Genomic DNA, 57,671 nt, shown 5'->3' with positions numbered 1-57,671 from the left:
TTTCTCCGCGCCGGTCAGTGTCGGCATGCGCGAGAGAGTGTTGCCAATCTGGCCTGGCGCATACTGCGGCGCGGCTTTATTCAGTACCTTCTCCACGTTCCAGACGATGGCGTCGGCATTGACCTCCGAGCCATCGTGAAATTTAACCCCCGGGCGCAGGGTGAAAATCCAGCGGCTTTGATTTTGCGGGTCAACGTGCCACTCGGTTGCCAGTCCCGGCACCAGACCGCTGGGCTTTTCGCCTTGCGACAGATCCCATTCAACAAGGGCGTCGTAAAGCGGAATGCCGGTGAAACGGTTCCCTTCAAAACCCTGATCGGGCTGCCCGAGGGTCAAAGGAATATCGGCGGCAGTCATGGCGATCCGCAGAGTTGAGGCATGGGCCGACACGCTGGCAAACAACGCCAATGCCCCGCTAACAGCAACGGCGAGATGGCATCCAGGCGAAAATATTTTTTTCTTCAGCATCACATTGTCCCTGTTAAATAAAAGTCGCTAACTAACAGGCAAGATGCATACCAGTTCTGCAAGGGCGGGAAATAAGGACGAAACGGCGTATAAAATAAGGATGACTTATATTATCTCGATGATTTTCATTGAAAAATAGAATCAGCTTATCTTTTTGCACCACTGACGGGAAATGTGTTGCAGGATTGCACCAGCCTTACTTTCTTTTGAAAGGGATAATCACGTGGCGTTATTTTCTATAAATTAAATTCATAATATTCGGCAAATCATCAGTTTGAGGCGTTGTCTTCTATACTTTCTGATAAAGAGAAAGAGGGAGTCGCCATGCCGTTACCTGATTTTCACCGCTCCGAGCCGTTTACCCTTGGCATCGAGCTGGAGCTCCAGGTCGTCAACCCGCCGGGCTTCGATCTGAGCCAGGACTCTTCCGCACTTATTGATGAGGTCCAGGGCACGCTGAAAGCGGGCGAGGCCAAACATGACATCACCGAAAGCATGCTGGAAATCGCCACCGGCGTCTGTCGCGATATCCATCAGGCCACGGCGCAACTGAGCGCGATCCAACAGGCGGTGCTGCGTGCCGCCGCCCGCCATCATGTGCAAATCTGCGGCGGCGGAACGCATCCGTTTCAAAGCTGGCAGCGCCAGCAGATCAGCGATAACCCGCGCTACCTGAAAACCGTTAAGCACTTTGGTTACCTGGCGAAGCAGGCGACTATTTTCGGCCAGCACGTGCACGTGGGCTGTCAAAATGGCGATGATGCGATTTATCTTCTGCACGGCCTGTCGCGCTTCGTGCCGCATTTTATCGCGCTGAATGCGGCCTCTCCCTGGCTCGACGGGACCGATAGCGGCTTTGCCTGCTCGCGGCTTAATCTTTTTGCCGCTTATCCCGATAACGGCCCGATGCCGTGGGTCAATAACTGGCAGGCGTTTATCGGCCTGTTTCGTCGTCTTAGCTATACCAGCATGATTGATAGCATGAAGGATCTGCACTGGGATATCCGCCCCAGCCCGCGCTTTGGCACCGTTGAGGTACGAGTGATGGATACCCCGCTGACGATTACCCAGGCGGTAAATATCGCCGGGTTTATCCAGATTATTGCCTGCTGGCTGCTGACGGAACGGCCGTTTAAACATCAGCCCGAAGATTACCTGTTGTACCCCTTCAACCGCTATCAGGCCTGTCGCTATGGCCTGGACGGGATCAACACCGATGTGAACGGCGGCGAACAGCGAACCTTTCGCGAAGAAATTCTACGGCTGACGGATAAACTGGCGCCCAGCGCCCATAAGCTGAATGCCGGCAGCGCGCTGGAGGCGATTGTGCGCCAGGCGAAGCAGGCTCGCAGCGAGCCGCAGCAGATGCGCGAGTTCGTCGCCAACGGCGGTTCCTTAATCGGACTGGTGCAAAAGCACTGCGAGATCTGGACGGCATAGCGGCGGTAACAGGGTATACTGCACGCTTTCGTCGTCTGTCTGGAACTTGTCGTGCGCTTTTTCTCTCTTCTGCCGCTGCTACTGTTATCTTTGCCCGCCTTCGCCAGCGGGAAATGCTCGCTGACCGATCCATCGCTCACGCTGCAAAGCTATCGCGTCGATCCGCAGCGCGAGCGCATTGTGATGTACTGGCAAAAAGAGGACGGCAAAGCCTGGGGGTCGCTGCGCTCGCTGCTGGCGGATATCGACCGCAACGGGCAGGTGCAGATGGCGATGAACGGCGGAATTTATGATAAAGCCTACGCGCCGCTGGGGCTGTATATCGAGAAAGGCCGGCAGTTGATCCCGCTTAACCGCGCCTCCGGCGGCGGCAACTTTTTTATTCGTCCCGGCGGGGTGTTTTATCTGCGAGGGCAAAACGCGGGAATTGTCAGCATTGATAAATTCAAGCCGTCGCCAGCCATTCAATACGCCGTGCAGTCGGGGCCAATGCTAATTGAAAACGGCAAGATCAACTGGCGGCTGAAGCCGTCCGCCAGCTCGCGCAAGCTGCGTAACGGTGTGGGCATCACCGGCGATGGCAAAGTGGTATTTATGCTCAGCGAGCGCGAAACCAATTTCTACGATTTCGCCTGCTACGCGCAATCCAGGCTCAACGTGAGCCAGATGCTCTATCTCGACGGCACCATTTCGAAGATGTACCGGAAAGGCGGCAGCGTGCCGTGGCAGTACCATCCGTTCGTCACCATGATCGCGGTGGAGAGCAGATAGTCTTAATAACATCGTCTGCGGGGAGTAGCCCCCGGGAGATTTTTATGCCGCTGTGGATATGCCTCTGAAACGACGTGATATGCAGCGATGCCCTGGCCCCCGCTGAAATCGGCGAACCGTAGGGCCGAAGACAAGGGCTGGCCGCCAGGGATGGCGGACAGAGGCGAATCGAGACACGACAAAATTGCCTGGAGCAATTTTGAACAGCGCTTGCGCTGGCCCCGTAGGGGCGAGTCCCAGGGATGGGACGAGTAAGGTCGAGTTGAGCCGACCGCAGGCTGAGGTCCGGGAGGTGAGCGCAGTGCGTAGCACCGATTTCTTTGCGGGACCGCGGAGATTGTAAAGGGGGAGACGGTTTTCTCCCCCTTTACCCGTTCACCTACCGCGGTGAGACATTTTCTGCGGAATAATAGTGAACGGAACCCCTCAACACCGTCCCGGAGGCGGCGCTTGACGCGCCTGTCCGGGCTACCAGGTCCGGGCCACCTACATCCGGCGGTGCGCCCACTCGCGCAGGCGCTGGAACAGCACGTACAGCGACGGAATAAACAGAATGCCGATCGCCGTCGCCACCAGCATGCCGCTGAACACCGTGGTACCGATAATCCGCCGGCTCTGCGCCCCGGCGCCGGTGGCGAGCATCATCGGCACAATCCCGATGATAAAGGAGACCGCCGTCATCATCACCGCGCGGAAGCGACGGGTAGCCCCTTCGCGGGCGGCGTCGACGATCGACATCCCCTCTTCACGCTTCGCCCGGGCAAACTCGACGATCAAAATCGCGTTTTTCGCCGCCAGCGCGATCAGTAGCACCAGCCCTATCTGCACGTACACATCGTTGGCATAACCGGCCCACCATAGCCACAGCAGGGACCCGCCGATAGCGAACAGCACCGACAGCATCACGCTCGCCGGCAGCGTCCAGCTCTCATACTGGGCGACGAGAAACAGCCACGCCATCGCCACCGCCGCCAGCACGATCCATACCGCCTGGTTACCGGTCTGCTGCTCCTGCCACGAGATGCCGCTCCAGGCATAGTCATAACCGTGCGGCAGATTCGATTGTAAAATCTGCTCCATCACCGCCATCGCCGCCCGACTGCTGACGCCTTCAGCCGCCGAACCGCTTATCGATACCGACGGGAACTGGTTATATTGCTGAATAAACGGCGCGCCAACCGTTGGCGTAATCGTCACCAGATTACTCAGACGCACCCGCTCGCCGCTGTCGCTACGCACGTAAAGCTCGCTAATCTGCTCGGCCCGCTCGCGCCACTGCATCTCATTTTGCATCACCACGTGGTAGACACGATTATTGATGCTGAAATCGCCGGCGCGGGTGCCGCCAAACGCGGTCTGCAGGCTGCTGAAAATTCTTGCCACCGGTACGTTCAACCGGGCCGCCTGGTCGCGATCGACGGTGAGCGTCAGCTGCGGCACATTGCTGCTCCAGGTGGTAAAGACCCGGCTAAGCTGCGGATGCTGGTTGGCCATTCGCAGGATCTGATGGGTGACCTGCTCCAGCTCCGCCGGCGATTGTCCAGCCTGCGCCAGAATGCGTAAATCAAATCCGGAGGCGTTGCCCAGCCCCGGCAGCGTCGGCGGCGCAAAAGCCATAATCGTCGCTTCCGGCAGCCCCAGCAGCTGGCCCTGTAGTTTTTCCATCACCGCGTCCAGCGGCGGCCGCTGATGCCACTCTTTCAGCATCACGGAGATAAACCCGCCGTTCGAGGCGCTGGTGCCGTTGAGAATATTAAAACCGGACACCTGAATCACATCCTCAACCGCCGGGTTCCTCAACAGCAGCTCCCGCGCCTGGGCCATCACCGCCTCGGTACGCTCCAGCGAGGCGGCTTCTGGCAGCTGCACGCTGGCAAAGAAATAACCCTGATCTTCCTGCGGCAGAAAGCCTTTCGGCATTGTGGTAAAGCTCAATACCACCAGCCCTGCCGCGGCTACCGTCGCCGCCAGCGCCAGCCAGGGACGGCGATTCATGCCCCCGACCAGACGCCCGTAGCCGTCCCGCACCGTATCCAGGCCGCGGTTAAAGCCGCGCCAGATGGCGGCAGGCCGCTCCGGACGCGGACGCAGCAGCAGCGCGCACAGCGCAGGCGTCAGGGTCAGCGCCACCACGCTCGACAGCGTCACCGCCGTCGATAAGGTGACCGCAAACTGGCGATACAGCTCGCCAACGATCCCCGGCAGCATTGTCACCGGCACGAACACCGCCAGCAGCACCAGGGTCGTTGCGATCACCGGCCCGGCGATTTGCCGCAGCGCTTCGGCGGTTGCGGCGCCGCGATCAAGCCCCTCCGCCATTTTTGTTTCCACATTCTCCACCACCACGATAGCGTCATCTACCACCATCGTCAGGGCGAGGATAATCGCAAACAGACTCAGGGTATTGGCGCTGTAGCCCAGCGCGTAGAGCACCGCGAAGGTACCGATAAGCGACACCGGGATGGCCAGCGCGACTATCAGCGTCGCCCGCCAGCTCTGCAGGAACAGGGAGACCACCACCACCACCGCCAGCAGGGTCAGCGCCAGCGACACGCCGATCTCTTTGATCGTCGCCGCAACAAAGCGGGTAGTATCAAACTTCACCTCCCAGGTGAGATCCGCCGGGAAGCGCGCATGCAGCCGGGTCAGCTCGGCGCGTACCGCAGTAGCGACCTGCAGCGAGTTAGCGGTGGGCGTCGGGTAGATGCCGAGATAGGCGGAGTCTTTGCCGTTGAGCTGCGCGCCGGAGCTGTAGCTGCGAGCGCCCAGTTCAATAGTCGCCACGTCGGACAGGCGTACCAGCTGGCCGCGTTCGCCGCTGCGAACCACAATTTGTCCGAAACCGGCGGCATCGCTTAATCGCCCAATACCGTTGATGGTCAGCGTTTGCTGCTGGCCGTTAAACACCGGCGGCGTGCCTACCTGCCCCGCCGCGCCCTGCACGTTCTGCTCGCGCAGCGCAAGGGCAATATCGTCGGTCGTGATATTCAGCGCGTTCATGCGGTCGGGGCGCAGCCAGATGCGCATGCTGTAGTCGCGCGCGCCGAACATCTGCACTTCCCCGACGCCGGGAAGACGCGCCAGCGCCTCGCGCACCTGGGTGCTGGCGTAGTTGCTGACAAACAGCGGCGACAGGGTGCCGAGCGGAGAGTAGAGACTCACCCCCATCAGCAGGTTTGTCGCCCGCTTTCGCACCTGTACGCCGTTCTGCTGCACGTCGGCAGGCAGCTGCGCCACCGCCTGCGACACGCGGTTCTGCACGTCGATTGCGGCTAAATCGGCGTCGGTTCCGGCAGCAAAGGTCAGGCTCAGGCTGTAGGTCCCCTCATCGGAACTGGTGGACTCCATGTACAGCATATGATCGACGCCGTTGAGCTGGGTCTCCAGCGGCGCGGCAATAGCTTCCGCTACGTCCGCCGCGCTGGCGCCAGGCCAGCTGGCGCTAACGTTGATGACCGGCGGCGTAATCTGCGGATACTGCTCGACCGGGATCAGCTTTAGCGAGACCGCGCCGACAAAGGTCATCAGCAGGGCAATCACCATCGCAAAGCGCGGGCGTCGGATAAAAAATGTCAGCATCCCCTCTCCCTTATTCACTCAGCAACTGAATGGCCGCGCCGTCACGCAGGCGCTGGGCACCTTCCGTCACTACGCGCTCTCCCGCTTTCAGGCCATCCGCCACCACGAAGCTCTGGCCATGCTGACCGCCGGGCGCTAAACGGCGCATCGTCACGGTGTTGTTCGCCGTTACGACCCAGCAGTAAAAGCCCAGTGCATCCTGCTGTAGCGCAGAGGCCGGGATCATCGGGCTCTCCTTAAGTTGCTGCGGACGGAAGAAAACCGTGACGTTGCCGCCCGGCAGTAAACGGTGCTGCGGGTTAGCAAATTCAGCGCGCAGCGCCACGCTGGCGGTGCGGCTATCAATACGGTTATCAACGGAGGTCAGGACGCCGTCTTCACGCCGTCCATCCAACTCCACCTGCGCCAGCCACGCCTGCTTCATCGCGGCGATATCCGTGTGCTGCCCTGCTTTCGCGAAAAAGGCGGATTCATCGAGCGAGAACGCCACGCGAATCGGATCGAGCTGGACCACTTCAACCAGCACGCCGCTGGCGGGATTGACCAGGCTGCCGACGTGAAAAGGACTATGGCCGACGCGCCCGCTCACCGGCGAGGTAATGCGGGTATAGCCGAGCGTTATCTGCTGGGCGGTAATGCGCGCCTGCGCCTGCTCTACGGCGGCGGCGGCGACATCGCGCTGCATCTGCGCGGTATCCACGTCATGACGGCTGATTGAATGGTTATTTTTCAGCTGCTGATAGCGGCTCAACAGCTGCTGGGCCTGGCGCAGGGAAGCCTGCGCGCTTTTCAGTTCGGCCTGTGCGAGCGCCAGCGCGGCTTTCGGCTGGGCGTCATCCAGCGTAAATAGCGGCTCGCCTTTTTTGACGTACTGCCCATCCTGGAAATGGCGCTGCACGATCGTCCCTTCGGTACGGGCGCGAACGTCGACGGCGTGAATGGCCTCAACGCGGCCGGAGATTTGCCGTTCATCGGCATGCGGCGCTTGTTCAACGGTGGCAACGCGCACCGGAATAGCCGGCGCGGCGGCGGCGATAAGCGCGTAGCCTGCCAGGCCGCAGGCCAGCAGGGCGGAGCGGATGATCTTGTTCATGGGGAATTCCTTACGACGATGCGGCGTCCCTTCCCCGCAGGAGAAGGGACGCCGGACGGGTCAGACACGCTACGCGGCTTTGCGGAAACGACGAGTCAGGCGCTTCTCAACTTCCACCACCAGGAACATCGCGATACCGATGACCAGGGTGATGAACCAGTAGCGCAGCGGCAGCCCTTCGGTGCCAAACATCGTCTGCATCACCGGTACGTAGATGATGACCAGCTGCATCAGCAGCAGCACGCCGCTCACCAGCCAGATGCCTTTGTTACGCAGAAGCCCCATATTCAGCGAGAAGCTGTCGCTGCTGCGGCAGTTAATCATGTAGACCCACTGCGCGGTGACCAGCATCTGCAGCAGGACGGTGCGGATAAACTCCGGGCTGTGGCCGCGCGGCGCCAGCCAGGCTTCAAGAATAAAGGCGGCGACGGCGATCATCGTGCCGACGAAGGCGACGCGCCAGACGGCGAAGGCATCCATGACGTGCTGGCCGGTTTTACGCGGCGGTCGGTTCATGGCGTTGCGCTCGGCGGCTTCAAACGCGAGGCCAAAGGAGAGCGTGGCGGAGGTGGCCATGTTCATCCACAAAATCAGTACCGGCGTCAGCGGGATAATGTTCCCCGCCAGCAGGGCGATGATAATCAACAGCCCCTGCGCCAGGTTGGTCGGCATGATGAACAGAATGGTCTTTTTCAGGTTATCGTAGACCCGGCGCCCCTCTTTGACCGAGCTGGCAATAGTGGCAAAGTTGTCATCGGTCAGGACCATATCGGCGGCCTCTTTGGTCACCTCAGTGCCCTTAATGCCCATGGCGATCCCGACGTCGGCCTGACGCAGCGCCGGAGCGTCATTGACGCCATCGCCGGTCATGCCAACCACTTCACCGTTATCCTGCAGCGCTTTCACCAGGCGCAGCTTGTGCTCCGGGCTGGTGCGGGCAAAGATATCGAACTCCACGGCGGCTTTCGCCAGCTCGGCGTCATCCATGTGCTCCAGCTGGTAGCCGGTCATCGCCTGGCTGCTGTTGGTGATCCCCAACATCTGGCCAATGCTCATCGCCGTCTGCGGGTGGTCGCCAGTAATCATCTTCACGCGGATCCCCGCGTTCTGGCAGGCGTGGATAGCGTCGATCGCTTCCGGACGCGGCGGGTCCATCATTCCGGCAATGCCGAGGAACACCAGCCCTTCGCGCAGATCGTCGTGGGTCAGCGTGGTGCTGCCGACGTCAGCCGGTTTGTAGGCGGCGGCGACCATACGCAGGCCCTGGCGGGCAAAGCGCGCCATCTCCTCTTCCCAGTACTGCGGCTCAAACGGCACCGCCCCCTGCTTGCTCATCTGCTGGCGGCACAGGGCAAAAATCACGTCCGGCGCGCCGGTAATCAGCACCTGCTCGACGTCGCCCATTTTCTGGTGGGTCGCCATGTACTTGTACTGCGAGTCGAACGGGATTTTCGCGACCAGGCGGGCATCGACGGGCTCCAGCCGCGCTTTCGCCGCCAGCACCTTCAGCGCGCCTTCGGTTGGCCCGCCGGTAATGCCCCACAGGCCGCGCTCGTCCTGAATCATCTGGCTGTCGTTACACAGATCGATGGTGCGCAAATAGGTTTCCAGCACGCTGCCCGGTTTAATTTGCACCGGCTCGTTGCTGCCTTCCAGGCAGATGTTACCCTGCGGCTCGTAGCTGTCGCCTTCGACGCGGTAGCAGCAGTCGGCGGTGATGATCGCTTTAACGGTCATCTCGTTCATCGTCAGGGTGCCGGTTTTATCCGAGCACACCACGGTCATGGCGCCCAGGGTTTCCACCGTCGGCAGTTTGCGGATAATCGCCCGCTGACGCGCCATTGCCTGTACGCCCAGAGAGAGAATAATCGAGATAATCGCCGGTAAGCCTTCCGGCACGGCGGCCACCGCCAGGCTAATCAGGGAGAGCAGCAGCTCGCCGAGAGGAATATCGCGCAGCGCCAGGCTGAAGACGAACAGCGCAGCCATCATCGCCAGGATGATAACGAAGATCGCTTTACCGAGCTTATCCATCTGCACCAGCAGCGGCGTACGGTGCTTTTCAATGCCCGCCATCATCTGGTTGATGTGGCCGAGTTCGGTATCCTGGCCGGTTGCGGTCACCACGCCAACGCCGCCGCCGGCGCTGATGGTCGTGCCGGAGAAGAGCATATTGGTACGGTCGCCCAGCGGCAGTTCGCCTTCCAGCGCGTCGGTGGTTTTATCCACCACCGTCGACTCGCCGGTCAGAATGGCTTCTTCAACCCGCAGATTATGGCTCTCAATCAGGCGCATATCGGCAGGCACGCGGTCGCCCGCGCGCAGAATCACAATATCGCCCGGCACCAGGTCGCGGGTCGGGATGGTTTCGTGTTTACCGCTGCGCTGCACGCGCGCGTCGCTGGAGAGCATATTGCGGATGCCCTGTAGCGATTTTTCGGCATTGCTCTCCTGGATATGGCCGATCAGGGCGTTGATCACCGTGACGCCAAGAATGACAAGGGTATCGACCCAGTGCCCCATAACCGCGGTGAGCGCGGCGGCGGCCAGCAGGACAAAAATCAGGACGTCGTTAAAGTGGGCAAGGAAGCGCAGCCAGGCTGGCTTGCCTTTTTTCTCCGGCAAGGCGTTCGGGCCGAAGGTCTGCAAACGCTCGGCGGCTTCAGCGGCGCTGAGCCCGTCGACATGGCTTTTTTTCTGCGCCAGCACCGCATCAACCGTCTGCTGATATGCCCGGCGTGGCGCGACATCCCCTGAGGGGGTGGTATTATTAGTTTTGATCATTTTGGTCAAAATATATCTCCCTTAAAATTCCGTGAGGCGGAAAGCCTGGAATCATTCCGGGCCAATGAGAAAAATTTTAAACAGGCGGGAGATAATTTGAGCTTGCGCAATATTTAATCTCTCGCAAATACAAAATTTATGGTAAGTTAATTCTATAGAACAACTATTGCAGAATATTAATAAACCTAAACTAAACGAGGTCTACTATGTTTGGAATCTATCGCGGACGCCGCCTGGTGCTGTACATTCTGCTGGCCATTATTATCGCTACTCTGGTGGGATATAGCACCTATACTTTTGTAAAAGCGCTGGCTTAATAATGACGTTAATTTACATTAAAGCGTAATTAACTTAATCACAAATAAGCCCAAAATAATTAACAAAGAAATGAGTGAGAACGTTTAAATATAATACTTAAAGCGTATTTTAATTGCGTACGAAACGATATTGCATTGATTCCCTTTTTACCGGACAATATGTTTTTAACTGATGATTAACAAATAATGAAACATCCGCTAGAAACGCTCATGAGTGCCGCCGGCATTCTCCTGCTGGCTTTACTCTCCTGTCTGCTGCTGCCGGCGCCCTCGCTGGGTCTAACGCTGGCGCAGAAGCTGGTGGCGACGTTCCATCTGATGGATCTCAACCAGCTTTATACGCTGATCTTTTGCCTGTGGTTTTTAGCGCTGGGCGCCATCGAGTATCTGGCGCTGCGCTGGGTCTGGCGTCGCTGGTTCTCTCTTGAGCGCTAATCCGCTCAGGTCGCGCATACCGTTGATCAGGCCTTCGCACCAGGCGACATAATCGTGGCCGCTCGAGGAGGGATGAAAGCTCACCTTATATCCCTTCTCGCTCAGTACCCGCTCGAACTCAAGCGTATTGGCATAAATACCGCCGTCCGACCCGCGGGTCTCAAATCTTCCCGCCTGTAGCCAGAAACGGACCGGATAGCGCGGCGAGTGCTGATACTGTCGGGTCAGCCAGCTGGCTTCTTCCCCTTTCGGCGCCCACCAGTACGACCCGGACAGGCTCAGTACGTTGCCAAACTGCCGGGGATAGCGCAGCGCCACCCAGGACGCGGCCAGCCCGCCGTAGCTGGATCCTGCAACCACGGTTTTTTGCCGGGTCAGGCTGAGCCCCTGGCGGTTCAGCCAGGGCAGCAGCTCATGGGCCATAAAATCGGCAAAGTGCGGATTTGGCGGCAGCTCCTTTGCCCGCCGCGGATGATCGAGGCTATCGATAAACACCACGTTAATCGGCGGTAGCCTGTGGCTGGCGATCAGGGCGTCCAGCACGTTGGCGAAGCGGTATTCGTCCTGGTAAGTTTTACCGTCAAAGAGCAGCAGGGTCCAGCGCGCGGGCTGCGGCAAACGTGGGCGATAAATCATGACTTCACGCGCGTTTTGCAAAAAGTCGCTGCGCAGCTGATGGCGGGTCAGCGTCCCGTAGCGTAGCGGCTGCGCCATCCGCGGCGCCGAGCAAAAACGCGCGGGGTTAAGAGCCAGCAGGGAGTAGCGACTCCAGCGGTCGTGGGCGGCATTGACGCTATTCGGGTTTAGCGGGTCGGCCTGGGCGCTGACCAGAATAGCCCGCCGCTGCTCGCGCGCGCCGCCGGCTACCTGCGGCACATCCGGGGCGAGCTTATACTGCATTAAGGTATCGGCAGGTACGACGTAGCTACGAAACCAGACGTCAGAATCACCGAGACGAAACAGCGGATCGTGATCCCCCGCCGGCGAACCCAGAATAAACACGTTGCGGCTCGCTCCGCGCCACAAGAAGGTCACCCGCTTATGGCTGGCGTCCACCGATTCCACCATGGGCGTTCCCTCCAGTTCACGCTCCCGCCAGAAAGTCGCCGTTGAGCCTCCCGCCGCCAGTTCCTTCTTCAGCAGCTGCAGGCGCGGGCTGACCGGGTCCAGCGTCTGGATTTTGGCCAGCGCGGTGGTTTCCCGCATCTGCCACTGAAAACGCCAGCGGGCTCCTTCTTCACCGTGGAGCACCAGCGAGGAGGCGCGGTTTACCGGCAGAGAAAATAGCAGGGTTTGCTCGCCGTCCGCCGGGCCGCCCGCCAGCAGCGTGCGCAGACGGCGGTTATGTTCATCCAGCAGTCGGGCATCGGTAACGCCGGAGAGCGTCGCCGCGACGTAGTTCTCTCCTAGCCTGGGCAAGTCAAAACAGACCTCACCGCTGGCGTCGAACTTCCCCTCCAGATCTCCCTGTAACGAAGGGGATTCACAGTTCATCGCCGCCGCCGGTAAAGCACTTAACCCCAGCAGCAGACCGCTCCACGCCGTTTTCATTGCCCGATAGTTCCTTGTAAGAATTTGTTAATAACGCTAATGCAAATAATAACTATTTGCAATAACATTAAGGCCGTTAATGATGACCGCTGAAGGATTCACTTCGATGAGGGCGGTTTTTGATGGCGATTTAACCAAGGAAAAATCATAAATATGTTTAAATATAATAAGATAACAGCATTATGGACTGCGACTCTGGCGGTATCTTCGATCGGGAATCAGGCGCTGGCGGCGGAGGAAACGCTTGTCGTCACCGCGGGCAGTAGCGAAGATCCTACAGCGCCGCTTAAGGGAATAGTGGCCACCAGGACGCTATCCGCGACAAAAACCGCCGCAGAGATCGTCAAAACGCCGCAGTCAGTATCGGTGGTTACCCGCGATCAAATGCGCGCGCTGGACGTCACCTCGGTATCCCAGGCGCTGCGCTATAGCGCGGGCGTTTTTACCGAATATCGCGGTTCATCTAACCGCAACGACGAGGTTTTCGTTCGCGGCTTTAGCTATGTGCCCAAGTTTCTCGATGGCCTGAGCTACGGCGCGACGGCCTCCTCGCAAACCGGTACTTTCGACCCGTGGCTGCTGGAACGCGTCGAGCTGGTACGCGGCCCGGCCTCGGTGCTGTTTGGCCAGGTAAACCCCGGCGGGCTGATCGCCATGACCAGCAAACGCCCTGTCAGCCAGCCGATTCATGAACTGCAGTTCCGCACCGGCAATCATCATCTTGCCGAAGGCGCTTTCGATTTTGGCGGCCCGCTGAGCGATGATGGCCGCCTGCTCTATCGTCTGAACGGGATCGCCCGTACCCAGAATAGCCAGGTTGAAGATTATAAAGAGACGCGGATGGCCATCGCCCCCGCCCTCACCTGGTATCCTGATGACGCCACGCGCATGACGTTATTAACCAGCTATCAGAAAGACCCGGATGCCGGTTACCGTAACTTCCTGCCGCGCTACGGTACGGTGGAAAGCGTCGACGGCAGCTATATTCCGCGTGATTTTAACGTCAGCGATCCCAGCTACAATCAGTCGTGGCGGGAACAAACGATGATTGGCTATGAATTTGAGCACCAGCCAGACGATACCTTTACTCTGCGCCAGAACGCCCGCTACGCCACCATCAAACAGAAGTATCGCTACCTGGTTTATTCCAGTAGCCCCGCCAACAGCTCGGTACTCTCCCGCCGCGCCCAGCATGAAACGCGCCAGACCGATGAGTTTGGCATTGATAACCAGCTCGAAGCAAAGTTTGCCAGCGGCCAGGTGGCCCATACGGTGATTGGCGGTCTGGATTACAAAACCAGTAAAGATAAGCAGTATCTTGGCCGGGCCGGAGGCTCGCAGTACGATCTCGACTGGCGCAGCCCGACCTACGGCGTTAGCGTCGATGAAAGCGCCTTCAGCCCCGCCACTAATGAACAGCAAAATCTCGATCAGGCTGGGGTCTATGTTCAGGATCAGCTGAGCTGGCAGAACTGGGAACTGTTAGTTTCCGGGCGCTATGACTGGGCGGAAGTACGCACCACCGATTTTACCGATGCCAGCAGCACCCAGCAGAATGATAATAAGTTCACCTGGCGCACCGGCCTGCTGTACGCCTTTGATTTCGGTCTTTCCCCCTATATCAGCTACAGCACCTCCTTTGAACCTAACCTGCAAACCAACCGCGCGCCTGGCGTTGGACCGTTCGATCCCAGCGAAGGCAAGCAGGTAGAAGTCGGCGTGAAATACCAGCCTGACCCAAACGCGCTAATCACCCTTGCGCTGTATGATTTAACGCAAAGTAACGTCGCCACCTACAACAGCGCCGCCGGATGGTTTGAGAATAGCGGTAAAGTGCGTTCCAAAGGGGTTGAGGCCGAAGCGCACGCGACGCTCTTTGAGAATCTCAATCTGATCGCTTCATACACTTATACCGATGCAGAAACCGTCAACACTACCGTTGTCGGTACCGAAGGGAAAACGCCAGCGCGTATTCCGACCCATATGGCTTCAGCCTTCACCAGCTATACCCTGCCGGACGGCGCGCTGAAAAGCCTGACTGCGGGAGTGGGCGTACGCTATATCGGTACCAGCTATGGCGATGCGAAAAACACCTTTAAGGTTCCGGCAGTAGATCTGTATGACGCCATGGTCAGCTATGAATTGGGCGAGCTAAACTCGAGCCTGAAAGGCGCGCAGGTACAGTTCAACGTAAACAACATCGCGGATACCAGATATGTGGCCTCCTGCGCCAGCGATAGCGCCTGCTTCTACGGCATTGGTCGGACGGTGACGGCAACGGTCAGCTACGCCTGGTAAGAACAGCCTCCGCCGGTTTCCCCGGCGGACGCTTTTTCAGTGCGCGCGGCTGTGATTTTCTTTACGGTAGGCACCCGGCGGCTGGTTAAACGTACGGGTGAAGATGCGGGTAAAAGTTTGCTGCGAGTCAAAGCCGTATTTCAGGCAAATATCGTAAACCCGCTGATCGGTATCGCGCAGATCGCGCGCCGCCAGCAGCAGCTTACGCTCGCGGATATAGCGCCCCAGACTCTCCCCTTTGTACTGTAAAAACAGTCGTTGTAAATGCCACTTCGAATAACCGGCATGGCGCGCAATATCGTCAATACGTAGCGGTTGATGCAAATTTTCATCAATCCACTCGACGATAGTATCAATGACCTGAGCGGAAATAGTCATATGTCCTCTCTCCTCCTGAACCACTCTCATCGTTAGCGCCACCAGGCGTTAAATGATTGCGTTTTATCAGCGACCCAAACCGGCTCACCCAGCATAGGCGTCAGCAGTCGCCACGGTCGCCCTGTGCTGGCCTCCGCCAGTCGTTTATACGGATCGTCCCACGTGTGTTTTGCCAGCACGAAGCGCCCGGCATGGCCCGGCAGCACCGCGCGTGCATGAATATCGTCAGCGGCCTGCGCCGTCTCTTCCGGCATCATGTGGATGTACTTCCAGTCCTGGTCATACTGACCGTTTTCCATGATCGCTAAATCCACTTCGCCAAACTGTTCGCCAATGGCTTTAAAGTGCGGGCCGTAGCCGCTGTCGCCGCTGTAGTAAATTTTCTGCTGCGGGGTAACGAACATAAAGCTGGCCCATAGGGTCTGGTTGCGCTTGAGGCCGCGGCCGGAAAAGTGGCGCGCGGGCAGGACGTGTACCGTCAGCTCATCGCTCACCTGCAGCGCCTGATTCCAGTCCGCCTCGCTGATTATCGCGCTCTCCATTCCCCAGTAGCGCAGGTGCGACCCCACGCCTAGCGGCGTTATCACGCGCTTGACCTTCGGCATCAGGGCTTTGATGGTGGCGTAATCGAGATGATCATAGTGATCGTGCGAGATGATCAGCAGGTCGATCTCCGGCATTCCCTCAGCGTGCCATGGGTAATCCCCGGTAAAGGCCTTATTAATAAAAGAGAAGGGTGCGGCATAGTTGCTAAATACGGGATCAATCAGGATGCGTTTGCCCGCCAGCTGCAGATACCAGGAGGAGTGACCGAGCCAGACCATCGCGTCCTGCCCTGACGGCAGGCCCACCAGGTCGGTGTTCACCAGCGGCAGCGGTTGGGCCGGTCTGGCGTTCTCGCGCCTGGCGACGAGAAACTCCCACCACGCGGCCAGCATATTTTTTTGCCCGGTAAAACCCGGCGTCGGGAGCTGATTGTGAAACTGGCCGTCATGATAGTGCGGCGACTGTTCCACCAGGCTGAGCTGCGCGCCCTGCGGCGCCTGGCCAAATCCGGCATTTAACACAAACGGCAAAGTTGTTGCTGACGCTAATAACATGATGGCGACCACGCTGAAAATGACACGGTTCATATCCTGACCTGGCGAAATCCTCCTTCCTGGAGGTTTTTGTTATAAGGGTTGATTATGAGTGAGTAAGCACTCATTATTAGGAAGAAGCTGAAAGTCGTCAAGACGATTTTCAAATTTTGACAGACAACGTTGCAGTGCCCGTACCGGGCATGCTTAGATCGTGGTTTTATAACCTGTGAGGTAAAGTGTAGTGGCTCGTCCTAAGAGTGAAGATAAAAAGCAAGCGTTACTGGAGGCCGCAACCGCCGCCTTTGCCCAGTCGGGAATCGCCGCCTCAACCTCCGCTATCGCCCGCAGCGCCGGGGTAGCCGAGGGGACGCTGTTTCGCTACTTTGCCACCAAGGACGATCTGCTTAACGAGCTTTATCTCTCTATCAAATCGGGGTTAGTACAGGTCATGGTGGCCAGTCTTAAACCGAACGAATCCCGTCCGAAAGAGAACGCCCGCAATATCTGGAACAGCTATATCGACTGGGGTATGCGCAAACCGATGGAGCATAAAGCCATACGCCGCATGTCCCTGAGCGAACGGATTACCGATGAAACGCGTACCCGGGTTAAAGAGATGTTTCCCGAGCTCAACGAGATATGCCAGCTTTCGGTTAAGCCAATTTTTCTTAGCGATGCCTATCGCACCTTTGGCGATGCGCTGTTTCTGTCGCTGGCGGAAACCACGATTGAGTACGCCAGCAACGATCCGCAGCGTGCCCCGGAGCTCATTGCGCTGGGCTTTGAGGCAATGTGGCAGGCGTTACATGAGGATACGCGCTGATGGACCACCGCTCGCTGCATGACCACGCGCACCGTATTGCGCTGGAGCTTCCCTTTACCGAGCACTGCTGGCCGTTCGGCCCGGAGTACGATGTGTTTAAAGTCGGCGGGCGGATTTTTATGCTCACCGCAACGGTACGCGGCCGCGCGCTGGTCAACCTGAAGTGCGATCCGCAAAAATCGCTGCTTCATCAGGCCATTTACCGCAGCATCGAGCCCGGCTATCACATGAACAAAAAGCACTGGATCACCGTGGTTCCCGGCGAGGATATCAGCGTGGACCTGCTGGCGGAGCTGATTGATGATTCGTGGAATCTGATCGTCGATAAACTGAGCAAAAAAGAGCAGCAGCGGCTGCGCCCGGGGTGATTTTCAGCGCTGCGCGATAAGTGTTATCGCATTTTTGCCCCTTATCATTTGCCCGCCATCGCTGTACTCTTCCTTCACGAAACGCACCCGCAAGGGGTTGTAAACAGTGAGGAAGAGTATGGATATCGTATCGGTTGCCTTAAAGCGCTACTCCACCAAGGCATTTGACGCCACCAAAAAGCTAACTGCCGAGCAGGCGGAAAACCTGAAAACGCTGCTGCAGTACAGCCCGTCAAGCACCAACTCCCAGCCGTGGCATTTTATCGTTGCCAGCAGCGATGAAGGCAAAGCGCGCGTCGCCAAAGCGGCGAGCGGCACCTACGTGTTTAACGAACGTAAAATTCTCGACGCATCGTACGTGGTGGTGTTCTGCGCCAAAACCGCAATGGACGACGCCTGGCTTGAGCGCGTGGTCGATCAGGAAGAGGCCGATGGCCGCTTTGCTAACGCCGAAGCCAAAGCGGCAAACCATAAAGGCCGCACCTTCTTTGCCGATATGCACCGCAAAGATCTGCATGACGACGACCAGTGGATGGCGAAGCAGGTGTATCTGAACGTCGGCAACTTCCTGCTGGGCGTGGCGGCAATGGGCCTGGACGCCGTACCGATTGAAGGCGTCGATTTCGCAATTCTCGATGCCGAATTTGACCTGAAGGCCAAGGGCTACACCAGCCTGGTCGTGGTGCCGGTCGGCCATCATAGCGTTGAAGACTTTAACGCCTCCCTGCCGAAATCACGCCTGCCGCAGGCGACGACGATTACCGAGATTTAATTCCCTTCTGCCGGGAACGCCCGGGCCATGGCGCAGCAGCGTCTCGCCCGGGACTTTCTCCCCCCCCACTCTTTCCCCCTCTTTTTCTGCCGTTTGTGCCAGGTTTCCGGCGCTAATAAGCCCGCTTGTGCCAGGAATAACGCCTTTAGTGTGAACCAGCCGCTTTAATTAATTGATAAATAATAATTTTTATTTCTGGCACGCCCTTTGCTCTTAACAGATACCACTATCTGGATGAAGGAGAAACCGGGTGAAACATATCTATGTGGCCAGCCACGGCCATTTTGCTCGCGGACTGGTGAACAGTTTATCGCTGCTGATTGGCGACGAACACGGCGTTATCCCGGTCTGCGCCTATGACGAAGATATCGTGACCACCGAACAGCTGGAGCAAACCCTGGAGCATCTCATCGTCCAGGCGAATGGTGATGAAGTGGTGATCTTTACCGACCTGCTTGGCGGCAGTATCAACAATAGCGCCGTGAGCGTCTTGATGCGCCATCGTAACGTTTTCGTGGTCGCCGGCATCAATCTGACTCTGCTGCTGGAGTTTCTGCTGTGCGAAGAAGCCACTACCGAGGCCGCGATTGTCTACGCCACCGGCGCGGCGCGTGAATCCATTGTTTTCATCAACCCTCTACTAACACAACCATCCTCTGACCCACAGGGAGAATCTCATGATTAAACTCGTGCGCATTGATTATCGGCTGCTGCACGGCCAGGTGGTTTTTGCCTGGACCCGAGCGCTGGATATCGACCATATCATCGTCGCTAACGCCAAAGCCGCGGCGGATGCCTTCATTACGATGTCGCTTAACCTGGCCAAGCCGGCGGGCGTCACGCTGGACATCGCCACCGTTGAACAGGCGGCGGAAAAGCTTAACGGCGGCAAGTTGGATCATAAAAAAGTCATGGTGGTCCTTGGCAATACTGCTGAAACCCTCGCGCTGGTAGAAAAAGTCCCGGGAATTAACGCCATTAACTACGGCGGTCTGCCGCAGAAGGAGGGCGCAAGACAATTCGGCAAGGCCATCTATCTGACCGAAGAGGAAATCGCCGATAGCAGAGCGCTGAAAGAGAAAGGCATTCGGCTGGAGATGCGTCAGGTACCCGCCCACTCGGCCGAGCTCCTCAACGAACAACTTTAACTTCGGAGGTCACTATGTTGCTCACCGCAACGTTACTCGGACTGATTGCCGCCCTGGGGATCCTCGATGGCCGCCTGCTTGGGGTATCGATGATCGACCGGCCGCTGGTGATGTGCGCCCTCACCGGTCTGGTCTGCGGCAATCTGCATGAGGGGATTCTGATTGGCGCTACGCTGGAGCTTATTTTTCTCGGCAACGTCGCCATCGGCGCCGCGCACCCACCCGATATCGTGACCGGCTCCGTACTGGCGACCGCGTTTTCGATCATGTCCGGCCGCGGTCCGGAGGCTGCGCTCACCATCGCCATCCCCGTCTCAATGCTGGCGCAAACGCTGGGCATTCTGGTACGCGTGGTGAACGCCCGCTTCGGTCATCTGGCGGACCGCTATGCGGCGCAAGGTAATACCCGGATGGTCGGCCTGATGCACCTCGGCGGTCCGACGCTGCTCTATTTTTTAAACGGATTTCTGCCGGTTTTTTTCGCCATCCTGCTCGGCTCTTCGGCGGTTAGCTGGTTCCTTGAGGCGATTCCGCCGGTGATCACCAACGGATTGATCGTCGCCAGTAAGATCCTGCCGGCGCTCGGCTTCGCCCTGCTGATCAGCATGATGCTCAGCAGCAAACTTATGCCGTACCTCGGTCTGGGCTTTCTGATAGCGGCATATACCAAACTGGATATCATCGCCATCGCGCTATTCGCCGTGGTGTTGGCTTTTATCATCAGCCAGTTTCTTAATCTTAAGCAGCAGGAGAGCTAATCATGAGTGAAATGACGCAGACCCTGTCAGGCGCCGCCCAGCCGCAAAGCGATGACGCAAGCCGGGTCACCGCTCGGGATTTACGCAGCGTGTTCTGGCGCTCCTTTACGCTGCAGGGCTCGTGGAACTACGAGCGCCAGCAGCATATGGGCTACGCCTTCGCAATGTCGCCGGCCCTGAAGCGTATCTATCAGGACCCGACGGAATTGGGGCGCGCCCTGCAGCGCCATCTGGTGCTGTTTAACACCACGCCGCACCTCTCCACCTTTATCTTCGGCTTGTCGATCGCTATGGAAGAGGAGAATCAGCGCAATCCCGAATTTAATGAAGAATCGATAAACGCGATTAAAACCAGCCTGATGGGGCCGCTGGCGGGTATCGGTGACTCCATATTCTGGGGGTCATTGAAGGTGATTGCCGCCGGGATGGGGATTTATTTCGCCCAGCAGGGCAGCCTCCTGGGACCGATAATGGCGTTGTTAGTTTATAACCTACCGCATCTGTTGTGCCGCTGGTATGGGCTGAAGCTCGGCTATCGGGCTGGCACCACCTGGCTGATGCGGATTTACCAAAGCGGACTCATGGATCGGGTCACCTATATCGCGTCAATCGTTGGCCTGATGGTCGTCGGCGCGATGACCGCCAGTATGATAGATATCACCACCCCGCTCAGCTTCACTGCCGGGCAGACGACCATGAAGGCACAGGAGTTTATCGACAAAATACTTCCTTCGCTGCTGCCTCTGCTTTTCACCCTTGGGATGTACAAGCTGATCCGTAAGGGAGTCAACATCAACTGGATCCTGTTAGGCACCATCGCGTTTGGCATGGCGGCCAGCGCGTTAGGCCTGCTTTAAGAAGAGGAATATTACCCATGCACGTAGAAGACTATATGAATGAAACCCCCGCTCGCCTGCTCGCTATGCTAACGCAGACGCGGGAAGATCTCTGGCAAGCGGCGAAAGCGCTGGCGGATCGCGGGATCTCTCGAATCATCTTGACCGGTTCCGGTACGTCTTACCACGGCGCGCTGACCGCGCGGTCGTTTATGCAGCAGTGGTGCGGCATCCCGGTCGATGTATACTGGCCCTTCCTGCTGGACGAGATGGCACTTTCCCTCAGCGGCAAAGCGCTGGTCATCGGCATTTCTCAGGGAGGCGGCAGCCTCTCCACTCTCGCCGCAATGGAGCGCGCCCGGGCAGCCGGGCACCTTACCGCTTCCATGGCCGGGGAAGCGCCAGCTGCCATCGACCAGGCGGCAGATTTGATCCTGACGGTCCCCTGTGGAGAAGAGCGCGCCGGCGCCAAAACCAAAGGTTATCACTGCACCATACTCAACCTGATACTGCTTGCGCTTGCCGTCGCCAGCCGCCAGCAGCGCCTGAGCGATGAGGAGCGCAAGGCGCTACTCGTCCGCATGGAGAGGACGTTCAATCATATGCCGACGCTCATTGAGGCCTCGCAGGCGTGGGTTCTCAATCACGCCCGGCCGCTTATCGACAGCGCAGATATTCGCCTGACCGGCCCGGCAGGGCTGTTTGGCACCGTTCAGGAAGGCGCGCTAAAGATGCTTGAAACGCTGCGCTGCCCGGTGGCCGGCTATGAATTTGAGGAATTCATCCACGGGATCTATAACGCCTTCAATGAGCGTTCAACCCTGATTATGCTCGATCCGCATCCCGATGAGCGCCAGGATCGTCTGGCGGAAATACTGTCTGGTTGGACGCCGCATATTTATCGCATTGGCCCGCTTGTTGACAATAACGGTAAGAACATGCCCTTTACGTTTATTAACGATCCAGACTTTGCAATCTTTGAATATATTATTCCATTGCAAATGGTTTGCGCCAGACTACCGCCAGTGAAGGGTGTCGATCCCGCAATACCTAAGGATCCGCAGTTCCACCAGAAAATGAAAAGTAAAAAACTTAATTAAATAATGCCCTGTAAAAGTTATCCGCCATGCAGCGGAGGACCCTTTACATCTCAAGGAGACCAATATGTCTATAGCTCAGAAAAACGCCCACCATATTATTCGCGATATTTTAACCAGGCAACGTATTGAACGCGTGTGGTTTGTTGGCTGCGGGGGTTCGTTGACCGGCTTCTGGCCGGGGAAATATTTTCTCGATTGTGAAGCGAAAAAGCTGGCCGTCGGCTATGTGACCAGTAATGAATTTGTCCACGCGACGCCGCAAGCATTAGGGGAAAATAGCGTGGTGTTCCTTGCCTCTCAGCAGGGCAACACCGCTGAAACGGTCGAAGCCGCCCGCATCGCGCGTCAAAAAGGCGCGGCTACGATTGGACTGGTATATACCCCCGGCACGCCGCTGTGCGAACACAGCGATTACACTATCGAATACTGCTGGGCTCGCTATCCCGAAACTGTCGATCCGACACAGCAAAAAGCGGCGTACAGCCTGTGGCTGGCGCTGGAGATCCTGGCGCAAACAGAAGGATACGACCATTACGCTGAGATGGTCAGCGCCTTTGCCAGTTTTGAATCCGTGGTGCGCGGCGCTCAGCAGCAGGTGCAAGCGGATGCGCAGCATTTTGCCGAAGCCTGGAAAAGTGAAAAGGTCATTTATATGATGGGCAGCGGTCCTTCGTTCGGTGCCGCGCATCAGGAATCCATCTGTATTCTGTTGGAGATGCAGTGGATTAACTCCGCCAGCATCCATAGCGGCGAGTATTTCCACGGCCCCTTTGAGATTACCGAACCGGGAACGCCGTTCATTTTATTAAAAAGCAGCGGCCGCACCCGTCCGCTGGACGATCGCGCGATCCGCTTTATCGAACGCTATCAGGGAAAACTGCAGATTATTGACGTGGAAAAAGTGGGAATTGATGCGCTTCACGCCAGCGTGCGCGAATATTTCTGCGGCCTGCTGCACAACTGCGTTCTTGATGTGTACAACCTGGCGCTGGCCACCGCCCGCAACCATCCTCTGACCACCCGCCGCTATATGTGGAAAGTCGAATATTAATTCGCTAACCCTCTGCCAGCCCCGGCAACCTGCTCCGGGGCTGCGCTGAGGATTACCAGCGAAAATCGTCAACGCGTAATTCAAAAATATCGTGAATATAACCAATTTCCGCTACCGGCAGCGTCACGTTATAGAGTATTTTCAGGCGCTGAAACGAGTGGTTCACCATAGCAATAAATTCTCCGTGCTGGCGAGAAAATTGCTCAAGATTTTTATAATGGGTAATTTCATTACGCATTACCAGACGCTCAATCATGCAGCTGAGATGCACATACAGGCTAATAATTAAATTATTATTAAAATTAAAGCCAAGCGTGTTTTGCCACTCTGCAATAATAGTCTCAATATGGCTCATCGTTTTTCCGGCATTCAGTATCGTCAAGGAGTTGACGACGTTATGCAGCGAAAACTCACGAACCATATTTTTATTAATCAGCGCAATTTGCTTCTCATTGAGATAGCCGCTTAAGAGCTGACTGAGATGCCGATGCCCCTGCTCGCCCAGCAGCTCTTCAATACCTACCCATGGCACCCCCGCCAGCTGTGGGTCGTGCGTACCCACAACCGCAATCACTTCATACTGGTGGAGCAAGGATATCGCCGTGCGGCTATTTTTTAAGCGCGTATACTCGCAGGCGATAATGTTAATATCAAAGTCGCTGAGCAGGCTCTTCTCCATCAGATTTTTAAATTTAAACGCAGTACCGATTCCGGTAATGCAGGTCACCAGCAGAGCACGCTCTTTTTTTTCTGTCGGCCAGAAGACATCCCAGCGCGACTGATTGAGCGGCACGATCTCTTCGGCAATATGTTCGATATTTTTCCCCAGCGCGATCTCGCTGGCGACGTTCAGCGCCATGCGCGTCGTGACGTTATCCACCACCACCAGCGGGCCGTTAATCACCGACAAAAGCGCATCGGCAATCTCTTTGGTATAGCCCATATCGATAAGCACCATGACTCCGGCTCGGGTATCGGTATGCTGGAGATAATCAACCACGGCGCGGCTGACGTCGCTGAACGCCACCTCCATCGGCATGTCCATCGCCTGGTAGATCTTCTCGCCAATCAGGCGATTGGCGACCCCCGCAATGCTGCTGGCGGTCGAATAGCCGTGGGCGATAATCACCGCTTTCACTTTTCCGCCGCTGGTCGCATCAATCGCATTGCTGACGATAGCGGCAACCGCCAGGCGGTCAAGCGTATCGATGAGCAGATCGTATTTGTTATTGACGACATCCAGTAGTTTGCCCGCGATACGCTGCGCCAGCCCCGCTGAGGACTCCAGCCAGCGCTGCATCACCAGACGCGCGGGCTCGGCAACGCTGCGCGGAGCAAGAGGCAGGCTGGTCAGGTAGCGGCCAGTAAGATAGGCGAATTCGGCATTCAGCTGGAGATCGTAATTGGCGGCGATCGCCTTGCCCACATCCTCAATAAAGCGCAGCCGCTTGTCCTGAAGAGAGACCGCGCTCTCCTGATTCATCAACGCATCGAGATAGAGCGTCACGTTTTGATAAATGAGCTTTTCAAAGGTCCTTGCGCTGATATTGTCCTTCCCGAGTTCCTCGCAGAGGCTGCAAATATTTTCCGTTAGCCGTTGATACTCATGATGACGACCGGAAAACAAAGGCTGCGCGTCGCCATCGCGGTAAATCATGACCCGTTCGCTATTTTGCTGAAGAGAAAAAGGCGCATCCGCCAGCAACCGGTCGGGCAGTAAACCCGCTTTTATCTGTAAAAGATCGCTATCCCGCTCGCCAAATGTCCAGGCGCTGGCGCAAATATTGCGGATCAAATTCTCTAGTCCGCCGACGTTACCCTCGAGCGTTTCGCGCATCAGCTGGCTGATGATTTCGCCGTCCAGCGCCAGATCGTGATGTAATCGCTGCGCTTCACGGCGAAAAAAGTGATGGATAAACGCCAGTCTTTCATACTGTCCACGCTCGGCGATCGGCAGGATTTTGACGATCACCGGAATACGACGAATAAAAGTCGCCAGGAAGTGCTTTTCCAGATCCTCCGTTGAAGCAAAAATCAGCCGTACCGTGGCGCTGCGCTCCTCGCTGCTCTCCCCCAGCCGCCGCCAGCTACCGTTATCCATAAAATGGAACAGCTTCTCCTGTCCTTCGGGGGGCAGACGATGAACCTCATCAATAAATAGTACCCCGCCGTTGCTGTTCTCGATAAGACCGGGGACTGATTTATCCGCACCGGTAAAGGCGCCCTTCGCGTGCCCGAATAATTTCGAGGTCAGCAGCTCTGGATTATTCGCGTACTCAGCGCAGTTAAACACGGTAAAAGGCGCATCAGCAGGCAAAACGCCCTGTTCCATCGCATAACGCCAGAGCTGGCGCGCAAGGAAACTTTTCCCCGTGCCGGTGGGACCGCGCAGCAGAAGCGGTAGACCTGCGCCGGGGTAGCTGATGGCGGCCTTGCACTGCCGCAAAGCTTCCTGCAGGCTGCCCTGAGCGCCTATCAGCTGCGCCAGACTATCCTGGCGCTCAGCGCACAGGGCCTGAAGGGAAGCGTATTCGCCGTGTCGAACCGCGAGGCGGTGGTGGTCGCGCAGCGCGGCAATGGGTAAAAACAGCACCGGGCGACCATTTACTTTGACCACCCGCTGCTCGCGATGGAGATTATTCAGATGATGGCTGATGATACTGCGTTTTTGCTTCAGGCTATCGGCAATCGCCATCGCATTAAACTCGCCAAGCGCTTCCGCGGTCAGCGGTCGCCCGACGATCCGTTGTTCTAGCTGGCGAAAAATCGACTCCTTATTCATCTTGCGCCCCTGTCAAAAGCGTAAAATTCGCTTATACGACAATTCGCGTAAGACGTCGCTGCCCCCTGCCACACTTCTTAAAAAAGCTTAATTATTCATGGGTTACCCTTCCCGCATGCCAGATGCGCTCCGCATAGCGGCCAATTACCGCCAGCGAGACTGCGAGGATCAGGAAAAATGCGACTTTGTGCATGCCATCCCAGAAGAACTCGAAGAAACGGGTATAGAGGTTGATCGCCAGGAACGTCAGACCGAAGCCGCGCAGCATGCCGTCGTCGGTTTTCAGGCTGATATAGATACAGATCCCCGCCGCCACGGCGAACAGCAGCCCCCACGGCAGCAGCTGCCTTTGCGCTATGCTGGACCAGCTATCCAGGTCATAGTTGCCAAAAATCGACAGGATCCACAGGGCGATAAACAGATAGATCAGCCCCATCGCTTTACTGACGGTAAACAGCTGGCGCTGGCGCAAAGCGTGTTGCGCGCCGTAGCAGAGCGCAAGCAGCGCGCCGCCGAACAGCACGAAGCGGATCGGGTAGTTCATGCCCAGCCAGTAGGCGCCCCAGCCCGAAACGTAGCCGGTTTCTGCACCGAACCAGTTGCCCAGCGACAGCAGAAAAAAGAGCCACACCAGCCCGGAGCGAGCAAAAAAGCCAATCGCGCCGTAAATCAGGCATCCGGCCAGGAACAGCGGCGCGATATGACCGCTGCCGGTATCCAGACGTTCGCCAAGCTGCCACAGCGCCACGGCGGTAAAAATAACCCCCAGAAAGAGGATCGCCTCGGTGCTGTAGTGCCACTGCGTTTCCCGCCGCTGGCGGCGAAAACCCCAGGCGTAGCAGGCCACCGCCAGCAGCGCGGGCAGGATGATTCGCGTCAGCGCCGAGCGGCTGAACAGGCTCAGCAGAAGCTCAATCAGGGCGCTGTCGGCAAACAGGCTGCCCAGCGCGACCAGCACGCAGGCCAGCGCGGTCCAGAACGCATAGCGGCTCAGCCGCTGCCAGTCGAAGGGAGAGACGCGCAGCGTTTGCGCCAGCCGCTGGCTATCCTCAGGGGCTAAATCGCCGCTGGCCTGCCACGCCTTTAGCGCGCGCTGAATAATGCGCTGCTCTTTACGGGTAATATTCATGGGCATTCCTTGAGACTGATGACAAACCTTTTTTTGGCTATTGTGCTCGCATTTCTGCCGGGTGGCGCCTTGCCGGGCCTACGAAAAACCGCAATATCAACCTGCTATGCAATGCGCTGTAGGCCTGCGCAAGCATCGCGCCGCCGGGCAGTTCCTGAAGATTGCACTTTGTCAGCAATCTGATTCCTTGTCATTAGTGTTTATCCAGCCACGCCAGCGCCCGTTCGCCCATTTCATCCATCGGCAAATAGACCAGCAGGCGCGAGCCGTTGCGCGGGGCCGAGTACCAGTACATCTGCTGCAGGCTGAAGCGTCCGAGCTGCGGATGGTTAAAGTTTTTCACCTGATTTTCCACCCCGCGCACCTCATAGCGCTGATGCCAGAGGGACTCAAACTCCGCCGACGCGGCAAAAAAGCGCGCCAGCTTATTCTCCCACAGCGGATCGCCGCGGTGCTCCGCCATCGCCGCGCGAAAATAGGAGACAAACGTCGCCAGCACATCGCGATTTTCAATACGGCTGCGCCAGGTTTCATTGGTCAGATACAGATAAATACAGTTGCGATCCTCTTCCGGAATGGTGGCGAAATCGATACCCATCAGGCGGCAGAAGCTGTCGTTCCAGGCCACAATATCGAAGCTCGGCTTCTGAATACTGGCGGGCTGCGGCATCAGGCTATCAAGCATCCGCCGGGTGCCGGGGCTGATGCCTTCGCATACCGTGACCTGCGCGGCTTCCGGCGGCGTCAGTCCGGCCAGGACAAACAGGTGCCGGGTCTCCAGCGGGCTGCACTGCAGCGCGTTCGCCACCGACACCAGCACGGACTCGGACGGATTAACGTCCCGCCCCTGCTCCAGCCAGGTGTACCAGGTGACGCCGACCTCCGCCAGCATCGCCACCTCTTCCCGCCGCAGACCCGGCGTGCGTCGTCGGCCAATGCGCGGCAACCCCAGGCGCTGCGGATCGAGGCTCTCACGCCGGGCGCGCAGAAATGCCCCCAGTTGTTTACGGGCATCATCGGGCGCGGCGATCGTCGATTCACGTTGCGGCATGGTCGTCATAAAACCTCCAGCATGGTAGTGCCAATACCAGTATAAGCAGGAACTGGTACCCGTTTAATTTATCGGTGATGCTACGGCCATCCGCTGAATGACGCAATGGAGAGATCCGATGAATTCGTCTGCTGTTTCACCCGGCCGCGCCGGTTTATTCCTTCTGTTGACCGGCCAGATGCTGCCGCTGATCGACACCTCGATCGCCAACGTCGCGCTGGACTCCATCACCCAATCGCTGAACGCCAGCGCCACCCAGCTGGAGCTGATTGTCGCGCTGTACGGCGTCGCCTTTGCCGTCTGCCTGGCGATGGGCAGCAAACTTGGCGATAACTATGGCCGCCGCCGTCTGTTTATGTGGGGCGTGGCGATTTTTGGCGTCGCCTCCCTGCTGTGCGGAATGGCAAACTCTATCACCACGCTGCTGGCGGCGCGCACGGTCCAGGGCGCCGGCGCGGCGCTAATCGTGCCGCAGATCCTCGCCACGCTGCATATCACCCTCAAAGGCAACGCCCACGCCCGGGCCATCAGCCTGTACGGCGGCATTGGCGGTATCGCCTTTATCGTCGGTCAGATGGGCGGCGGCTGGCTGGTCTCGGCGGATATCGCCGGTTTAGGCTGGCGGAATGCCTTCTTTATTAATGTGCCGATCTGCCTGCTGGTGCTGGCCTTTAGCCCGCGATACGTCCCGGAGACCCGGCGCGAAGCGCATTCGCGCATCGACTGGCAGGGCACCTTCAGCCTTGCGCTGATCCTCTGCTGCCTGCTGTTTCCGATGGCGCTGGGGCCGGAGCTGCACTGGCCGTGGACGCTGCAGCTGATGTTAGCTGCGGTGCTGCCGCTGCTGGTCTGGATGCGGGCCAGCGCGCTGAGCAAACAGCAGCGCGGCGAGCAGCCGCTATTGCCGCCTCGCCTGCTGAAGCTCACCAGCATTCGCTTTGGCATGGCCATCGCCCTGCTCTTTTTCAGCGCCTGGTCCGGATTTATGTTCTGTATGGCGTTGACCATGCAGGCCGGTCTGGGAATGGCGCCGTGGCAGTCCGGGAATAGCTTTATCGCGCTCGGCGTGGCCTACTTCATCTCCGCGCTGTACGCGCCGAAGCTGATTGCCCGCTACAGCATGGGACGCATTTTGCTGACTGGCCTGTCGGTGCAGATTGTCGGCCTGCTGCTGCTGTGCGCGACCTTTTATCGCCTCGCTACCCACACCAGCACCCTCGCGCTGATCCCCTCCACGGCGCTTATCGGCTACGGGCAGGCGCTGATCGTGAACAGCTTTTATCGCATCGGGATGCGCGACATCAGCGCTTCTGACGCCGGAGCCGGGAGCGCAATTCTCAGCACCCTGCAGCAGGCGACGCTGGGCCTGGGCCCGGCAATTCTCGGGTCGCTATTCTTAACTCTCGCCCAGCGCAGCGGCGGCGACTATCCCCGGGCGCTGATCGATTTCCTGGCGGTGGAAGTGGTAATGATGCTGGTACTGGGCGCCATCGCGCTGTGGCTACGCCGACACCTTAACGTCCGTCCGGCGGTAGCGACGCCATAATTCACATCGGCGTAACCTGCGATTTGCATAATAGACATCCAGCGGTCATCATAACCGCTGGATGTAAAGGAGACGTTATGCAGGAATTAATATCGCACATCGCCGCATTAGGCATCAAAATTACCCCCACCACCTCACTCATTATTATCTTCGGCATTATTTTTCTGACGGCGATTGTCGTTCACCTTATTCTGCACAAAGTGGTGCTGCGTACCTTCGAAAAGCGGGCGCAGGCCAGCAGCCACCTATGGTTGCAAATTATTACCCAGAACAAATTATTTCATCGTCTGGCCTTCACCCTGCAGGGGATTATCGTCAACGTGCAGGCGGTGCTATGGCTGCAAAAAGGCAGCGAGGCGGCGGAAATACTCACTACCTGCGCGCAGCTGTGGGTGATGATCTACGCGATGCTGTCCTTCTTTTCGCTGCTGGACGTGGTGTTCAATTTATCGCAGAAATTCGCCACCGCTTCTCAACTACCGCTTAAAGGGATATTTCAGGGAATTAAGCTGGTCTGCGCGATTATTGTCGGCATTCTGGTTATCTCCTTACTGATTGGCCAGTCGCCGGCGATTCTGATTAGCGGCCTCGGCGCGATGGCCGCGGTACTGATGCTGGTGTTCAAAGACCCGATTCTCGGCCTGGTGGCAGGTATTCAGCTCTCTGCCAACGATATGCTCAAGCTCGGCGACTGGCTGGAGATGCCGAAATATGGCGCCGACGGCGCGGTGATCGACATCGGCCTGACCACGGTGAAGGTGCGCAACTGGGACAATACCATCACCACTATTCCCACCTGGTCGCTGGTTTCCGACTCGTTTAAAAACTGGAGCGGTATGTCGGCATCCGGCGGTCGCCGGATTAAGCGCAGCCTGAATATCGATACCACCAGCATTCATTTTCTCGATGAACAGGAGCAGCAGCGCTTAATTCAGGCCCGGCTGCTGAAGCCGTATATGGATTCGCGTCATCAGGAAATTAGCCTGTGGAACCAGCAGAACGCCACCGACCAGTCGGTGCTAAACCAGCGCAAAATGACCAATATCGGCACCTTCCGCGCTTATTTGCAGGAGTATTTACGCAACCATTCGCGCATCCGTAAGGACATGACGCTGATGGTGCGCCAGCTGGCTCCGGACGCCAGCGGCCTGCCGATTGAGATTTACTGTTTCACCAACACCGTGGTGTGGGCGGAGTATGAGAGCATTCAGGCGGATATTTTCGACCACGTTTTTGCCGTGGTTGATGAGTTCGGCCTGCGGATTCACCAGTCCCCCACCGGCAACGATATTCGTTCGCTGGCGGGCGCGGTATCCGGGTAAAACTCAGGTGCTGGCGCGGGGGATCACGCGCCAGTCCATCATCACCCGCTCGACCGCAGCGTCGGGATTATCGATTCTCTTCATCAGTAGCGTCACGGCGGTACGGCCAATCTCGCGCGAAGGCTGTTCCACGGTGGTCAACTGCGGCGATACCACTTCGGCCAGTTCGGTACCATCAAAACCGATTACCGCAATATCTTCCGGCACCCGCAATCCGGCCTGAGCGATAGCCCGCAGCGCGCCCGCCGCCAGCGAATCTGAGACCGCAAATACCGCATCCGGTTTCTCTTTCTGCGCCAGCAGCGTTTCCATCGCCCGGGTACCGGCGGCGGCGCTCAGGTCGCTGGCGTAAGTGACCTGTTGATACGCCAGTTCGCGAACGTGCAGCACGCTTTTGTAGCCGCGCTCGCGCAGGCGCGAGTAGCGATAGCTGAGATCGTGGTTGATTAAGGCAATGCGTTTTCGCCCGCCGTCAACCAGCCGGGAAACGGCGCCCTGCGCCGCATCGACGTCGTTGATGCCCACGCAGGAGATGCTGCCGTTATCGGCATATTCCGCGCACTGCACCCAGGGCGCGTCGCCGATCATGGTGGTCAGTTCCGGCAGGCTGGAGAGCGCGTTCATGGTGATGATGCCGTCGACCATTTTGCCGGAGAGCAGCTGCAGGCCAGAGGTAGAACGGGCCAAATCCGAGCCGGAATTACACAGCAGGATCCGGTAGCCGTTCTTTTCCGCCTCTTCTTCAATACCCTTGACCACCTCGGCGCAAAAGGGGTTAGCGATATTAGAGACCATCACCAGAATCATATTGCTGCGGGCCGTTCGCAGCTGGCGGGCCAGCAGATTAGGCTGGTAGTTACTCTCTTTGATCGCCTGCAGCACACGTTCGCGATTCTTCGCTTTAACGGTATCGCTGTTATTCAATACCCGCGATACCGTCGCCACCGAGACGCCCGCCAGGCGAGCGATTTTCTGAATTGACATAGAGGCTGCACTTCCCGCATAGACGTTATATTTCGCAGGCTATCATAAATGAGCGCCGCCCGCGCCGTCAGCAGGTTTTGCGAGAATTGACGGGATTGATTAGCACGCTAAGGCCGTTATCATGATGGCCCAGGCGTTGTTTCGCCAGAAGCAAAACGAACGCGCGTCGTTGAACACTATCGGTATATAACTGGGGTATCTCTTGAACACCATAAAAAATATTCACATCGCGGCGGCAACGATCGTCGATGGTCAAGGACGCTGTCTTTTAGTACGCAAACGAGGGACTGAGTACTTTATGCAGCCCGGTGGAAAGCCTGAAATCGGGGAAACCCCGGAAGCGGCGCTGATCCGCGAGCTCGAAGAGGAGCTCAACTTTAGCGTTTCACCTGAAGAACTGGTTCCGGTCGGCCGTTTCACCGATACGGCGGCAAACGAGCCGGGCCATACGGTCTCTGCGGATATCTTTCAGATAGCCACCAACAGAGCGAATTTTACGCCGACGGCCGAAATAGAAGAAGTTATCTGGTATACGCCGGGCCAGGATCGGCATATTAAGCTTGCTCCTCTTACCGAGAATCACCTGCTTCCTCTGCTGAAAGGGGCGTAAGCTCGCCGGACACCGCGAAAGAGTTAGCTCATTTGTCTGCAAGTCAAAATCCACGCTGCCATCGTCCCGGTGGCGCTACGGCGGCTTCCAGACAAAGCCAGTTCAGGCCGAAGCGCCCCATTTCACCGAGAAGCATTGCCCGCTTCTTCCGGTGAAGATTTAGCACATCCTTCTGATTTACTTCCCTGCAAACTGCGACGTGTTTTAGCGCTTAAAAACGCCCGGTTTTGTACGCCAGATCATATTTCGCCAGACAACCCTTTCCCCTATAATCCAAAATATCGCAACTTTCCCTTACAAAAATTAGGCCATTGCAGAACAAACCCCACAAAATAAAACAAAATAAAAACACAAAATTAACAAATAGCGATGAGATAGCATTTTTTTTGACTTTTTGTGCTGTTTTTTTTTAACCAATCCGCGCCTATTCAGCGAGAAAATTCCTGGTCGTAATGGATAATTCTTAAAGAGCGATCGACATAAAATATCGCACCTTAAGATTTTTCTTATTTATTAGAGTGGGTTAGTATAAATCCAGACATTTTCTGGACTTAAGAATTTACACATTTTTCATCTGTATAACTCTCCAGAAATTAAAGTTGTCACATTTATTAACTAGCCATAATATAGCCACATCATTGAACGATAGGGTAAGACAATATAGGGAAATAAATCGACATATGCTTCCTCAGAAATATGAGAAGGTATACTGCATAAGCTGTCAGTATCAGTGCGAAATCTATCCACGACCTACGATAAAATCGATTAATTGCATTGAAACTCACTATTGCGTATGGCCTGATAAAAATATCTATTTAAAAAATGGTGTGCATTGTTTTTTAATTAACAAGCATTACAACTTCTCTAATTCTGGCTTTATTTTTGTTGATTTTTCTCGCTACAACATCAGATTATTCACCAATGATAAATGGATTGAATATCTGATCAAGACAGGGCTGCGGGTAGTTTTGATTGCCGACAGATTAGCGCAGCCGCTGGCGCTGTACTGGAAACACCGCTGTCAGCAGATAATTTCGATTATCAATACCAGCGATACCCGAGATGAGATTGAAAAGAAAATACAGCTTTCGTTTCTCGGTCAACGAGATGCTCGAGGCTACCGTCAAAAACTCAGCGATCAAGAGGTATTGGTACTCGACCTTTTACTCGCAGAGAAGTCGGTTAAAGAGATAGCAAAAGAATTGCAGATGGCAGAAAAGAGAATCTACGCAATCAAGCTCAGCTTGCAGAATAAGATGGGAGGCAGAGGGAAGTTAAACATTATTCTATCTGGATAAAAAATTATCAGTATTTACAGCAATAACTCCATAAATGGAACTAACTTAATTATTCTCAGGAAATTTAAAATGAAAAAAATCGTATTAGCGGGTGTTGTGGCTGCGGCTCTTATCTCTACCAATGCAATGGCTAACGTGACCACTTCCGCCACTGCCAGCTGGGATGCTAGCGCAACTAAAGACACCACCAGCGCGCTGGTTGTCACTCCGCTGAAATCCCTGAACTTCCAGTACGCTGAAGGGATTAAAGCGTTTAACGCCCAGAAAGGCGCTTTTGACATCACCATCCAGGGCCAGTCTGGCGCGACTGACTTCACGCTGACCTCTCAAATCGTCAGCAACACCCTGAGCCGTACCACTGACGCCTCTACTCTGGCCGTTGGTGTGAGCTGGAACGGCAACGCGCTGAACAAAACCACGCCGGTAACGATGATTGATGCGGGCAACAACATCTCCGCGGGTCTGGATGCGCTGGCAGTCGCCACCGCCTTCGCAGGCGCCGATCGCGTCAGCACCCAGGGTAACTTCGATTTCACTATCGACTCCGCGACTTCTGACGGCAGCACCGCCGCTGAGTTCAAAGATTTAACCGACGGTTACTGGAGCGGCGACGTTCGCGTTCAGTTCAACGCGGAATGGACTATCTAATCAGGTGTAGCCAACACCTGTCCGGTATGACAAGGAGGCTTTGGCCTCCTTATAAGGATGCGCCATGAAACTGAATCCATTATTACTCTCTCTCTTCTTATTCACCGTGACGCCCTCCTCCCATGCAATAAACGTCGGAGACGTCACCTCAATAATGGGGCCGGATGCCTCGACGCTGGCAAAAGAAATCATTAATACTACCGATACGGCGCGTTACGTTAGCGTCAACGTGGAGCGTATCTCATCGCCGATGGCCGGCGGCAAGGTTATCCCGATGGCGAGCAGATCGGAATTATTGTCAACGCCAGCCAGTCTGATATTACCCGGAAATGCGAAAGAGAACTTTCGTTTTTTTTACAAAGGGCCACAGGATAATCAGGAGCGTTATTACCGCATATCCTGGACCGATGAGCCGGTGACCGAGTTTGAAGCCAGTAAAAAGAAAAAACAGGGTGAGGCAACGACCTCTGCCATTATTGGTACCATTCTGGTGGTCGCGCCGCGCGAAGAAAGATTCGACTATCGTCGAGATAATGACACGGTAACCAATACCGGTAACGCTTCATTCCGCGTTATCTCCTACGGACCCTGTCGTGATAAAGCGAAGGATGAGGGGCAAGGCTGTCGTGAACGCTATTATGTCATGCCTGGTATCAGCGTAAAAATAAAGCATACCGATCTCACCAACAAAAAAACGCGAATTGGAATATGGCACGGTGAGCAATATATAAATGTAAACTGAGTAATATTATGGATAATCTTGGTTATGTCAAAGGGACGTTGTTCGCTGGGTTATTAATTACGGTAAACCAGGGTTGGGCAGCTAATGCTACAGCGCCAGTCAAAGTCAGTAACTATGTTATTCCTTCGGTATTTGCTAACGCGTTATATCAGGGCATGTCGGTCCCTGTTTTTATTCGTTATGAAGGCGATAATAGTACCCAACGCAGCCAGCAAAAAATCGCTGATGCCATCCTTACCATCAAGGATAATGAGTTTCGCCTGAACCAGATCGCCCTCAGCGATCTCCCTGAGCGAACTGAATTATCGCCGCAGATAAAATCGCTGATTAACGAGATGCAGGACAAAAGCATCGGCGACGGTCAGCGCGTTTATATCAACAAAGACGCCTCGCTTTCACTCGATACGCGTTCCTTTTATCTTGAGCTGACGGTTAACCGGGCAGCCATGCAGGCCGCTATTTTGCCGCGTACCAACATGCTTGGGGAATCCACTGCTCAGAATCTCTCGAGCGTGCTGAATTACTCGATGGGGAGCTATTACAATAAATATGAGAATACCGATAACGCCAGCAGCTATCTGACGCTGGACAATACCTGGTCGCTGCGCGAGCACCATCTGAACTTTAACGGTTCCCTCTACGGTATAGGTACCAGCAACCAGCAGAGCAAATTGTATCGCTCGATGTACGAACGTGACTATCAGGGACGCCGCTTCGCCATGGGGATGGTGGATACCTGGAATCTGCAATCGATCGCCAGCATGAGCGCCCTGAACTCCAGCCGCATTTACGGCATCAGCTATGGCAATAAAAGCAGTTCACAAACGCAGGACAACACGCTTGCCCTGGTGCCCGTCACGGTGTTCCTCCCGGCCGCCGGTGAAGTGCACGTGTACCGTGACGGTAAACTGCTCAGCATTCAAAACTTCTCGATGGGCAGCTACGAGCTCGATACGTCGCGCCTGCCGTTTGGTATCTACAACGTTGATATACAGGTGGTCGTTAACGGGCGCGTGGTCAGCAGCCGGACGGCGAACATCAATAAAACGTTCGCTCGAAAATCCAGCGTTACCGGCGATCTCTCATGGCAAACCTTCGCGGGCAGCCTCGAATACAACAAGATGGACTATCGCCACAACTACAACATCAATTATGGCACACGGAATACGTGGATTGCCGGGGTCGCCGCTGCAACCAGCCAACCCTGGCTTTCCGGCGTGAATCTGAAAACCACGCTCTACGGTTTTGACAATAACGGTGTCAATGAAACGGAAGCGAACGTGATTTTCAACAACGCGTTCAGCTTTAACCAGCAGGGGCTGCTCGCTACCGACGGCAGCTGGCAGAGTACCTCCACCTTCAACATGAGTTTACCGGACGGGTATGGCAACCTGTGGGGGTCGCGCCAGTACAGTTCCATCGGTAACGCGCTACCGATGCAGCAAAACGACTATGTGACCGTCGGCGCCAACGCTAACCTGCGCAAAATTGCGCCGTTCCTCGGTACGCTGAGCGTCAGCCGCACCAATAACAAATATACCGGGAGCACCTATACCAACGTCGATTACGATCAATCCTTGTTAGCTAATCGCTACGCAACCGTCACGCTACGCGCCGGTATTCAGAACTATCAGTACAACAACCATGAAAATCTGCGCGATAAGTACGTCAATATTGATGTCTCTATCCCCTTCTCCACCTGGCTCAGCACCGGAGTGTCCAGCCAGAACGGAAACATGCTGGCGAACGCCACGCTGCGCAAAAGCTTCGACAACCGCGCCATTACCCAGGTGGGGGCGTCGGTTTCGAAACAGATTAAACAGAATAAAAATGACGATAGTCGCTATCGTTCCGACGATTACGCCGCCAATGGTTACGTCAGCTATGACACCAAATATAACGCTGGCACCGTCTCCGTCAGCCGCTCATCGCAGCACAGTTCAAACTACAGCCTGAGTTCGCAGGGCAGCGTGGCCTGGACGCAAAAAAATATCTATGCCGGAAAAGGTACCCAAACCGCAGGCCTGGTGGTGAATACCAATTTCAGCGGCAAGGGCCGGATGATGGCGCAGATCAACGGCCAGAACTACCCGCTGACCGGCAAAAGCAATTTCATCAGTCTTCCGCCCTACGCGGAATATAAGGTGGAGCTGATGAACGACAAAAATTCGGAAGACAGCGTCGACATCGTTAACGGTCGTCGTAACAAAGTGGTGCTCTACCCCGGCAACGTCAGCGTGATTAACCCGGAAGTCAAACAGCTGGTCACCGTCTTTGGCCGGGTGAAAGATCGCCGCGGCGGATACTACGCCAACGCCGATATTCATAACCACATTGGTAAAACGCGCACCGACGAACTCGGTGAGTTCGCCATGGACGTCGATAAGCGCTTCCCGGTGATCACCCTGGTGGATAAATTCGGCGGCATCTGCGAAGTGGATCTGGATCTGACAGAGGCGAAAGGCGCCGTATGGGTCGGTGAGATCCCTTGTGAGATCCAACAACAAACGGCATCAGTGACTGGAGATGTTAAGAATGTCTATTAAACCCCAGGCCATCATGCTGCTGGCCGGCTGGCTACTGGCCGCGCCGGCTATGGCGCTCACCGCAAGCAGCAGCGGGAGCGGCAGCAACACCTATATGTTTATCGACAATGATGTCGATGACGAATATTTCATCACCACCAGCTCCCTCGACCCGCGCTTCACCGGAGCCAACGTCTGGACAAAATATCCGACTAACCAGCGTAGTCTGGGATATATAACCTACGTAGGATGGGCTTACGCCAACCGCTACTTCGACCTGTGGATCGAGAATTCACCCATTAACCAGCCGTTTCTCGGGATCCGCTGCATGTCTACGGGCGCAAACTGCCCGGCGTCTGGCTATATTACTCCCGATGTCATCGATAAAGACGGCTTCTATCACGCGATGTCCGGCAACACCGTAGCAAACGGTTACTACGGTGCGGGAGCGCTAAGCCAGTCGGCCTATGAGTATTTTCGCGATCGGCCGGTGGGGACCATCGATTCTTTGCAGCTTAATCTTTGCTACATGAATACCAATACCGATTATGACTTTGCCTCCGGCGTTCGCTGTAAAGATCTCCCCAGCGGGGGAACATGGCGCTACTACACGTTCAACCTCGAAAAGGTCTCGCATCTGAAGTTAAACAGTACCGGTGCTCTGGCAGAAGTGTGGATTGCCAGCGATGGCACGCCAAGCGTCAACCTCGGCTCGGATTTGTGTCAAATGGGTGTGGTCGGGAGCGCTTCGGGGATCATCTGTAAAATGGTGTCTTACAATTTTCAGGAGACTAAAACTCTCACCACCTTACTTGATTTCCGGATGGTGATTGACACGGCGATGCTGGGATTTTCTCCTTCTACGTCTGACGTAAAGTACAGCGGTGATGGGGCAAGCTGGACCAATTTTGGTACGGTCAGCACCTATAACAAGGTTTTCAAACCGTCAGGCGAGTACGTGTACGTATTCCTGTCCAACGCCTTTTTCCAAAAAGTCCTCAAGGCAGGAACGGATTTAACCAACAAGGATGCTCTGTTTACCTTCTATTTTGATAACTCCGTCACCCCACAATCGGGTTATTATCAGTTCACGCCATCAACATTAATTAACATCATCCCGCGGGAATACGGCATCAGCATTGTTGCCAGCGACGGGCGTTCGCATCCACAAGCATCCGGCAAGATTGGTAGCGAAGAGCCCATCACCTTTGAATATAAAGTCACCACCTCCGCGTCGCGTCAGGCCGACAGTATTACCGCCCAGGTGATTGGCGACTCCGTCAACATGTATGGTTTGCCGTTCTGCCTGTTTACCTCAGCGGACGAGACGCTAAAAGTGCCGGTCCCGGCCTACCTCGAATGGACATCCGCTACCGGTAAAGCGGTAAAAGTCCGCAACAGCTGCGGCGAAGATCCTGTCGATATGACCAACGCCGTTTGGGTACAGACGGCCTGGAACGCCAACGTCAACGATGGTTTCTTTTTTACCACCACGCTGAAACTGCTGTTTCCGATGGATGACCCACATTCACAATTCACCACCAATGGTCATGACTGGATGGGGACCGTCAGCGCCACCGGCGATGTAAAAGTGACCGCCACGTGGATTGGCGTCGAGCGGGGGGGATGATGAAAAATATCCTTGTCATCGGATTATGCGGGCTGTGTATTCAGCCCGCTTCCGCGGTGTACTTTGACTCTATTATCTATGATATGGATGGCAGTAAAGATTTTATCTCCCGGCCAATAGTCAATGATACAAAAAACAACAATTTGTATACCATATCGGCTTATAAAATCTCCCGACCGGGCAACGGAGATGAAAGACCTGTTCCAGGCCAGGATAAAGATCTGGTCTGGTCGCCGCTGAAGTTCACGGTACAGGCGAATGGCCAGGAATATTTTAAACTCTATTACCGTGGGCCTAAAGATGCTGTTGAGAGATATTATCGGGTAATCTTTAAGGAAACCCCGGTTACGATTTTCCCCTGGCGTCAGGATCAGAAACAAATGGATGTCGTTCCCTCAGTGTCTATGAGCACCATCCTCATCGTGCGCCCGCGTAAGACGCGATTCCAGTATGAAATTAATGAAGCCACAGGCACCATTAAAAATACTGGCAATACCTATTTTAGAGTCATTCTGCAGAAAGGCTGCAATGGTGACGATGAAAGTTCAACGCAATTTTATATGCTGCCAGGGGAGAGCTGGACAGGCCCCGAGGCGAAGAATAGCAACAGGAAATATATTGTCGCATTAGGCCGCTATCATCAGTTAGGCAAGGGCTGTTTTATGAATTCGCCGGGCTAACCGCCGCTAATCCAGAGCGGGGATATTATGCCTGAAGCGCAGCTCGCGCAGGCGGTTGAGCCCGCCAAACTTTTTGCATAAAGAGTATTGAAAGCGGTAGACGCTGCGGGTATCGCACGCCATGATGCGGGCGATATCCTGACTGGAGTGCCCGTCCGCCAGCAGGCGCAGCGTCTTCATTTCATGCTCCGTCAGCGACGGTGTGCGCCGGCAGCGAAGATTTCGCCCCAGCATGATGCGTTTTATTTTCTTGATTAAGCTGCTTAAGCTATCGTTGACTTCCACCACCGACCATAATAATCCGGAGCGCAGCATCCAAAAATTAGCCATGGGTAGCATACTCTTATCCGCGAGTAAAATAACTTTCAGCCCGGTCTCCTGCAGTTTTTCAGCCCACTCCTCATGCAGAAAATACAAAATATTGTCGAGGGAGAAATCCACCACCACCATTCCTTCAGGCAGAAACAGGTAATTTCACGGAAAACCAAATCATTAACCGCTCGCTTAAAATAATAGTTTTTATCTGGCCATACAGAAAATTTCCTCTCTCCGCAAAGGGATCGCTCCATTTTATCTTCCGCTTCAATAGGGCAGTTTAAACCACACGCCATACATTTAATCTCATGGTCACCTGCCGGCATTACGCTTACCTCTTGAGTGGCTAAAAATATTTTCCAAAAGATACAGATGGAATATCAAACATACTATAAACAAAAACCCCTGCCGCTATTATATTTACTATAAATATAGAAAACAAAAGACTAATTTATACTTCCAGACCGTAAGGAAAATAACGTTAACAGATCCTATTAAATATTTTAATAGAATCTCCATATAATTTAACTATATCATATAATATATATCAAAACATATCTGACCTGATTCCCTTAGTCGAAGCGAGCATAATATTTTTTGTGACTTAATTTATCATCACGCAATACATAAAATTCGCAGGCTATCATCATTCTTTGGTTCTTGTGGGCAATGACCCCTTCACCGCCGCCGGGAATGTCTCCGCCAGCCAGTCGATAAATACGCGCAGCCGGGATGTGACATGGCGATTCTGCGCATAAACCACATGAAAGGGATAAGGAGCCGGACGCCATTTATTCAATATTTCCACCAGTAATCCGTTCGCCAGCGCATTTCTCAGCGAATATGAGAAGGTCTGAACAATCCCCAGCCCAGCCTCCGCTGCCGCAATATGCGCGTTGCTCTCATTTACGCCAAGGTGATGTTCCGTTTTGATCTCTTGCGCGATGCCGTTAGCCAGAAAGCGGAACGGGAAGGCTCTTCCGCTGGCGGGAGATAAATAGCCGACCAGCCGATGTCCGTTCTTCAACTCATCGGGATACGCGGGAACACCATAAAGCCTGAAATAGCCCGGCGTGGCGCAGGTCACGATCGTCGCTTCGCCGATTTTGCGCGCGATTAGGGTCGAGTCGTCCAGCGGACCTCCTCTGATCGCGCAGTCGATATTGCCGCTGATAAGGTCCGAGGGGCTGTCGGCAACCGCCAGGTCGATACGAATATCCGGATAGGTTGCCATAAAATCAGCCAACAGCGGGATCAGCACGTCGCGAGCGGTGGAGCCGCCTACCGCGACGCGCAGATGCCCTTTTGGTTTATTGCGGGCAGCGCGAAATGAGGCATCCACCTCATCCAGTTCTTTCAGAATCCGCACCGCTTTTTCATAGTATTCACGCCCTTCCGGCGTGACGGTAATGCGTCGGGTCGTGCGCTGCAGCAAGCACACGCCAAGATGCGATTCAAGCTGTTGAATCGCTTTACTCAGGGTGGCATTAGGCATATTCAGGGAGTCTGCGGCCCGGGTAAAACTGTTGACTTCGACAACGCGCGTAAAAACTTTAAGGGCTGAAAACCGATCCATTATTCATTTTTCCTGATAAGAGCCGCTGATTATTCACCAGTGTGAAGAGTGTTTTTCACATTACTCCGTTTTTTGCATCCGTGGCTGACGGTAGAGTGACTCCCGTACTCAGTCGCCAGGTGGTCACGGTAAGTGGATGACTCAATTGGCATATTCATACTTTAGTTAAGGAAGTGCACCATGAGTAAAAAACTTTCGGCAAAAATCGCGTTAGTCACCGGCGGCACCTCGGGTATCGGCCTGGCATCAGCCCGGGAGCTGGCCTCGCAGGGAGCGACGGTCTATATCACCGGTCGCCGTCAGGAAGAGCTTGATGCGGCGGTCGCGTTAATCGGTCCCGCCGCCAGCGGGATCCGCGCCGATGCCTCGATATTAAGCGACCTCGATAGGGTGTTTTCGACCATTGCCAGTGAATCAGGGCGACTGGATGTGCTTTTTGCCAATGCGGGCGGCGGCGATATGATGCCGCTGGGCGCCATAACGGAAGAGCACTTCGATCGCATTTTCGCTACCAACGTGCGCGGCGTGCTGTTCACCGTCCAGAAGTCCTTGCCGCTGTTGACCCAGGGGGCTTCCATCATCCTTACCGGCTCGACCGCGGCGGTGAAAGGCACCGCGAACTTCAGCGTGTACAGCGCCAGTAAGGCCGCCGTGCGTAACCTGGCCCGCTCATGGGCGCTGGACCTGAAGGCGCGCGGTATCCGCGTGAATGTGGTCAGCCCGGGGCCCGTCCGTACGCCCGGCCTGGGAGGACTTGTCGCGGAAGAGCAGCGCCAGGGACTCTTTGATATGCTGGCCGCCGACGTCCCGCTGGGCCGCATTGGCGAGCCCGAGGAGGTCGCTAAAACCGTCGCTTTTCTGGCGTCAGACGACGCGAGCTTTATTAACGCCGCTGAAATCTACGTTGATGGCGGGCTGGCGCAGATCTAAAAAATGCTGCCTGAAGACCCTTGGATTCATAGGTCTTCAGGTGCTACCGTGCATCTATAATTAGCCGTTTTGTTCTGTAGCCGAATGATCGGTGTACCTGTTCTAATAATTATGGATGATGATATCAATGAAACTTCAAATAGCGCTTATCGCGCTCGGCTGTTCGCTCACCGCCCTTTCCGGTTGTACCTCCTCAAAATCTTCACCGGAACGCCACGCTTACTATTTTGTCTCACACCGCAACGATTTCGTCGGCGGTAACTTCGCCACTAACCGTCAGGAAAACTACCGCTTAAATCTGCCGACCTTTACCGAAATCTATGCCCGTGGCCAGCAGGACAAAAAATCGGGAATGAGCGAAAGCGATGCCCGTCGTACCGCCGACGCTATCAGGCAGCAGGTGGCTGAGGGCACAAAAACCCAGCACGCGTTCACCGGTAACGCCAGCGATAAATGGGACAACGAAATGGAAAATAAGGATGCCGTATTGTTCGGTAACGAACTGGCCGGGACGTATCTTGATGGCTATTTTGGCGTGAAATAACACAGCGGGTGCGCGAAATGCGCACCGCGCCTTCTGCTATCTTTCCACCTTCACCCAGCGCTGCTGCTGATGGCTTTTCACTATCGCCGCAATGATGTACATCACGTCCGCCCCCTCGTAGAACGAAGCGAAACGCCGCGACGATGCCGGCGGCATTCGACCGGCGCGCACCACCTGATAAAAGCTCAGCATCATATTTTTAAACGCATCGGGCCAGCCTTCATTATGCCCGCCGGGGAAATGGGCGCTGGCGGCGGCCTCGCCGAGCATCAGACTCGGATCGTCGCTGAGCAGTTGGTTTGGCCGCTGGCGATGACCAATCCACAGCCGCTGCGGCACCTCCTGATCCCAGGCCAGCGAACAGCGGCTGCCGCCGATCTCCACCGTCAGGCCGTTTTTTCTCCCGGCGCTGACCTGCGAAACGATAAAGCTCCCCTTGCTGCCATCGTCGAAGCGAAACAGGACCGACCCCAAATCTTCGGTATCGACGGGCCGCGCTTCATACGCGGTACCATCGCGATGCTGGCTGAACGTCGCGTCGCCGGCCACGGGCACCTGGCGCGTCGGCCAGACGATAGACAGATCCGCCATCACCTCCACAATGCGTCGGCCGGTCATAAACTGCACCGTATCGCACCAGTGGGAACCAATGTCGGCCATCGCCCGCGAGGCCCCGCCCTGCGCCGAATCCACGCGCCAGTTATAGTCACTCTCCAGCAGCATCCAGTCCTGCAAATAGCTGCCGTGCGCCGCAAACAGCCTCCCGACGTCGCCGTTGCGCATCATCGCCGCCGCCTGCTGCACCATGGCAAACTGGCGATACACAAAGCTGACCCCATGAACCACCCCGGCGCTTTCCGCCAGCGCCACCAGCTCGCGGGCCTCCTCGATGGTCATGCAGAGCGGTTTTTCTGAAAAAACGTGCAGACCGGCGGAGAGGATCTGTCGGTTAATCCGCGCATGCAGGTGGTTCGGCGTACAGTTATGCACCACCTGCAATCCGGGATGCGCCAGCAGCGCCTCGACGCTACCGTAGGCGTGCGCCACGTTGAGCTGGCGCGCCTTCTGCTGCGCCACTTCCAGCGAACCGTCGCACAATGCCACCACCTCGATGTCGCCTACCCGACGCAGCGCTTCCAGATGCGCCGGCCCGATAAACCCGGAGCCAATAATGCCGACCTGAATCATTCTCCTCCCTCCTTGCCTGCGGCAAAATCATCAAACGCCCGCCCGGAGACCGGGATGATATGGCGGCGGATAAACTCGCTGCCTTCGCGCGCACCAACCTCCGCATCCTTCAGGCAGCACTCCCACTCCAGCACCGCCCAGCCGTCAAAATCATATTCTGTGAGCTTGCTGAAAATCGTTTTGAAATCGATCTGCCCGTCGCCCAGCGAACGAAAACGCCCCGCTCGCTGCTGCCAGTTCTGATAGCCGCCGTAGACCCCAGTGCGCCCGCTGCGGCGGAATTCGGCATCTTTGACGTGAAACGCTTTGATCCGCGAATGATAGATATCGATGTAACCCAGGTAGTCCATCTGCTGAAGATGTAGATGGCTGGGGTCATAGAGCATATTGCAGCGCGGATGGTTATCGACCCGCTGCAGGAAACGCTCAAATGTCACGCCATCATGCAGGTCTTCGCCGGGATGGATTTCGTAGCAGACATCCACGCCCTGCTCGTCAAAAACGTCCAGCAGCGGTCGCCAGCGCCGGGCCAGTTCATCGAAGGCCTCATCGAGAAGCGGCTGATTATGCGGCGGCCACGGATAAAAATAAGGCCACGCCAGCGCGCCGGAAAAGGTGGCGTGCGCCTTCAGCCCCAGACGCGCCGAGGCCACCGCCGCCTGGCGCACTTTCTCGACCGCCCACTGCTGGCGCGCCTGCGGGTTACCGCGCAGCGCGGCGGGCGCAAACGCGTCAAAGGCCTTATCATAAGCCGGATGGACGGCCACCAGCTGTCCCTCAAGATGAGTGGACAGCTCGCTGATCGCCAGGCCCTGTTCCGCCAGTATGCCGCTCACCTCATCGCAGTAGCTCTGACTTGCGGCGGCGCGTTCAACGTCGAAAATCGCCGGATGATTGCAGGGGATCTGCAATGCCTGATAGCCCAAACCTGCGGCCCACTGCGCCACGCCCTCCAGGGTATTAAACGGCGCCTGCGGGCCGATAAACTGCGCCAGAAAAATGCCCGGTCCTTTAATGGTTTTCATACCACCTCCTGAAAAATTAACGCTGCTCTTTCTCGTTGTACTGGAAAGAGAAAAGGAAAATCAGCGCGATAACCGCAGCGGCCACCGCCGGGATCCACCAGAAGGTCACCCACGCCTGCGGCACGCTCTGGCCGGCGACCAGATGGTTATACAGCGCGCCGGAGATCTGCGATCCCAGCAGCATACCGATGCCATAGGTGAACATAACAATCATGCTCTGCGCCTGGCCTTTGACCTTCTCACCGGCCACGCGATCGGTACAAATAAAGCCGACTACAAAGAAAAAGTCGTAGCAGACGCCGTGCAGCAGGATGCCCAGATAGAGCAGGAACCGCCCCTCTTCGCTGACGCCAAGGGCAAAGAAGGCGTAGCGTACGAACCACGCCGCCATGCCGATCAGCAGCATGTATTTAACCCCCAGGCGGCGGAACAGCAGCGGGATCACCAGCATAAAGAAGATTTCTGACATCTGACCGAAAGACATCGCGGTGCTGACGTCCGCCACCCCGGCATCCGCCAGATAAGAGGCGGTGTAGGCGTAGTAGGTCCCGAGCGGAATCGAAATCAGCGTCGCGCAGAGGGAGAAAATGAGGAAGTGGCGCGTTTTTAGCAGCGCGAAAGCGTCGGCGCACAGCAGGTCGCGAAACTGTACCGGCGTCCCCTTCGCCGGAGCCGGCGTATGCGGCAGCGTCAGACTATAAACGGCCAGCGCCACCGAGCAGAGCGCCGCCAGGGTAAAAATGCCGGTGGTATCGGAGATACCGGTGACGCCGATAAAGATACCGGCGATGATCCAGCCGATAGTGCCGAAGACGCGCACCACCGGGAAGGTTTTATCGACGTTCGCCAGGCTGTGGAAAGCGATATTGTTGGTCAGCGCCAGCGTCGGCATATAGCACAGGGTATAGCCGAACAGCAGGCCGATCAGCAGCGCGCCGTTTTGCGCCACCAGCGCCTGCGGGACAAACCACAGAATAACCGCACCGGCCAGATGCATCACCGCCATCACCTTCTGCGAAGCGAAAAAGCGATCGACCAGCATCCCCAGCACAAACGGTGAGAGAATAGAGGCAATCGGCCCGGCGGAGAAGGCATCGCCAATCAGCAGCGACATCTCATAGCGGGTCATCACCAACCCCAGCGTCACCGACCAGCTTCCCCAGATAAAAAACTGCATAAACATCATTAACGACAGCCGCGGCACCAGAAAACGGTGGGCTACGCGGGGTGTTTCACGACCTTCGGTTGTTGTGACCATTTCGACCGCCCTCAAAAAGTAATCGATTACAAATACGCTCAAATAAAAAGTAATCGATTACAAAAAGAAGATCGCGGGCAAAATACGCTAAGCGCGAAGAAGATCACAATAAAAAGAGATAATGCCCCGCCGGACGACGGGGCGATCGCCCTACGCCGAACGGCGCAGGGTTTTAAAGGCCACAAACAGGAACAGGATCCAGACCGGCAGCAGAATCGCCGACAGGCGCATACCGTCAATCGTGCACATCAGCACCAGGATCAGCCCAAGAAAGGCGATACAGATATAGTTGCTGGCGGGCGACAACAGGGCTTTAAACTTCGATTCGCGCCCTTTGCGCCGCTGGGCGGCGCGGAACTTCAGGTGCGCCAGACAGATCATAATCCAGTTCAGCAGCAGCGTCGCTACCACCAGCGCCATCAGCAGACCGAGAGCTTTTTGCGGCAGCAGGTAGTTAAGCAGCACCACCAGCGAAGTAATGACTCCCGATAGCAGCAGGGAGTTAACCGGCACGCCGCGCTTGCTGACGCGGGCGAGAAACTTCGGCGCATTACCCTGTACCGACAGTCCGAACAGCATCCGGCTATTGGAATAAACGCCGCTGTTATAGACCGACAGCGACGCTACCAGAATAACGAAGTTTAGCGCTGAAGCCACCACGTTACTGTCCAGATTATGAAAGATCATCACGAACGGGCTGCTGTCGGATTTAATTTCCACCCACGGATAGAGCGCCAGCAGAACCACCAGCGAGCCGATATAAAACAGCAGGATACGGTATACCACCTGGTTAACCGCTTTCGGGATGCTCTTTTCCGGATTGTGGGCTTCCGCCGCGGTAATGCCGATGAGCTCCAGCCCGCCGAAGGAAAACATAATGACCGCCAGCGACATGATCAGGCCGTGCCAGCCGGTGGCGAAGAAACCGCCGTGTTTCCACAGATTATCAATGCCCGCTTTGCTGCCGCCGTGGCCGCCGAACAGCATCCACAGGCCAAAGCCGATCATGCCGATAATCGCCAGCACCTTGATCAGCGCAAACCAGAACTCCGCTTCACCGTACAGACGCACGTTCACCAGGTTGACGGCGTTGATAATGATGAAAAAAGCGGCGGCCCAGATCCACGTCGGCACGTCCGGCAGCCAGTACTGCATATAGATCCCGGCGGCGGTCAGTTCCGCCATCCCGACCAGCACGAACATTACCCAGTAGTTCCAGCCGGAAAGAAAGCCGGCGAACGGCCCCCAGTACTTATAAGCAAAGTGGGCAAAGGAACCAGAAACCGGTTCTTCGACGACCATTTCGCCAAGCTGGCGCATGATCAGAAATGCGATGATGCCGGCGACGGCATAGCCGAGCAGTACGGCCGGTCCCGCCATTTGAATGGCTGGCCCGATGCCGAGAAACAGGCCGGTACCGATGGCGCCGCCAAGGGCGATAAGCTGAATATGTCGGTTCTGTAAACCGCGGTGAAGCGTCGGGCCGCTTTCCTCTACGGCATCCGACGGCGTTGACGCGTCTTTCACGTCGATCCCCTGTGTGTTTATATGAAGGGGCACCTTGTAACACTTATCCCCGTCATACTTCAAGCCGCAGATGCCCTGGCTTCATACGTTCATTGATTTATCACAAGGGGCGAGCAGCCCTGCCCGCCCCAGCGTTTTGCTTAGAACTCGTAGCCGACCGAAACCTTGAACGTCCGTGGTTCGCCACGGAACAGATAGGTTCCGCTGTCATCCGCGCCGGACCAGTAGTTCTCATCCGTCACGTTATCCACCCCCGCACGCACCGTCATCTGGTTCTGATTTTCATTAAGCGCGAGGCGATAGCGCACGCCGAGATCAAGGGTGGTGTAGCTATCAATCTTCTTGCTATTCGCCTGGTCGGCATACTGCGAACCGGAATGGTTGAGGCGCGCGGTGGCGGTCAGGCCGTCGATGGGCTTGATGTCATACTCTGCCCCAAGCACCGCGTAGAACCCCGGTACGCCGATCGCTGTTTTACCGTCGTTGATACCATCCTTGGTTTTCGACAGTTCGGCTTTCAGCCAGGTCGCGCTGGCGTTAAGGCGCAGACCGTACAGCGGTTCGCCGAAGACGTTAAATTCCACGCCGCGATTACGCTGCTCGCCGTTAAGGCCATAGCGTTTCTGGCTATCGAGGAATGCCGACGGCATTTTAATTTCAAACAGCGCCAGCGAGCCGCCAATGCGGCCAAAATCCGCCTTCATCCCGACTTCGTTCTGTTTGGAGTGAATAATTCCGACGCTTTCGCCATAGTTGGCGGCGGAGTTCGGCGCGTTGCTGCCCGGCTGCAGGGCTTCGGTATGGTTGGCGTATAGAGAGATAACCTGCCACGGCTTGTAGACCACTCCATAGGTTGGCATCCAGCGGCTGTCGTCATACGCATCGCTTTGCAGGCCGGTGGTTTTGTTGTAGTTACGTACCACCACTTTTTGATGACGCGCGCCAGCGGTGAACAGTAGCGTATCATCCAGCACGCCGAGGGTGTCGCTCAGCAGCCAGCCCTGGGAACGGGTACGGCCGCTGGTCAGCGGATCGTAATAATTACCGTCGGATGAAGAATAGGCCGGAGGCGCAACCTGCTGAGTATCGTAGATATTCACCAGCGGGTTATCCGCCGCCTTCGACATCCGCCATGCGGTTTTATCGTTTTGGGTTTTCGCCGAATAGCCGACGTTGACTTTGTGCGATACAAAACCGGTGGCGAACTCGCCGCGTACACCGGCCATACCGCTGGCGGTATCAATATAGCGGTTGGTATCCAGGCGCCCCGCCGTGGCGTTGCCCGCCCGGTCGATGAGCTTCGACGCGCTATATAAGCCGATTTCATGGGCGTGCTGCGCGCCTAAAGAGGCATAGGCGGTCCATTTATCGACAATGTCGTACTCCATCCTCAGCATACCAAACTCATTTTCGATATCGCTGTAAGCCCATTTTTGCGTGTAGTTGTGGGTGTTATCCGGCAGGCGCGGAATAAAATCGACGCCCGAAATGTTGATCCCCATCGGGCCGCCGTGGAAGGTTTTTTTTTGATAGCCAAAGTCAAACGAGCTGCGCATGCGTTCGCCGCGATAATCGAGACCAATAGAAGCCAGCGTGGTTCTGCGTTTATCACTCTCCACCGCCGTCTCGCCTTCGCGGTGCACCAGGTTCACCCGCGCGCCGAACTGGTTATCATCGCCAAAGCGGCGACCCAAATCCAGCGAGCCGCCGACCTGAGAATCTGAGGTATAGTCCACGCCCACGCGAGCGGTCGGGATATCTTCCGCGCGCTTGGGTTCAAGGTTGATCATGCCGCCGACGCCGGAACTGGCTGCGCCGTTCAGCAGGGCGTTGGCGCCTTTAAAAATTTCCACCCGCTCAAGCATGGCGGTATCCACTACCTGACGCGGCACCACGCCCGCCAGCCCGCTCAGGGTCATATCGTCGCCGTCAAATTTAAGGCCGCGAATGCGGTAGGTCTCAGCGTAGTTACCGTAGCCCTGCACCGGCTGAACCCCGGCATCGTTACTCACTACGTCGGTGATGGTTTTCGCCTGCTGATCCTGAATCAGCTTCGAGGTATAGCCGATAATGCTGAACGGAACGTCCATCGCGTTTTGTTCGCCGAGCATTCCGAGGCGGCCGCCGTTGGCGACCTGGCCGTCGAGATAGGCGGGCACCACCAGGTCGCCGCCGGCTCTAAAGCGGCTGTCGGGCGTCGCCTGAACGACCATGGTTTCTTCGTTTTTCTGACGTTCGCCGGCGTCGTTTTCTACCGCAGCGGCTGAATGGGTGATCGCGCCAACGGTTAACGCCAGCAGCGTTTTTCGCAGTGGGAAGGCCGGAGAGCAGGAGCTACGCATAATTTGGTCCCATAGATAGGAAAATAAAGCCAGGGGCCCGTTGCCGGGCCAGATTTTTTATTTTGCGGTCAGGTCAATGCGGACAACGCTGTCCGGCCCTTTCGTCGAATGATCTTTATTGAACGGCTGTTTGACGGTGACAAACAATGTTTGCCCGTCGGCGGAGATCAGCAGGCTGTTGGGGTTAGCCGGAATATCCCATGATTTTTTTAACGCGTAGCTGCTGCCATCCAGGCTGATTACTTTGCCGGATTCACGCTGGGAAATATAAATCTCGTTGCGCTTTGGATTGAACTGCACCGCCAGCGAATCGCCCACTTCCAGCTGCTTAATCAGCTTACCGGTATGGATATCAAGCACCAGCGTGGTTTTCGCTTGCGAGTTGTCGGTGACGAACAGGCGGCCGGTGGCGCTATCTTCGGCCATATTCAGCAGCAGGGCTGGCTTTGCGCCCAGCGGCTTCCAGCGCTGCTCGATACGGTTGTTGCGTGGGTTAATCACCAACACCTCGCCGCTGCCGTTTGCCGCATAGAGACGTCCGGTTTGCGCAGAGTAGTGCAGGCCGGTCATCCATTTGCCGGTATTTTTAATCCGCGTTTTCAGCTTCAGCGTGTCGGCATCGACGACCCAGATTTGTGCCGGATCGGCCACCGCGCCGACGTAAAGCGTATTATTGAGCAACAGGATCTGCCGCGCGCCGTACGGGAATCCCTCTTTGTTACGCTCGCTGAACAGCAGGCGTTTTTTGACTTTGCCGCTGGCGGTATCAATGGCGCGAATGCCGCCGTCCAGCGAGTTGGTCACGTACAGCGTACTGCCATCCGGACTAAGCTGTACGGCAAAGTTTTTCTGGTCTGTGTGGGTCATACCGAGGGTTTTCAGGGTCGTCGGGTCCAGCTTATAGACCGCCCCGCCCTGCACATCTTTAAAGCCTTCAGCGCTGGCCACGTATAGCGCATCGCCTTTCGGGCTGAGCGCCATTTCATACAGCCCCTCCGCCAGCTCGCGCTTCAGCGGCTGTGCGGGGGTAACCGCGCTTTTTTCAGCCTCGTGTTGAGAAGCCGGAACGGTATGGGTGGCGGCGCAGCCGCTTAAGACAGCAGAAATAGCCAGCGCCAGCGCCGGGAGAGTGCATTTCATAAGATCAATCCTGAACAAAATCAACGATCCGATAGTGACTCCGCCGCCGAAATTAACGTTTCCGGTCTTGCGCCTGTGAGCCCCATCCTGTGCCTTCGCCGTTTCCCTGTGAGCCCGCGACGAACGCAGGTTATCTCCTGACAAAACCGCAAACAAGAAGAAGAATGAGAACTATACGCATTATCTTATCGTAATCAAGCCTGGCTTTTGGCGAATGGAAAAACGTTTCATTTTTCGGTGAAAGGGATTTGCCGCAGAGGGATGAGCTGAAGGTGAGGAACAATGCGCGACAAAACGCTGAGAGGCAGAGGGCCGGACCCGACAGGATCCGGCCTCAATGACTACGCGCTGGCGGTGTCCAGGCGCGCCAGCTGTTCCGCACTCAGGCTCAGCACGGCGGCGCGGGCAAAGCTCTCTACTTGTGCAATGCTGGTGGCGCTGGCGATGGGCGCCGTCACGCCTTCGCGGGTCATCAGCCAGGCCAGAGCGACTTCGGCAGGTTTAGCGCCATTTTGCTCCGCGACCTCATCCAGGGTATCAATAATACGCAGCCCGCGAGGATTAAGGTATTTACCGATGCGGCTGCCGCGCTGGCTTTGCGCCAGATCGGACTGCTGGCGGTATTTACCGGTCAGGAAGCCGGACGCCAGGCTGTAGTAGGTCACCACGCCGATCTCGCGGCTGACGCACAAGTCGCAGAGCGCGCCTTCAAAAGCCGAGCGATGATAAAGATTATATTCCGGCTGCAGTACCTGCCAGGACGGCAGGCCGCTTTTACGCGACACCTCCAGCGCGCTCGACAGCTGCTGCGCGTCAAGGTTTGAGGCGCCCATCGCGCGGATTTTACCCGCCTGCTGCAGGGCGTGGAAGGCTTCGAGCGTTTCGGCAACCGGCGTTTCCGGGTCCGGCCAGTGGGCAAAATAGAGGTCAATATAATCAGTGTTCAGGCGACGGAGCGAATCGTCTACCGCCTGCTGGATCCAGGCTTTTTTCAACCCTTTATGACCAGGAAGGCCTAAATCGGAACCCACTTTGGTGAAGATCTTCACCTTCTCGCGCATGCCTGGCCGCGCCTGTAGCCAGCGGCCGATAATGGTTTCAGACTCGCCGCCCCGGTTGCCATCCGCCCAGCGGGAGTAGACATCCGCCGTGTCGATAGCATCGAAGCCGTGGTCTATAAACGCATCAAGAATGGCAAAACTGGTTTTTTCATCGGTGGTCCAGCCAAAAACGTTACCGCCAAACACCAGCGGGGCGATGGAAAATCCAGTTTTGCCCAGGGGACGTGTGATCATGCCGTTCACTCCTTATCGCTTATATTCAGTATCCTTCGGAACGCCGTGAGGGCCAGAAAAGGACAATTACGGGATAGTAAGAAAAGGAAGCTAGAAGCGGGCTTTCCGCGCCCGCTGAATGCATAACAACATTATGTCCCGGAATAGACGTCAAAGCTAAAATATTTCCCGGCGAGCTTTTTATAAGTGCCGTCGGCAAGAATAGTGGCAATCGCGCCGTTAATCTCCTGGCGCAGAGCATCGTCCTCTTTGCGGAGGCCAATCGCCGCGCCGGCGCCGAACAGCTTGTCGTCCTTCAGGTGTCCGCCAACGAAGGCAAAATCTTTCCCCTGCGGCTGCTGCAGGAAGCTGTAGTCAGCCATCATGCCGGAAAGCACCGCGCCGTCAATACGCCCGGACTCCAGATCCTGAACCACGCGATCCGCCCCCTGATAGGCGACGATATTGATTCCTGCCGGACGCCAGTGCTGATTAACGTAAGTCTCCTGCGCCGATCCCTGCTCGACGCCGATGGTTTTGCCTTTCAACTGCTCGACGGTGTTTCCGGCCAGGCTGTTTTTACGCGCGACAAGGAATACCGGGCCGTTGTACAGCTTGTCGCTAAAGCCAATCTGCTCTTTGCGTTTCTCGGTCATATACATGCCGGAGAGGATCGCATCGAACTTACGCGCCTTCAGCGCCGGGATAATACCGTCGAAATTGCTTTCCACCCACACGCACTTCGCCTGCAGCTGTGCGCAAATCGCGTTGCCGAGGTCAATATCAAAACCCTGCAGCTTACCCTGCGGATCTTTCCATTCAAACGGCGCGAAGGTCGGGTCGACGCCAAAGCGAATTTCCTTATTTTCTGCGGCCAGGGCTGAGGTTGAGGCCATCAGCGCGACCCACAGCAGAAGAGATTTTTTCATTATTTATGGACTCCAGAGATCAACGGCAGTGTGTTTCAACTAACCGGGCAAACAGCGTCGCGCCGGTGGAAATAATATCGTCATTAAAGTCATAGCCAGGGTTATGCACCATACAGCTGCCCTTCCCGCCTTTCTCGCCATTGCCCAGCAGGAAGTAGCAGCCGGGGCGCTGCTGGAGCATAAAGGCAAAATCTTCGCTGGCGTTCATCGGCGAGATGGATTCCAGCACGCCCTCCTCGCCAAAGACTTCCAGCGCCAGCGCTTTGGCGAATTCGGTCTCTTCAACGCTGTTGGTCAGTACCGGATAAGAGTCAAAGACCTCTACCTCGCTGCTGGCGCCGTAGCTTTTGGCGGTAAAATCAGCAAGCTCCTTGATACGTTTAATCAGCAGGTCGCGGATTTCCGGCTTCATCGCCCGCACGCTCAGCTCCATCACCACGTTCTCCGGAATGACGTTCGATGCAATGCCCGCCTGGAAAGTGCCGACGCTCACTACCGCGGTTTCGCCCGGCGGTACGTTACGCGCAACGATGCTTTGCAGATTCATCACCAGCGCCGCGCCGGTGACAATCGGATCGACGGTGCGCTCGGGGTGCGCGCCGTGGCCGCCGTAGCCGGTAATGGTAATTTTTACCGTATCCGCCGAGGCCATAAAATTACCGGCGTAAAAGCCAACTTTCCCTACCGGCAGGCCCGGCATATTGTGCAGGCCGAAGATGCGCTCGCAGGGAAAGCGCTCAAACAGGCCGTCTTTAATCATTAAATCCGCGCCGCCGATAGCTTCTTCGGCAGGCTGGAATATCAGGTGAACCGTGCCGTTGAACTGACAGGCCGGAGAGGCGATATACTTCGCCGCCGCCAGCAGAATGGTGGTATGACCATCATGGCCGCAGGCGTGCATTTTCCCGGCAACGGTGCTAGCCCACGGGAGATCGGTCGCTTCGAAAATCGGCAGCGCGTCCATGTCGGCGCGCAGGCCGATAGTGCGCGGAGAATCGCCTTTGCTTAAGGTTCCGACCACCCCGGTTTTCGCCAGCCCGCGGGTCACCGTATAGCCCCACTCGGTGAGTTTTCCGGCCACCAGCTCGCTGGTATTAAACTCTTCCAGGCTTAATTCCGGATTGGCGTGTAAATAATGACGGATCGCAATCATTTCTTCTTCAGTGGCTTTAATTTCGGGAATTACACAGTCGGTCATGCCGGTCTCCGGGCAAAAAATGAGATATTCAGTTTGAATAACTTAACTTGTCAGAGGCTTAATGCAAGTAGGATTTGTGATAGAGGAAGGAGGCATCATCTTCTTTACTCATAATGATGAATTTTGTGAATTCACGGTACTGGCTCAAGGCATAACTTTAGATATAGTTATTCTTTTTCAATAATCTAAAATTAACAGCGACGTCAGGAGATAAGACTATAAAAATAGCAACATTTCGCCATGAAACGTCTGACAAACCGCTTAGCTAGAATATTTTACTCCAACCACCCCACCAGCAGTCAGACGGAAGCTGGCCCCGCGGGTCGCTCCAGGAGGCTGAATATGCCGATCCCGTTTTCGGTAACCGAAAATCGTCTATCTCAACCTCAAACAGTGATGAGTTGCTCATTCTTCTGCATGAGATAAAGAGCTGAATTGACAAACCATCATAAAAATGCCGTACATGCATAATGTGAAATAGCGTCACAGTATTCCATTCAGCAAAGTTTTTTTAAACCATTGACGTTAAGACATCAGCCGCGCCGAGATCCCGCTTTATAAATAATTAAAGTCATATACTTCCGTTTGAAAGCCAGGCTGACAAGCGTAAAAGACTTATATTTGATTAACTAAGTCAATATCAGCCTTTAATCCGCTTCGCGGGGTTATTTCCCTATGGCGTACCCTCCTCCAGGGCTCGTATTGACAAGCGAATATGCCATAGATAAATAGCATTCACACAAAAAATATCACAACACCCAACAAATCAAATTTAATATAAACAGTCAATCAGGAGGTAATGACCAGGATTTTGATAGATGAAATGTATAACCGCACAATTGAACATTTATTTTATAGATATATAAACCCTGAATTAAAGACAATTTAAAACATACTAAAATCAGAGCTTTCAACTATGAACATGCACAACCTTAGAGTTTAATACCACAACATCGCTAATGTTTGCTCATTGGCAAAAACATTTATTTAGGAATATTCTTGGATAGATAAGAGCCCCAGGCCTTTTTGACTTGCACCAGGAGGTTTCCCATCTTTATAATCTTTTCACATTGAAAATATAAATTCACTGACGTGCGGCGTACTAAAGAATTACGTTAGCTCTAACCGTGGGAATGATAAATATGACAATACGGTTAGCACAAAGAGCCCGACAAACAGCATCGGTAACGAAAAGAAAAAGCTGACAGATCATCACCGCAACAGAACATCCTATAAAAGAGGCGGCTTTTCTTTTCACAAAATACCACCAGGATTAAATATGTAACTTCAGGAAGCGTGAATATTACATGGACGCACTTTCTGTTAATGCTCCTGATAAAGACCGCAATATAGAGATAAAGAAATTTATTAAATAGTGCGTTGAAAGGCCTACATAGCCAGGCGAATAGCCAGTTGATGTAATAACGCCTCGTATCACGAGGCCTGTTTTGAAAATTAGATAAGGATATACAAATGACTAATCAGTTCAAGAAGATAGCAATTATCGCTGCTTTCGGTATGTTGCCTTGTGCAGCTTTTGCTACCCCAACCGTTACCTTTCAAGGGGAAGTCACCGACCAGACCTGTTCTGTCAGCATTAACGGGCAAACCAGCTCTGTCGTCATGCTGCCTACCGTAGCCACAACTGACTTCGGCCCTACCCTTGCCAATGGACAAACGGCTGGACTGACCCCATTCACCGTCTCTATCAGCGATTGTACTGCGCCGGCGACCGATATTAACATCGCCACGAAATTCCTTGGCTATGATGTGGATACCGGCTCCGGCGTTCTGGGCAACCGCGCAACCAGCAATGCCGCCGTCGGATTTGGTATTCAGCTAACGGCTTCAAGCGATGGTTCAAATCCGGTAGTGCTCTCTGGCCCAACGGCTGTTAACGGACTGGTACTGAAAGCAACCAAAACTGAAGCAAGCTACGAGTTCGGTGCACGTTATTATGTCGTTAAAGCGACAGGCGCTACCCCGGGTAAAATTACCTCTGTAGCCGAATATACGCTGAGCTACTTCTAATTGCGCAGCTCTGGCTGGCGAGACATTCTCGTCCAGCCAGAGTTTTCACCCGGTTTCTTTGTATCGTGTGCGATAGATTTCGCTGCGATGCCAAACATATCTCTTCTGGCAGCAAATTAAACTCAGACTTAGGGTACTAATTTAATACAGGAAAGCGAAGGATGCGCATTTATTTCTCATTAGTAGCAATGCTTCTTTTATGCCTGAGTCATCATGTCTGTGCTAGCGTAGTGATGACCGGGACGCGTATTATTTATCCAGCTCAGGCTAGGGAAGGTGCGAACAAGTTCCTGATATGAGATCATCATATTCATCCGGAGCGCATCCCAGAGGGACATCATGAGCCATCAACTCACCTTCGCCGATAGTGAATTCAGCACTAAGCGCCGTCAGAC

General features: G+C 55.6%; 46 protein-coding genes and 1 pseudogene (1 of these 47 running past the window's edge). 25 read left to right on the top strand and 22 right to left on the bottom strand.

Going from position 1 to position 57,671, the window contains the following annotated elements; all coding sequences use genetic code 11:
• On the bottom strand, window positions 1-468 hold the 5' portion of the coding sequence (locus K2184_RS23835) for an ABC transporter substrate-binding protein (RefSeq protein WP_004111180.1). It extends 1,197 nt beyond the left edge of the window; the window shows 468 of its 1,665 coding nt (coding positions 1-468); the start codon lies at window positions 466-468; its stop codon lies off the left edge, out of view.
• A 324-nt stretch (window positions 469-792) separates the two neighbouring features.
• Between K2184_RS23835 and K2184_RS23830 the strand changes: the two genes are divergently transcribed.
• Both K2184_RS23830 and K2184_RS23825 read left to right on the top strand, forming a co-directional pair.
• On the top strand, window positions 793-1,908 hold the full coding sequence (locus tag K2184_RS23830; protein WP_163524693.1) for a YbdK family carboxylate-amine ligase: 1,116 nt from the start codon (window positions 793-795) through the stop codon (window positions 1,906-1,908).
• Between the two features lie 51 nt (window positions 1,909-1,959).
• Window positions 1,960-2,679: a phosphodiester glycosidase family protein gene (locus K2184_RS23825; protein ID WP_163524691.1), complete on the top strand. Its 720-nt coding sequence runs from the start codon at window positions 1,960-1,962 to the stop codon at window positions 2,677-2,679.
• Window positions 2,680-3,165: 486 nt separating this feature from the next.
• Here the strand turns inward: K2184_RS23825 and K2184_RS23820 are convergent, their stop codons facing one another.
• The 3 genes from K2184_RS23820 to K2184_RS23810 all read right to left on the bottom strand — a co-directional run bounded on the left by K2184_RS23820 (window position 3,166) and on the right by K2184_RS23810 (window position 10,135).
• On the bottom strand, window positions 3,166-6,258 hold the full coding sequence (locus K2184_RS23820) for an efflux RND transporter permease subunit (protein ID WP_163524689.1): 3,093 nt from the start codon (window positions 6,256-6,258) through the stop codon (window positions 3,166-3,168).
• A gap of 10 nt (window positions 6,259-6,268) precedes the next feature.
• On the bottom strand, window positions 6,269-7,351 hold the full coding sequence (locus tag K2184_RS23815; protein WP_023329409.1) for an efflux RND transporter periplasmic adaptor subunit: 1,083 nt from the start codon (window positions 7,349-7,351) through the stop codon (window positions 6,269-6,271).
• Between the two features lie 69 nt (window positions 7,352-7,420).
• On the bottom strand, window positions 7,421-10,135 hold the full coding sequence (locus K2184_RS23810; RefSeq protein ID WP_094298950.1) for a cation-transporting P-type ATPase: 2,715 nt from the start codon (window positions 10,133-10,135) through the stop codon (window positions 7,421-7,423).
• A 503-nt stretch (window positions 10,136-10,638) separates the two neighbouring features.
• On the opposite strand from K2184_RS23810, the gene K2184_RS23805 reads away from it, so the two are divergent.
• On the top strand, window positions 10,639-10,887 hold the full coding sequence (locus K2184_RS23805; protein WP_004100000.1) for a DUF1158 domain-containing protein: 249 nt from the start codon (window positions 10,639-10,641) through the stop codon (window positions 10,885-10,887).
• On the opposite strand, the gene K2184_RS23800 is transcribed toward K2184_RS23805, so the two are convergent.
• The gene (locus tag K2184_RS23800) at window positions 10,816-12,438 is read right to left on the bottom strand and encodes an alpha/beta hydrolase-fold protein (protein ID WP_163524686.1); all 1,623 of its coding nucleotides are present in this window, start codon (window positions 12,436-12,438) and stop codon (window positions 10,816-10,818) included. The genes K2184_RS23805 and K2184_RS23800 overlap by 72 nt on opposite strands.
• Window positions 12,439-12,591: 153 nt before the next feature.
• Between K2184_RS23800 and K2184_RS23795 the strand changes: the two genes are divergently transcribed.
• Window positions 12,592-14,736, top strand: a complete 2,145-nt coding sequence (locus tag K2184_RS23795) for a TonB-dependent siderophore receptor (protein ID WP_004111170.1) — start codon at window positions 12,592-12,594, stop codon at window positions 14,734-14,736.
• Between the two features lie 36 nt (window positions 14,737-14,772).
• Here the strand turns inward: K2184_RS23795 and K2184_RS23790 are convergent, their stop codons facing one another.
• Both K2184_RS23790 and K2184_RS23785 read right to left on the bottom strand, forming a co-directional pair.
• Complete coding sequence (locus tag K2184_RS23790; protein WP_004099996.1) at window positions 14,773-15,114, bottom strand: RamA family antibiotic efflux transcriptional regulator; 342 nt, start codon at window positions 15,112-15,114, stop codon at window positions 14,773-14,775.
• 32 nt (window positions 15,115-15,146) lie between these two features.
• On the bottom strand, window positions 15,147-16,247 hold the full coding sequence (locus tag K2184_RS23785; RefSeq protein ID WP_163524682.1) for an MBL fold metallo-hydrolase: 1,101 nt from the start codon (window positions 16,245-16,247) through the stop codon (window positions 15,147-15,149).
• A gap of 190 nt (window positions 16,248-16,437) precedes the next feature.
• Here K2184_RS23785 and K2184_RS23780 point away from each other — a divergent pair, with 190 nt between their 5' ends.
• The 9 genes from K2184_RS23780 (at window position 16,438) to K2184_RS23740 (ending at window position 23,052) form a co-directional block, all read left to right on the top strand.
• On the top strand, window positions 16,438-17,019 hold the full coding sequence (locus K2184_RS23780; RefSeq protein WP_004099994.1) for a TetR/AcrR family transcriptional regulator: 582 nt from the start codon (window positions 16,438-16,440) through the stop codon (window positions 17,017-17,019).
• Window positions 17,019-17,387, top strand: coding sequence for an MmcQ/YjbR family DNA-binding protein (locus tag K2184_RS23775; protein ID WP_004099993.1), 369 nt, complete (start codon window positions 17,019-17,021; stop codon window positions 17,385-17,387). The genes K2184_RS23780 and K2184_RS23775 overlap by 1 nt, the downstream gene beginning before the upstream one ends.
• A 118-nt stretch (window positions 17,388-17,505) precedes the next feature.
• Window positions 17,506-18,159 carry an oxygen-insensitive NAD(P)H nitroreductase gene (nfsB, locus tag K2184_RS23770; protein ID WP_163524680.1) on the top strand — a complete coding sequence of 218 codons (654 nt, stop codon included), beginning with the start codon at window positions 17,506-17,508 and terminating at the stop codon, window positions 18,157-18,159.
• Window positions 18,160-18,409: 250 nt separating this feature from the next.
• Window positions 18,410-18,844 carry a PTS sugar transporter subunit IIA gene (locus K2184_RS23765; protein WP_004111161.1) on the top strand — a complete coding sequence of 145 codons (435 nt, stop codon included), beginning with the start codon at window positions 18,410-18,412 and terminating at the stop codon, window positions 18,842-18,844.
• The gene (locus K2184_RS23760) at window positions 18,837-19,307 is read left to right on the top strand and encodes a PTS sugar transporter subunit IIB (protein ID WP_004099987.1); all 471 of its coding nucleotides are present in this window, start codon (window positions 18,837-18,839) and stop codon (window positions 19,305-19,307) included. Before K2184_RS23765 ends, K2184_RS23760 begins: the two co-directional genes overlap by 8 nt.
• A gap of 14 nt (window positions 19,308-19,321) precedes the next feature.
• A complete protein-coding gene (locus tag K2184_RS23755) occupies window positions 19,322-20,065 on the top strand; it encodes a PTS mannose/fructose/sorbose/N-acetylgalactosamine transporter subunit IIC (RefSeq protein WP_004099986.1) in 744 nt (247 codons plus the stop codon).
• Between the two features lie 2 nt (window positions 20,066-20,067).
• Window positions 20,068-20,922, top strand: coding sequence for a PTS system mannose/fructose/sorbose family transporter subunit IID (locus tag K2184_RS23750; protein WP_004099982.1), 855 nt, complete (start codon window positions 20,068-20,070; stop codon window positions 20,920-20,922).
• Between the two features lie 17 nt (window positions 20,923-20,939).
• Window positions 20,940-22,001 carry an SIS domain-containing protein gene (locus tag K2184_RS23745; RefSeq protein WP_163524678.1) on the top strand — a complete coding sequence of 354 codons (1,062 nt, stop codon included), beginning with the start codon at window positions 20,940-20,942 and terminating at the stop codon, window positions 21,999-22,001.
• Between the two features lie 64 nt (window positions 22,002-22,065).
• Window positions 22,066-23,052 (top strand): SIS domain-containing protein, encoded by a 987-nt coding sequence (locus K2184_RS23740; RefSeq protein WP_163524676.1) that lies wholly within the window; start codon window positions 22,066-22,068, stop codon window positions 23,050-23,052.
• 52 nt (window positions 23,053-23,104) lie between these two features.
• Here K2184_RS23740 and K2184_RS23735 read toward each other — a convergent pair whose 3' ends face one another.
• From K2184_RS23735 to K2184_RS23725, 3 genes are all read right to left on the bottom strand, one after another.
• On the bottom strand, window positions 23,105-25,834 hold the full coding sequence (locus tag K2184_RS23735) for a sigma 54-interacting transcriptional regulator (RefSeq protein ID WP_142447618.1): 2,730 nt from the start codon (window positions 25,832-25,834) through the stop codon (window positions 23,105-23,107).
• Between the two features lie 91 nt (window positions 25,835-25,925).
• On the bottom strand, window positions 25,926-26,963 hold the full coding sequence (locus K2184_RS23730) for a hypothetical protein (protein ID WP_016809122.1): 1,038 nt from the start codon (window positions 26,961-26,963) through the stop codon (window positions 25,926-25,928).
• 193 nt (window positions 26,964-27,156) lie between these two features.
• The gene (locus tag K2184_RS23725; RefSeq protein ID WP_163524674.1) at window positions 27,157-28,023 is read right to left on the bottom strand and encodes a helix-turn-helix transcriptional regulator; all 867 of its coding nucleotides are present in this window, start codon (window positions 28,021-28,023) and stop codon (window positions 27,157-27,159) included.
• 109 nt (window positions 28,024-28,132) lie between these two features.
• On the opposite strand from K2184_RS23725, the gene K2184_RS23720 reads away from it, so the two are divergent.
• Window positions 28,133-29,560 carry an MFS transporter gene (locus K2184_RS23720; protein WP_004111148.1) on the top strand — a complete coding sequence of 476 codons (1,428 nt, stop codon included), beginning with the start codon at window positions 28,133-28,135 and terminating at the stop codon, window positions 29,558-29,560.
• Between the two features lie 77 nt (window positions 29,561-29,637).
• Entirely contained in the window at window positions 29,638-30,882 is a 1,245-nt protein-coding gene (locus K2184_RS23715; RefSeq protein WP_004099968.1) for a mechanosensitive ion channel family protein, read from the top strand.
• A gap of 3 nt (window positions 30,883-30,885) precedes the next feature.
• On the opposite strand, the gene K2184_RS23710 is transcribed toward K2184_RS23715, so the two are convergent.
• Complete coding sequence (locus tag K2184_RS23710; protein ID WP_004099966.1) at window positions 30,886-31,866, bottom strand: LacI family DNA-binding transcriptional regulator; 981 nt, start codon at window positions 31,864-31,866, stop codon at window positions 30,886-30,888.
• A gap of 211 nt (window positions 31,867-32,077) precedes the next feature.
• Between K2184_RS23710 and K2184_RS23705 the strand changes: the two genes are divergently transcribed.
• From K2184_RS23705 to K2184_RS23675, 7 genes are all read left to right on the top strand, one after another.
• Window positions 32,078-32,476, top strand: coding sequence for an NUDIX hydrolase (locus K2184_RS23705; protein ID WP_049127333.1), 399 nt, complete (start codon window positions 32,078-32,080; stop codon window positions 32,474-32,476).
• A 680-nt stretch (window positions 32,477-33,156) separates the two neighbouring features.
• Window positions 33,157-33,774, top strand: a complete 618-nt coding sequence (locus K2184_RS23700) for a LuxR C-terminal-related transcriptional regulator (protein ID WP_023320513.1) — start codon at window positions 33,157-33,159, stop codon at window positions 33,772-33,774.
• A gap of 69 nt (window positions 33,775-33,843) precedes the next feature.
• Window positions 33,844-34,422 (top strand): common pilus major fimbrillin subunit EcpA, encoded by a 579-nt coding sequence (gene ecpA, locus K2184_RS23695; protein ID WP_017146412.1) that lies wholly within the window; start codon window positions 33,844-33,846, stop codon window positions 34,420-34,422.
• A gap of 64 nt (window positions 34,423-34,486) precedes the next feature.
• Complete coding sequence (locus tag K2184_RS23690; RefSeq protein WP_017146413.1) at window positions 34,487-35,164, top strand: hypothetical protein; 678 nt, start codon at window positions 34,487-34,489, stop codon at window positions 35,162-35,164.
• An 8-nt stretch (window positions 35,165-35,172) separates the two neighbouring features.
• Window positions 35,173-37,710 (top strand): TcfC E-set like domain-containing protein, encoded by a 2,538-nt coding sequence (locus K2184_RS23685; RefSeq protein ID WP_032727917.1) that lies wholly within the window; start codon window positions 35,173-35,175, stop codon window positions 37,708-37,710.
• A complete protein-coding gene (locus K2184_RS23680; RefSeq protein ID WP_017146415.1) occupies window positions 37,700-39,319 on the top strand; it encodes a hypothetical protein in 1,620 nt (539 codons plus the stop codon). The genes K2184_RS23685 and K2184_RS23680 overlap by 11 nt, the downstream gene beginning before the upstream one ends.
• Window positions 39,316-39,999, top strand: coding sequence for a fimbria/pilus periplasmic chaperone (locus K2184_RS23675; protein WP_142478329.1), 684 nt, complete (start codon window positions 39,316-39,318; stop codon window positions 39,997-39,999). The genes K2184_RS23680 and K2184_RS23675 overlap by 4 nt, the downstream gene beginning before the upstream one ends.
• Window positions 40,000-40,005: 6 nt before the next feature.
• Here K2184_RS23675 and K2184_RS23670 read toward each other — a convergent pair.
• Both K2184_RS23670 and K2184_RS23665 read right to left on the bottom strand, forming a co-directional pair.
• Window positions 40,006-40,702, bottom strand: a pseudogene (locus K2184_RS23670) (helix-turn-helix transcriptional regulator).
• Window positions 40,703-40,960: 258 nt separating this feature from the next.
• Entirely contained in the window at window positions 40,961-41,890 is a 930-nt protein-coding gene (locus K2184_RS23665) for a LysR family transcriptional regulator (protein WP_163524672.1), read from the bottom strand.
• A gap of 180 nt (window positions 41,891-42,070) precedes the next feature.
• On the opposite strand from K2184_RS23665, the gene K2184_RS23660 reads away from it, so the two are divergent.
• Together K2184_RS23660 and K2184_RS23655 are read left to right on the top strand one after the other, a co-directional pair.
• Window positions 42,071-42,820 carry an SDR family NAD(P)-dependent oxidoreductase gene (locus tag K2184_RS23660; protein WP_004099957.1) on the top strand — a complete coding sequence of 250 codons (750 nt, stop codon included), beginning with the start codon at window positions 42,071-42,073 and terminating at the stop codon, window positions 42,818-42,820.
• 127 nt (window positions 42,821-42,947) lie between these two features.
• Complete coding sequence (locus K2184_RS23655; protein WP_004099955.1) at window positions 42,948-43,364, top strand: Exc2 family lipoprotein; 417 nt, start codon at window positions 42,948-42,950, stop codon at window positions 43,362-43,364.
• A 36-nt stretch (window positions 43,365-43,400) separates the two neighbouring features.
• Here K2184_RS23655 and K2184_RS23650 read toward each other — a convergent pair whose 3' ends face one another.
• The 9 genes from K2184_RS23650 to K2184_RS23610 all read right to left on the bottom strand — a co-directional run bounded on the left by K2184_RS23650 (window position 43,401) and on the right by K2184_RS23610 (window position 55,245).
• The gene (locus tag K2184_RS23650) at window positions 43,401-44,552 is read right to left on the bottom strand and encodes a Gfo/Idh/MocA family protein (protein WP_163524670.1); all 1,152 of its coding nucleotides are present in this window, start codon (window positions 44,550-44,552) and stop codon (window positions 43,401-43,403) included.
• Window positions 44,549-45,577, bottom strand: coding sequence for a sugar phosphate isomerase/epimerase family protein (locus K2184_RS23645; RefSeq protein ID WP_064344983.1), 1,029 nt, complete (start codon window positions 45,575-45,577; stop codon window positions 44,549-44,551). The genes K2184_RS23650 and K2184_RS23645 overlap by 4 nt, the downstream gene beginning before the upstream one ends.
• Window positions 45,578-45,593: 16 nt before the next feature.
• Window positions 45,594-46,835: an MFS transporter gene (locus K2184_RS23640; RefSeq protein WP_163524668.1), complete on the bottom strand. Its 1,242-nt coding sequence runs from the start codon at window positions 46,833-46,835 to the stop codon at window positions 45,594-45,596.
• A gap of 150 nt (window positions 46,836-46,985) precedes the next feature.
• Complete coding sequence (pheP, locus tag K2184_RS23635; RefSeq protein ID WP_004099947.1) at window positions 46,986-48,362, bottom strand: phenylalanine transporter; 1,377 nt, start codon at window positions 48,360-48,362, stop codon at window positions 46,986-46,988.
• Between the two features lie 140 nt (window positions 48,363-48,502).
• Window positions 48,503-50,704 carry a TonB-dependent receptor gene (locus K2184_RS23630; protein ID WP_064396889.1) on the bottom strand — a complete coding sequence of 734 codons (2,202 nt, stop codon included), beginning with the start codon at window positions 50,702-50,704 and terminating at the stop codon, window positions 48,503-48,505.
• Window positions 50,705-50,761: 57 nt separating this feature from the next.
• Window positions 50,762-51,844, bottom strand: a complete 1,083-nt coding sequence (locus K2184_RS23625) for a YncE family protein (protein WP_163524666.1) — start codon at window positions 51,842-51,844, stop codon at window positions 50,762-50,764.
• A gap of 341 nt (window positions 51,845-52,185) precedes the next feature.
• Window positions 52,186-53,139: an aldo/keto reductase gene (locus K2184_RS23620; RefSeq protein WP_163524664.1), complete on the bottom strand. Its 954-nt coding sequence runs from the start codon at window positions 53,137-53,139 to the stop codon at window positions 52,186-52,188.
• 131 nt (window positions 53,140-53,270) lie between these two features.
• Window positions 53,271-54,047, bottom strand: a complete 777-nt coding sequence (locus tag K2184_RS23615) for an ABC transporter substrate-binding protein (RefSeq protein ID WP_004099939.1) — start codon at window positions 54,045-54,047, stop codon at window positions 53,271-53,273.
• A 19-nt stretch (window positions 54,048-54,066) separates the two neighbouring features.
• The gene (locus tag K2184_RS23610; RefSeq protein WP_004099935.1) at window positions 54,067-55,245 is read right to left on the bottom strand and encodes a M20 aminoacylase family protein; all 1,179 of its coding nucleotides are present in this window, start codon (window positions 55,243-55,245) and stop codon (window positions 54,067-54,069) included.
• Between the two features lie 1,473 nt (window positions 55,246-56,718).
• On the opposite strand from K2184_RS23610, the gene K2184_RS23605 reads away from it, so the two are divergent.
• A complete protein-coding gene (locus K2184_RS23605; protein WP_163524662.1) occupies window positions 56,719-57,276 on the top strand; it encodes a fimbrial protein in 558 nt (185 codons plus the stop codon).
• Window positions 57,277-57,671: the final 395 nt, after the last annotated feature.

It is taken from the genome of Klebsiella sp. K5-306 (genome assembly GCF_051835185.1).
In the GTDB taxonomy this organism is placed as follows: domain Bacteria; phylum Pseudomonadota; class Gammaproteobacteria; order Enterobacterales; family Enterobacteriaceae; genus Klebsiella; species Klebsiella oxytoca.
Note: the sequence above shows the minus strand (reverse complement) of the source record. Positions and strands in the feature narration are given on the sequence as shown.

Excerpts from the sequence above, each read along its gene's own strand:
- K2184_RS23830 (WP_163524693.1), top strand. The coding sequence starts at position 793 with ATGCCGTTACCTGATTTTCACCGCTCCGAGCCGTTTACCCTTGGCATC.
- K2184_RS23820 (WP_163524689.1), bottom strand. The coding sequence starts at position 6,258 with ATGCTGACATTTTTTATCCGACGCCCGCGCTTTGCGATGGTGATTGCC.
- K2184_RS23815 (WP_023329409.1), bottom strand. The coding sequence starts at position 7,351 with ATGAACAAGATCATCCGCTCCGCCCTGCTGGCCTGCGGCCTGGCAGGC.
- K2184_RS23810 (WP_094298950.1), bottom strand. The coding sequence starts at position 10,135 with ATGATCAAAACTAATAATACCACCCCCTCAGGGGATGTCGCGCCACGC.
- K2184_RS23805 (WP_004100000.1), top strand. The coding sequence starts at position 10,639 with ATGAAACATCCGCTAGAAACGCTCATGAGTGCCGCCGGCATTCTCCTG.
- K2184_RS23800 (WP_163524686.1), bottom strand. The coding sequence starts at position 12,438 with ATGAAAACGGCGTGGAGCGGTCTGCTGCTGGGGTTAAGTGCTTTACCG.
- K2184_RS23795 (WP_004111170.1), top strand. The coding sequence starts at position 12,592 with ATGTTTAAATATAATAAGATAACAGCATTATGGACTGCGACTCTGGCG.
- K2184_RS23790 (WP_004099996.1), bottom strand. The coding sequence starts at position 15,114 with ATGACTATTTCCGCTCAGGTCATTGATACTATCGTCGAGTGGATTGAT.
- K2184_RS23785 (WP_163524682.1), bottom strand. The coding sequence starts at position 16,247 with ATGAACCGTGTCATTTTCAGCGTGGTCGCCATCATGTTATTAGCGTCA.
- K2184_RS23775 (WP_004099993.1), top strand. The coding sequence starts at position 17,019 with ATGGACCACCGCTCGCTGCATGACCACGCGCACCGTATTGCGCTGGAG.
- nfsB (WP_163524680.1), top strand. The coding sequence starts at position 17,506 with ATGGATATCGTATCGGTTGCCTTAAAGCGCTACTCCACCAAGGCATTT.
- K2184_RS23760 (WP_004099987.1), top strand. The coding sequence starts at position 18,837 with ATGATTAAACTCGTGCGCATTGATTATCGGCTGCTGCACGGCCAGGTG.
- K2184_RS23755 (WP_004099986.1), top strand. The coding sequence starts at position 19,322 with ATGTTGCTCACCGCAACGTTACTCGGACTGATTGCCGCCCTGGGGATC.
- K2184_RS23750 (WP_004099982.1), top strand. The coding sequence starts at position 20,068 with ATGAGTGAAATGACGCAGACCCTGTCAGGCGCCGCCCAGCCGCAAAGC.
- K2184_RS23745 (WP_163524678.1), top strand. The coding sequence starts at position 20,940 with ATGCACGTAGAAGACTATATGAATGAAACCCCCGCTCGCCTGCTCGCT.
- K2184_RS23740 (WP_163524676.1), top strand. The coding sequence starts at position 22,066 with ATGTCTATAGCTCAGAAAAACGCCCACCATATTATTCGCGATATTTTA.
- K2184_RS23735 (WP_142447618.1), bottom strand. The coding sequence starts at position 25,834 with ATGAATAAGGAGTCGATTTTTCGCCAGCTAGAACAACGGATCGTCGGG.
- K2184_RS23730 (WP_016809122.1), bottom strand. The coding sequence starts at position 26,963 with ATGAATATTACCCGTAAAGAGCAGCGCATTATTCAGCGCGCGCTAAAG.
- K2184_RS23725 (WP_163524674.1), bottom strand. The coding sequence starts at position 28,023 with ATGACGACCATGCCGCAACGTGAATCGACGATCGCCGCGCCCGATGAT.
- K2184_RS23720 (WP_004111148.1), top strand. The coding sequence starts at position 28,133 with ATGAATTCGTCTGCTGTTTCACCCGGCCGCGCCGGTTTATTCCTTCTG.
- K2184_RS23715 (WP_004099968.1), top strand. The coding sequence starts at position 29,638 with ATGCAGGAATTAATATCGCACATCGCCGCATTAGGCATCAAAATTACC.
- K2184_RS23710 (WP_004099966.1), bottom strand. The coding sequence starts at position 31,866 with ATGTCAATTCAGAAAATCGCTCGCCTGGCGGGCGTCTCGGTGGCGACG.
- K2184_RS23700 (WP_023320513.1), top strand. The coding sequence starts at position 33,157 with ATGCTTCCTCAGAAATATGAGAAGGTATACTGCATAAGCTGTCAGTAT.
- ecpA (WP_017146412.1), top strand. The coding sequence starts at position 33,844 with ATGAAAAAAATCGTATTAGCGGGTGTTGTGGCTGCGGCTCTTATCTCT.
- K2184_RS23690 (WP_017146413.1), top strand. The coding sequence starts at position 34,487 with ATGAAACTGAATCCATTATTACTCTCTCTCTTCTTATTCACCGTGACG.
- K2184_RS23685 (WP_032727917.1), top strand. The coding sequence starts at position 35,173 with ATGGATAATCTTGGTTATGTCAAAGGGACGTTGTTCGCTGGGTTATTA.
- K2184_RS23680 (WP_017146415.1), top strand. The coding sequence starts at position 37,700 with ATGTCTATTAAACCCCAGGCCATCATGCTGCTGGCCGGCTGGCTACTG.
- K2184_RS23675 (WP_142478329.1), top strand. The coding sequence starts at position 39,316 with ATGATGAAAAATATCCTTGTCATCGGATTATGCGGGCTGTGTATTCAG.
- K2184_RS23665 (WP_163524672.1), bottom strand. The coding sequence starts at position 41,890 with ATGGATCGGTTTTCAGCCCTTAAAGTTTTTACGCGCGTTGTCGAAGTC.
- K2184_RS23660 (WP_004099957.1), top strand. The coding sequence starts at position 42,071 with ATGAGTAAAAAACTTTCGGCAAAAATCGCGTTAGTCACCGGCGGCACC.
- K2184_RS23655 (WP_004099955.1), top strand. The coding sequence starts at position 42,948 with ATGAAACTTCAAATAGCGCTTATCGCGCTCGGCTGTTCGCTCACCGCC.
- K2184_RS23650 (WP_163524670.1), bottom strand. The coding sequence starts at position 44,552 with ATGATTCAGGTCGGCATTATTGGCTCCGGGTTTATCGGGCCGGCGCAT.
- K2184_RS23645 (WP_064344983.1), bottom strand. The coding sequence starts at position 45,577 with ATGAAAACCATTAAAGGACCGGGCATTTTTCTGGCGCAGTTTATCGGC.
- K2184_RS23640 (WP_163524668.1), bottom strand. The coding sequence starts at position 46,835 with ATGGTCACAACAACCGAAGGTCGTGAAACACCCCGCGTAGCCCACCGT.
- K2184_RS23630 (WP_064396889.1), bottom strand. The coding sequence starts at position 50,704 with ATGCGTAGCTCCTGCTCTCCGGCCTTCCCACTGCGAAAAACGCTGCTG.
- K2184_RS23625 (WP_163524666.1), bottom strand. The coding sequence starts at position 51,844 with ATGAAATGCACTCTCCCGGCGCTGGCGCTGGCTATTTCTGCTGTCTTA.
- K2184_RS23620 (WP_163524664.1), bottom strand. The coding sequence starts at position 53,139 with ATGATCACACGTCCCCTGGGCAAAACTGGATTTTCCATCGCCCCGCTG.
- K2184_RS23615 (WP_004099939.1), bottom strand. The coding sequence starts at position 54,047 with ATGAAAAAATCTCTTCTGCTGTGGGTCGCGCTGATGGCCTCAACCTCA.
- K2184_RS23610 (WP_004099935.1), bottom strand. The coding sequence starts at position 55,245 with ATGACCGACTGTGTAATTCCCGAAATTAAAGCCACTGAAGAAGAAATG.
- K2184_RS23605 (WP_163524662.1), top strand. The coding sequence starts at position 56,719 with ATGACTAATCAGTTCAAGAAGATAGCAATTATCGCTGCTTTCGGTATG.